This is a genomic window from Pseudomonas sp. MS01C9 (genome assembly GCF_058202755.1).
In genome coordinates this window covers 1368517-1423586 of sequence record NZ_CM177073.1, presented here as the reverse complement: position 1 = coordinate 1423586, position 55070 = coordinate 1368517, and the positions used below count along the sequence as shown (strand labels likewise).

Genomic DNA, 55070 nt, shown 5'->3' with positions numbered 1-55070 from the left:
GGTTGTCTTCCAGCAGGGTGAGGGCGCCTTGGGAGTCGCCATCCTGCTGCAGCAGCAGTGCCTTGCCGAAAATCAGCTGGCCGTTGTTCGGGTGGCGTTGTAGCAAACGGTCGAAACTCTTCATCAGGCCGCTGCGGGTTTCCTGGTCGGTATCGGCCGCCGATAGCGCCAGGAAGTCGAAGTGGGTGTCGCCCTTGCCCAGCAGCACCTTCTCCATATACAGCATGGAGTCGTCGTAGCGTCCGGCGCGGGCCAGTTGCACGGCGGCGGCGCGTTGCGCCTCGAGGTCGTCCGGGGCGTTTTTCGCCCAGATCATGGCGGTGTCCAGCGCGGCCTGGTCGGCTCCCAGGTATTCGGCGATGCGAAACGCCCGCTCGGAAATGCCGGGGTCCTGGGTATTGATGGCCTGGGTCACGTAATTGTCCAGGGCAATGTCGAAACGATTGCGCTGGCCGGCCAGTTCGGCGCTCAACAGGCTGAAGATGGTTTCTTCGCTGAACGAGCCGTAGACCTTGGGCTTTTCAGGTGCCTGCGTACTGTCTTCGACCGGCGGCGTGCCGTCCGTCGAAACGGGGTCCATGGACTGGCAGCCACTGAGCAGGGCAAGAGCGAGGAGCAACGCGGAAGATCTATTCATATAGGAAGAGGACGACTAACCTGCGGTCGGATCATCATGACACAAGCCTTCGACCAAAACATAACCGCCCCGTCGATTTACCCGCAGCGATAGAGATCGGGTGGGTTGTTCTGAATCTGGCGAAGTAGGACAATTGCCGGCTTCACGTCACAATCAGCGACCTTGAATGGCCTTCCTTGCACTTGGTATTAACCACAAGACTGCTTCAGTAGACGTCCGCGAGCGCGTGGCCTTTACGCCCGAGCAGCTGGTTGAGGCCCTGCAGCAGCTTTGCCGACTCACCGAGAGCCGCGAGGCTGCGATCCTCTCCACCTGCAATCGCAGCGAGCTTTATATAGAACAGGATCACGTTTCGGTCGATTCAGTGCTGCGCTGGCTGGCCGAATATCACGACCTGAGTCTCGACGAGCTGCGCGCCAGTGCCTATGTGCATGAAGACGATGCGGCCGTTCGTCACATGATGCGCGTCGCCTCGGGGCTCGACTCGCTGGTGTTGGGCGAACCGCAGATTCTCGGGCAGATGAAGTCTGCCTATGCGGTGGCCCGCGAGGCCGGCACCGTCGGTCCGTTGCTGGGGCGGTTGTTCCAGGCCACGTTCAACGCAGCCAAGCAGGTGCGTACCGACACCGCCATCGGCGAGAACCCGGTGTCCGTCGCGTTTGCCGCGGTCAGCCTGGCGAAGCAGATCTTCAGCGACCTGCAGCGCAGCCAGGCGCTGCTGATCGGCGCGGGCGAAACCATCACCCTGGTGGCTCGTCATCTCCACGACCTGGGGGTCAAGCGCATCGTGGTGGCCAACCGGACCCTGGAGCGAGCCAGTACCCTGGCCGAACAGTTCGGCGCCCACGCGGTGCTGCTATCGGATATCCCGTCCGAGCTGGTGCACAGCGACATCGTGATCAGTTCCACCGCCAGCCAGTTGCCGATCCTCGGCAAGGGCGCTGTGGAAAGCGCCCTGAAGCTGCGCAAGCACAAACCGATCTTCATGGTGGACATCGCCGTTCCCCGGGACATCGAGCCGGAAGTCGGCGAACTGGACGACGTTTATCTCTACAGTGTCGATGACCTTCACGAGGTGGTTGCCGAGAACCTCAAGAGTCGTCAAGGCGCGGCCCAGGCGGCGGAAGAGATGATCACCGTCGGGGCCGAGGATTTCATGGTGCGCCTGCGCGAGCTGGCGGCCGTGGACGTGCTCAAGGCCTATCGCCAACAGAGCGAGCGCCTGCGCGACGAAGAACTGCAAAAGGCCCAGCGTCTTTTGGCCAACGGTGGCAATGCCGAGGAAGTGCTGGTGCAACTGGCCCGCGGCTTGACCAACAAACTGCTTCACGCGCCCAGTGTCCAGCTCAAGAAGTTGACCGCCGAGGGCCGTCTCGATGCGCTGGCCATGGCCCAGGAACTCTTTGCCCTCGGTGAGGGTTCACCGAATGGCTTTTCGGATAAAAAATCGCAATGAAAGCGTCACTGCTCAATAAACTGGACGTTCTCCAGGACCGTTTCGAGGAACTGACCGCCTTGCTGGGCGATGGTGAAGTCATTTCCGACCAGAACAAGTTCCGCACCTACTCCAAGGAGTACGCGGAAGTCGAGCCGATTGTCGCGACCTATAAACAGTTGCTCAAAGTGCAGGAAGACCTCGCTGGCGCCCAGGCATTGCTCAAGGACAGCGACCCGGACATGCGTGAGATGGCGGTCGAGGAAGTCCGCGAGGCCAAGGAGCGGCTGGTCGAGCTGGAGAGTGATCTGCAGCGCATGCTGCTGCCCAAGGACCCGAACGACGGGCGCAACGTATTCCTCGAGATCCGGGCCGGTACGGGCGGCGACGAGGCGGCGATCTTTTCCGGCGATCTGTTCCGCATGTATTCGCGTTACGCCGAGCGTCGTGGCTGGCGGGTCGAGATTCTCTCGGAGAACGAAGGTGAACACGGCGGCTACAAGGAAGTCATCGCCCGGGTCGAGGGCGACAACGTCTATGGCAAGCTGAAGTTCGAGTCCGGAGCCCATCGCGTGCAGCGTGTGCCGGCCACCGAATCCCAGGGCCGTATCCATACCTCGGCCTGTACCGTGGCGGTATTGCCCGAGCCGGATGAGCAGGAAGCCATCGAAATCAACCCGGCGGACCTGCGGATCGACACCTATCGTTCCTCCGGCGCCGGCGGTCAGCACGTCAACAAGACCGACTCGGCGATCCGTATTACCCACTTGCCCTCGGGCATCGTGGTCGAATGCCAGGAAGAGCGTTCCCAGCACAAGAACCGGGCACGGGCCATGGCCTGGCTGTCGGCCAAGCTCAACGACCAGCAGGCCAGCGCCGCGGCCAGTGCCATCGCCAGCGAGCGCAAGCTGCTGGTGGGATCGGGGGACCGTTCCGAGCGGATCCGGACCTACAACTTCGCCCAAGGGCGGGTGACCGACCACCGGATCAACCTGACGTTGTATTCCCTCGACGAGATCCTTGCCGGTGGCGTCGAGGCCGTGATCGAGCCGTTGCTGGCCGAATACCAGGCCGACCAACTGGCCGCGATTGGCGAGTAAGCAGAGGTAGACCCCATGACCATCATCGCCAGCGTATTACGCGCCGCCGAGTTGCCGGATTCGCCCACGCCGCGGTTGGATGCCGAATTGCTGCTGGCGGCGGCCCTGGGCAAGTCCCGCAGTTTCCTGCACACCTGGCCCGAGCGGATCGTGCCGAGCGAGGCCGCGCTGCTGTTTTCCGAATACCTGCGGCGGCGTCGTTCCGGCGAGCCGGTGGCCTACATCCTGGGACAACAGGGCTTCTGGAAGCTCGACCTGGAAGTCGCCCCTCATACGCTGATTCCGCGACCGGACACCGAGCTGCTGGTGGAAACCGCGCTGGCCTTGTTGCCGGCGACCCCGGCCAGGGTACTGGACCTGGGCACCGGCAGCGGCGCGATTGCCCTGGCCTTGGCCAGCGAACGTGCGGCCTGGACGGTGACCGCCGTCGACCGGGTGCTGGAAGCCGTGGCCCTGGCCGAGCGCAATCGTCAGCGCCTGGACCTGGGTAACGTCACGGTGCTCAGCAGTCATTGGTTCAGCGCCCTGGCCGGCCGGCGTTTCGATCTGATCATCAGCAACCCGCCTTACATTGCTGCCACCGATCCGCACCTGGTCGAAGGCGACGTGCGTTTCGAGCCGGCCAGCGCGCTGGTGGCCGGCGCGGATGGTCTCGATGACCTGCGTACCATCATTGCCCAGGCACCGGCTCATCTCGCTCCTGGCGGATGGCTGATGCTCGAACATGGATACGATCAGGCCGCCGCGGTGCGTGACCTGCTGCAGACCCAGGGATTTGCCGAAGTCCACAGTCGCAAGGACCTGGGGGGCCATGAGCGCATCAGCCTGGGGTGCATGCCGTGCTGAGCGATCAGGAGCTGTTGCGCTATAGCCGGCAGATTCTGTTGCAGCACGTCGACATCGACGGGCAGGTGCGTCTCAAGCAGAGCCGTGCACTGATCGTCGGTCTTGGCGGCCTCGGCGCCCCGGTGGCCTTGTACCTGGCCGCCGCCGGCGTCGGCGAGCTGCACCTGGCGGATTTTGACACGGTGGACCTGACCAACCTGCAACGCCAGATCATCCACGATACCGACAGCGTCGGGCTGGGCAAGGTCGATTCGGCGATGCGTCGCCTGACGGCGATCAATCCCGAGGTCCGCCTTGTGCCTCACAACACGGCCATGGACGAAGACAGTCTGGCCGCCGTGGTCGCGACCGTGGATGTCGTGCTGGACTGCTCCGACAATTTCTCCACTCGCGAAGCGGTGAACGCGGCATGTGTCAGGGCGGGCAAACCGCTTGTCAGCGGTGCGGCGATTCGCCTGGAGGGACAGCTATCGGTGTTCGATCCACGTCGCCCCGAAAGCCCTTGCTACCACTGTCTCTACGGTCATGGCAGCGAAGCCGAGCTGACCTGCAGCGAGGCCGGCGTGGTCGGGCCGCTGGTGGGGCTGGTGGGTAGCCTGCAAGCCCTGGAGGCGTTGAAGCTGCTGGTCGGGTTCGGCGAACCCCTGGTGGGACGCCTGCTGTTGATCGATGCGCTGGGCTCACGCTTCCGTGAGTTGCGGGTCAAGCGCGATCCGGGTTGCAGCGTGTGTGGTAGCCAACATGCGTGACGCGCCGGTCGGGGTATTCGATTCGGGTGTCGGTGGCCTGTCGGTGCTGGGGGAGATCCGTCGGTTGCTGCCCAACGAGTCGCTGCTCTACGTAGCCGACTGCGGGCATATTCCCTATGGCGAGAAAACCCCGGCCTTCATTGCACAACGCTGCGCGATCATCGCTGACTTTCTGAAGCGCCAGGGCGCCAAGGCGCTGGTGGTGGCTTGCAACACCGCGACCGTCGCCGGCGTGGCCGACCTGCGTCGCGATTATCCGGACTGGCCCATCGTTGGCATGGAGCCGGCGGTCAAGCCGGCCGCGGCTGCGACCCGCAGCGGCATCGTCGGTGTACTCGCCACCACCGGTACCTTGCAGAGTGCAAAGTTCGCCGCGTTGCTCGATCGTTTCGCCACCGATGTACGCGTGGTCACTCAACCGTGTCCCGGCCTGGTGGAACTGATCGAGGCAGGGGACCTGCACAGCCCGGCCTTGCGCCAACTGCTGCAACATTATGTCGACCCCTTGCTGGCGGCCGGCTGCGATACGTTGATCCTGGGTTGCACCCATTACCCTTTTCTCAAGCCATTGCTTGAGCAGATGGTCCCCGGGCACATCAGCCTGATCGATACCGGCGCCGCGGTGGCGCGGCAGCTTCAGCGGCTGTTGGCCGAGCGAGCATTGCTGGCCGAGGGGCCTGCCAGCGAAACCCTGTTCTGGACTAGCGCCGATCCGATACATTTAAGAAAAATCCTACCTGTACTATGGAAATCGCCCGGCGTTGTGCGAAGCTTCGACCTGTGAAGAAATCGTGAAAATTGTGTAAAAATCGCTGAACTTCTGTTTCAACGCGGATTTCTATAGCTCTGTCTGTTTGTAAGAAAAAACTAACTAAGTCTGTTCGGAAAAGGATGTTTCTAATGAAGCGCTTATTCTGCATTGCCGCACTTGCGGCTGCGTTGTTGGGGCACACTTACACTGCGCAAGCGGCAGGTGTGGAGTTTGGAATCGGCCAGACCAGCGATTCGACCATGACCTATCGCCTGGGCATGCAGTTCGACTGGGACAAAAGCTGGTTGCAAAGTGACGTGGGGCGTCTGACCGGCTACTGGAGTGGTGCCTACACCTACTGGGAAGGCGATGAGACTTCCAGTAACCACAGCCTGTCGTTCTCGCCGGTCTTCGTGTATGAATTTTCCGGTCAGAACGTGAAGCCTTATATCGAGGCCGGCATCGGCGTTGCGCTGTTTGCCAACACCGAGCTGGAAGATAACAAGCTTGGTAGTGCGTTCCAGTTCGAAGACCGCATCGGCTTTGGCCTGCGCTTCAATGGCGGGCATGAGGTGGGCATTCGCGCCACCCATTACTCCAACGCCGGTATCTCGTCGAACAACGACGGCGTGGAAAGCTACGCGCTGCACTACACCATGCCTCTGTAACGCTCGCTCAGGCTCTGTCTGAGATGTACCTGCACCCGGCCGTGCTGCATTGAAACGGGCCTTGGTACAGGTACATTCCAGACAGAGCCTGGTGAGAGCGGGCTTTCTCGCGAGGGCGGGGTATCGGTCACATCAATGCTGGCTGATCCGATGACCTCGCGGGCGAACCGTTTCTGACGACGGCCTAACGATATGCCGTCGCGATGCCCAGGCGTTCCTCGACGCATTCCGGCGCGCCCATCTCGAACTCCCTGCAGATCAACGGACGTTTCTCGTAGATCGTGCATTTCATGCTGTCGCGATCCAGTGCCGCGCACCAGCCGTCATCCAGCCGCAACATGGCTTCCCCACCCCAATCATCCATGGCAATGAAACGTGGCGGGACGCCGGTGTCGGTGATCAGCAGCACTTCCAGTCGACAGCAGCATGCCGCGCAGGTCGAGCACGTCACGGCCGGCGCAGTGAGTTCTACGAGAGGGATGGTTTTCATGGCCGGCAGTGTAAGGCAACCACGGCCTTCAAGGGCGACCCTTGATCGGTGACCACACACTGGCCTGGCAAGGGTCGGCGTCGGTTTGTCCGGCCTGGGCCGATGCGGGCAACGGCCAGAGCGCCGCCAGCGCCGCGATAGGGAGTTTCAACTCGGCAGGCCTTTCGGCTAGGTGGGCCAGGATGTAAGCGGCCGCTTCGTCCGTCGAGTCGGCAGTGGGTAATGAGCCGTCGTCCAGGCACAGCGACTGATCGTCGAAGCCGGGGTGGACCAATGTCACGGCGATGCCGTCGGGGGCGAGCCTGGCGCGGGTCGTTTCGAACAGCGACCGCAACGTGCTGCCGCTGGCCTCGGTGAGTGACGGCGACAGGTAAGTCGCCGGGCTGGCGATCCCCACCAGATGGGGGAGGGTGCCGGCTTGCAACAGCGGCAAGGCCGTTTCGATGCAAAAACTGGCCATCAGCAGGTTGCTGCGTATCAGGTGTTCGATGAAAGCCTGGGGAGCGGGCTGGCCGTCGGCGTGTTCAGTGCTTCCGGCATTCAGGATGACGGTGTCCAGGGAGCCCCACTGCTGGGTGATCCGCTCGCCGATCTCGCGCACTGTCTGGCTGTCGGTCAGGTCACCAGGCACCAACAGAATCTGGTTCGGATAACGTTCGGAAAGGATTTGGCAGGGTTTACCCGAGCGTGAACTGATCGCCAGGTGCGCTCCACTTTCAAGCAGCTTAACGGCGAGCGAAGCGGCGACGCCATCACTGGCCCCCGTCAACCAATATCGCCGTGGCGGTTTCACACCCATTCCGTGCTCCTTTCGATCGGGTCGCGCCGCGTCTGATACAAGGTTTTCGCGGTGAAACCCATGTATTTAGTAAGACTATATCCTGCGTGGCGAAAACTGCATCCGCCAGGCAGGAATTTCATGTTCGATGATCGCCCTGTGGTTCCGCTGCCGCGTCCTGTCGCGTTGGCAGGTTCCTGAACGCCGCCAGCGCACGCGCTCGGGATCGGCCAAGGTCGACGATCGGAGCGGGGTAGTCCACATTGTCGAACAATCCACAGTAGGCCTTGGGGTTATGGACCTGTTGCCTGTCCAGATCGTTCAGTTCGGGTAACCAACGTTTGATGAAGGCCCCTTCGCGGTCGAATTTCTCCGATTGGCTCAGTGGATTGAAAATCCGGAACCAGGGCGCCGCGTCCGTGCCGGTGGAGGCGCTCCACTGCCAGCCGCCGTTATTGGCGGCCAGGTCGCCGTCGATCAAGTGCTGCATGAAGAAGCGCTCGCCTTCACGCCAGTCGATCAGCAGATTCTTGGTGAGGAACATCGCCACGACCATGCGCAGGCGGTTATGCATCCACCCTGTCTCCAGCAGTTGGCGCATGGCTGCATCGATGATCGGCAGCCCCGTGCGGGCCTCTTTCCAGGCAGCCAGCTCCTGCGGGGCATCGCGCCAGGCCAATGCTTCGGTTTCCGGGCGGAACGCGCGGTTCCGGGACACCCGGGGATAGCCCACCAGAATGTGTTTATAGAACTCTCGCCAAAGCAATTCATTGATCCAGGTCACAGCACCGACATTGCCGCTTTCGAACTCACCCTGGTTGGCTTGTAGCGCGGCGTGCAGGCATTGGCGTGGGGAGACCACACCGGCCACCAGGTAGGCCGAAAGCTGGCTGGTGCCGGGCCGGGCCGGGAAATCCCGGTCGCGCTGGTAGTCGTCGAGGTGCTGGTCGATGAATGCATCGAGACGCCGCCGGGCTTCGTTTTCGCCCGCGGGCCAAAGGGTGCGTAGCGCTTCGCCGGGAGGGTGAAAGCCCTCGGCACGGGTCGGTACCGGATCGCTGTCGATACCGGTTGGCGCTTGCCGGGCCGGAGTGGCGGCCAGGCTCGGCAGCGAGAGGTGCAAACGGCTGTAGCAGAGTTTGCGAAACTGGCTGAACACCTGGAAATAATTGCCGGTCCGGGTAAGTACACTACCGGGCTTGAACAGCAGCTGGTCGAGGTGGCTGTGAAATTCGATGCCCTGGGCTTTCAAGGTCCGGGCCACGTCGGCATCTCGCCGGGTTTCGTTCAGCCCATACTCTTCATTGACGTGCACCGCATCGATCTTCAGCTCGCGGCATAACCCGAGCAGCACCTGTGGCGCCTGGTCCCAACGCGCCGCAGCACGTACCAGCAACGGGATGTTCAGCTCACCCAGGTCCGCGCTCAATGAGGTGAGGTTGCGCAGCCAGAAATCGATCTTGCAGGGGGCGTCGTCGTGGCTGCGCCACTGTTCCGGACTTGGTAGATAGACTGCCACACACGGGCCTCGAGCCGTGGCGGCCGCCAGGGCGGTGTTGTCGTGCAGGCGCAGGTCGCTGCGCAGCCAGATCAGTTGCATAGGGTTTCCATTCAAAGAAGTGCCTGGCGGCGCAGTTCACGATGGGCCGATAACGGGTCTTCGGCCCAGCTGACGTTCGGCATCGCAGCTCCAGTGGATAAGCTGGCGTGGTGGATCGATGCGGCACTGCCGGCGATGATCACCGGGCAGTCGATCCCGTTCAGCAGCCTGGGCAGTTGCGACGGGTTCAAGGCGTGGCTGGAATACAGCAATACACCGCGAGCCGCGAGGCGCTCAACGGCCAAGGCCAGTTCGCCGGCAGGGATCGGTTCGTCGAATACCTCCACGGGACAATCGGTGCTGCTGGCCAGCCAGGCGGTGAGCCACAGCTGAGGGTCCAGGGGCAGGTCGGATTGATTGACCAGCAGCAACGGTGCGCCGCGCAACTGGCGGTTGTTGTGGTAGATCCGGCTGCCGAATTTGCTGCGCAGCCAGGAATGCAGGAACACACGCTCCAGTTGCGCGCCGAACTGCCCTTGCCAGCGGCGGTGCAGATCGGCCAGCAGGGGCAGCAGCAATTGCTCGCAGACGGTCCATGGCGGGTAGAGCGCCATGGCCTGGTTCACCAGGTCGTCGACCTGGCGCTCGGCCAGTTGGGTCACGGCCAGCACCAGCCCATGACGCTGGCGCTGCCAGTCGTTCTCCGGCGTTTCGGGCGGTGGTTGTGGCGTGTCGAGCAGGGGCTTGATCTTGCTCACGGCCACGCCTCGATTGATCCAGGTGACGATGGTCTGGATCCGTTCCACATGCTCGGCGCTGAACAATCGGTGGCCCTTGGGGGTGCGGTACGGCACGATCAGGCCATAGCGACGTTCCCAGGCGCGCAGGGTAATGGCGTTGACGCCGGTCTGTCGCGCCACTTCGCGTATCGGCAGCCAACCTTGGGCCAGGGCCTCGGCAAAGTCGGCTCCCAGGTCCTCGCGTGCGCTCGAATCAGGTTCACGGGCCATCAGATGGCGTTACGCAGGCTGAGGTTTTCCGGGTGCGGCTGCAAGTAGGCCTGCTGCGACAGGTACGGGTCGGGATGCAGGCGCAAGTGATGCTTGAGCAACGTCAGGGGCACCACCAGCGGTACGATGCCCTGGCGATACTGGGTAATGAGGTGTTGCACTTCCTGCTTGTCTTCGGCCCCGATGGCACGCTTGAGATAACCGCTCAGGTGCTGCAGCACATTGGTGTGGGTCCGGCGGGTGGCGCATTTTTTCAGGGCAGCCATCAGCGCGCTGAAGTAGCGCGGCCCCAGCTCGTTGGGATCGGCCTTGCCCATGCTGCCCAAAAGGTTGCCCAGGGCCTTGTATTGCACCGGGTTGTGGGCCATCAGCAGGTACTTGTAGCGCGAGTGGAATTCGATCAGGTCCCGCCGGGTCAGGTTCTTGTGGCGCAGGGGTTGCCATGCCGCGTAGGCGAATACCCGGGTCAGGAAGTTCTCCCGCAGCACCGGGTCGTTGAGGCGACCGTCTTCCTCCACCGGCAGGTCCGGATGGCGATCACAGAACGCCTGGGCGTAGATGCCCCGTCCGCCATCCTTTTGCGGGGCGCCGTCATGGCTGTAGACCTTGACCCGTTCCAGCCCGCAGGACGGTGACTTCTGCATGAAGATGTAGCCGCAGATGTCGTCCAGCTCAGCAGCCATTTGCCTGCCGTACTCGGCCAGTGGGCGCGTCACGTCCAGGTTAGGCTTCACCGTGCCGACCGCGTCGGGGTTCGCGGGATCGCCCACCAGCCGGATCGGTTCTCGCGGAATGCCCAGGCCAATGGCGACTTCCGGGCATACGGGCACGAACTCGAAATACTCCGTAAGGACACGACTGCACAGATGCGATTGTTTATGCCCGCCATTGAAACGGACTTCCTCGCCCATCAGGCAGGCACTGATGGCGATTTTCGGCTTGGCAGCGGCTTCGTTGGGCATGGGCGACCTCTGATTCATTTTCTTGTACAGAAAACTGTTCTTGTACAATTATTTCATCATAGGTTCGCTGCGACACAAGTCAACCACTTGTGTGGATTTGCAGCAGGCGGCGGCGTCGAACAGGTTGTCGCAGATGGGCTGCTGTCTGCCTCGACAGCAGCGGGTAGCGCAGGGTGACGCGAGTTATTGCAGGCTGGCGTGCAAGCGACGCGCGGCTTCCTGGCCGCTGAGCCACGCTCCTTCGACCCGGCCCGACAGGCACCAGTCGCCGCAGACATACAGCCCCAGGTCGGCATCGGCCAGGGCGCCCCATTCGTGGCTGCCGGCGGGACGCGCGTAGAGCCAGCGATGGGCCATGCTGAAGCTGGGGGCGGGCATTGCGCTGTGCAGCAACTCGGCGAAGGCACCGTGCAGGTGTTCGATCACGGCTTCCTTGGACAGGTCGATGTGCTGCCGGCTCCACTCGCTGGTGGCATGCAGAACCCAGGTATCGAGCTTGCTGTCGCGTCCCGGCTTGCTGCGGTTGCGGGCCAGCCAGTCCAGAGGGCTGTCCTGGACGAAGCAGCCTTCCATGGGCGTATCCAGCGGCTGTTCGAATGCCAGGGCCACGGCCCAGGTCGGGTCCATCTTGACCCCGGCTGCGACCCCGGCCAGTTTCGGTGCGGTGGCGAGCAGGGCAGTGGCCTGGGGCGCGGGGGTGGCAATCACGACCTGGCCGAACGGGCCATGGGTGAAGCCTTCCGCATCCTGCAGGTGCCAGTGTTCCTGGCCGCGGAACACTTCGGTGATCCGGCAGGAGAACTGCACCTGCAATTTGCCCAGCAAGGCCCGGGTGATGGCGCTCATGCGCGGGGTGCCGACCCAGCGGGTCTGTTCGTCCGGCGAAGGGGATAGCTGCCCGCCCTGGAAGTGATAGAGCTGCGGGTTCCATTCCGCGGCCCAGCCGTTGGCTTGCCAACGCTGCACTTCGGTGACGAAGCGACGATCGCGCGCAGTGAAATATTGCGCGCCCATGTCCAGCGCACCGGCGTCGCTGCGTTTGCTGGACATGCGCCCGCCGCTGCCGTGGCTTTTATCGAAGAGTTGAACGATGTGCCCGGCCTCCGTCAGGGCCTGGGCGGCTGAGAGTCCGGCGATGCCGGTGCCGATGATTGCGATAGGTACAGTCATGAGGGCCTCGTTTAGCTTTCTGTACAGACTACGCCGTCGTTCAAAGCTGTACAATTCGGGTTTTTGGTATAAGTTTTACCGTTCGCGTTTGGACAGGTTGTCCTATTGTTAAAACACAGACCCTGTCTGATACGAAAAATCCCTGCTTATAAAAATAGACTAATGGGCCGGGTAAAACGCTCTGCGAGGATCACCTCATGCACATATTGCTGACCGGCGGTACTGGATTGATCGGGCGTCGGCTCTGCCGTCACTGGCTGGAGCAGGGACATCGTTTGACAGTATGGAGTCGTCGGCCTGAACAGGTGGCGAATATCTGCGGAGCACAGGTGCGAGGGATTGCCAGGCTCGAAGAGATCGAAGAGCCGGTGGATGCGGTGGTGAACCTCGCCGGGGCACCGATTGCCGACCGGCCCTGGAGCCACAAGCGCAAGATGCTGTTGTGGAGCAGTCGCGTCACCCTCACGGAGGTCTTGCTGGCCTGGCTGGAACGTTGCGAGCGCAAGCCCCGAGTGTTGGTTTCCGGTTCCGCGGTGGGTTGGTACGGAGACGGCGGTGAGCGGGAACTGACCGAGCAATCCGGTCCCGTGAGCGAGGACTTCGCCAGCCAGTTGTGCATTGCCTGGGAAGAAACCGCACAGCGGGCCGAGGCCATGGGGCTGCGCGTCGTACTGGTGCGCACCGGCCTGGTCCTGGCCACCGAGGGCGGCTTTTTGTCGCGGCTGCTATTGCCCTTCAAACTGGGGCTGGGCGGGCGTATCGGCAATGGTCGGCAGTGGATGCCATGGATTCATATCGACGATCAAATCGCTCTGATTGATTTTCTTCTGCATCGCGATGACGCCAGCGGTCCTTATAATGCGTGCGCGCCAAACCCGGTACGCAACCGCGATTTCACCAAGGCCCTGGGGCGGGTGCTGAATCGGCCAACGGTGGTGCCGATGCCGGAGCTGGTGCTGAAAGTCGCATTGGGAGAATTGTCATTGCTGTTGCTGGGCGGCCAGCGCGCCACGCCGGTCCGATTGCAGGCGGCGGGTTTCACTTTCCGGTTCACTGACTTGCCCGCGGCCCTGGACGACGTTGTCCGGCCGCTTCTGAAATAGGACGTTGCATGACCGATCACGCGTTGCTTCTGGTGAATCTGGGTTCGCCTGCCTCCACCTCGGTGGCCGATGTGCGCCGTTACCTCAACCAGTTCCTGATGGACCCCTACGTTATCGACTTGCCCTGGCCGGTACGGCGGCTGCTGGTGTCGCTGATCCTGATCAAGCGCCCCGAGCAATCGGCCCACGCCTATGCCTCGATCTGGTGGGATGAAGGCTCACCGCTGGTGGTGCTCAGTCGTCGGCTGCAACAGGCCATGACCGCGCAGTGGACCCAAGGGCCGGTGGAGCTGGCGATGCGTTACGGCGAGCCGTCCATTGAGTCGGCGCTGGTGCGCCTGGCCAGCCAGGGGCATAGGAAGATCACCTTGGCGCCGTTGTACCCGCAGTTCGCTGACAGCACGGTCACCACGGTGGTCGAGGAAGCGAAGCGGGTGGTGCGGGAAAAGAAGCTCGATGTGCAGTTCTCGATTCTCCAGCCGTTCTACGACCAGCCGGAATATCTGGATGCACTGGTTGCCAGCGCCAAGCCTTATCTGGAACAGGACTACGATCACTTGTTGCTCAGTTTCCATGGCTTGCCAGAGCGGCACCTGACCAAGCTCGACCCCACGGGTTTCCACTGTTTCAAGGATGCCGACTGCTGCCGGAACGCCTCGCCGCAGGTCATGGCGACCTGTTACCGCGCCCAGTGCATACGCACTGCCGAATTGTTCGCCAAGCGCATGGGACTGGCGCAGGGTCGATGGTCGGTGTCGTTCCAGTCGCGGCTGGGCCGCGCCAAGTGGATCGAACCCTACACCGAAGCGCGGCTGGATGAACTGGCCAAAAGTGGTGTGAAGAAAGTGTTGGTGATGTGTCCGGCATTCGTGGCCGACTGCATCGAAACCCTGGAGGAAATCGGCGATCGTGGCCGTGAGCAGTTCCGCGAGGCGGGCGGGGAGGAGCTGGTGCTGGTGCCTTGCCTCAATGATGAGCCGCAGTGGGCACAGGCGTTGAGCACTCTCTGTGAACGGGCTCCCATAGCTTTGTGACGTTCAAGGGCCTCATCGCGAGCAAGCTCGCTCCCACATGGGATCTGCGGGGGTACACAAAGTTTGTGACCACTCGAGATCCATTGTGGGAGCGAGCTTGCTCTCGATGACTATCAGGCCGACAACGAAGTCTTCATGCCTGAGTCAGATCAGCGGCTCATCCGCCTTCTTGTGCTTCCAGCTGTCATTGCCCGGCAGGATCAGGTTCAGGGCGATTGCCACTACCGCGCACAATGCGATGCCCTTGAGGCCGAAATCGTCCGGGCCAGTGCCTGTGCCGACCAGCACGCCGCCAATGCCGAACACCAGGGTCACGGAGACGATCACCAGGTTGCGCGCCTCGCCCAGATCGATCTTGTGGCGGATCAGCGTGTTCATGCCCACCGCCGCGATCGAACCGAACAACAGGCACAGGATACCGCCCATGACCGGCACCGGGATGCTCTGCAGCAGCGCGCCGAACTTGCCGATGAATGCCAGGGCGATGGCGAAGATCGCCGCCCAGGTCATGATCTTCGGGTTGTAGTTCTTGGTCAGCATCACCGCGCCGGTGACTTCGGCATAGGTGGTGTTGGGCGGACCGCCGAACAGGCCGGCCGCGGTGGTGGCAATGCCGTCGCCGAACAGCGTGCGATGCAGGCCGGGTTTTTTCAGGTAGTCGCGGCCGGTCACGCTGCCCACGGCAATCACGCCGCCGATATGCTCGATGGCCGGTGCCAGCGCTACCGGCACGATGAACAGGATCGCTTGCCAGTTGAACGCCGGCGCAGTGAAGTTCGGCAGTGCGAACCATGGCGCGGCGGCGATCTTCGCGGTGTCCACCACGTCGAAGAAGAACGACATGGCGAAACCCACCAGCACGCCGGAAATGATCGGCACCAGGCGGAAAATGCCTTTGCCGAATACGGCGACCACCAGGGTGGTGAGCAGGGCCGGCATGGAAATCAGCATCGCGGTCTGGTAGTGGATCAGCTCGGTGCCGTCACCGGCCTTGCCCATGGCCATGTTCGCGGCAATCGGCGCCATCGCCAGGCCGATGGAGATGATCACCGGACCGATCACCACCGGCGGCAACAGCCGGTCGATGAACCCGGTGCCCTTGATCTTCACCGCCAGCCCCAGGAAGGTGTAGACGAAGCCGGCCGCCATCACGCCGCCCATGGTCTCGGCCAGGCCGAACTGGCCCTTGGCGAGAATGATCGGAGTGATGAACGCGAAACTCGATGCCAGGAACACCGGCACCTGGCGCCCGGTCACCACCTGGAACAGGATGGTGCCCAGGCCGGCGGTAAACAGTGCCACGTTGGGGTCCAGCCCGGTGATCAGCGGCATCAGCACCAGCGCGCCAAAGGCGACGAACAGCATCTGCGCACCGGACAGCACCTGGCGCCAGAGCGGATCGTTGAATTCATCCTGCATGCTCAAGCGTCCTTCTGCTTGGTGCCGAAGATCTTGTCGCCGGCATCGCCCAGGCCCGGGATGATGTAGCCATGCTCGTTGAGCTTCTGATCGATGGAGGCGGTGTAGATGGTTACGTCGGGATGGGCGTCTTCCACCGCCTTGATGCCTTCGGGCGCGGCAACCAGCACCATGGCGCGGATATCCCGGCAACCGGCTTTTTTCAGCAGCTCGATGGTGGCGACCATGGAACTGCCGGTGGCGAGCATCGGGTCGATGATCATCGCCAGGCGCTCGTCGATTTCCGGCACCAGTTTTTCCAGGTAGGTGTGGGCTTGCAGGGTCTGCTCGTTACGGGCCACGCCCACGGCGCTGACCTTGGCGCCCGGGATCAGGCTAAGCACACCCTCGAGCATGCCGATACCGGCGCGCAGGATCGGCACCACGGTGATTTTCTTGCCGGCGATTTTCTCTACCTGGACCGCACCGGCCCAGCCATCGATCTGGTAGGACTCCAGCGGCAGGTCCTTGGTGGCTTCATAGGTGAGCAGCGCACCGACTTCCTGTGCGAGCTCGCGGAAGTTCTTCGTGCTGATGTCGGCACGACGCATCAGGCCGAGTTTATGTCTGATCAGCGGATGGCGGATCTCGAGGATGGGCATGGGAAGGCTCCGGCGGCGGGCAAAAAAACCGGGCTAGATTAATCTATCCGGGGATGTTGTCCTATAGACAATACAGAACGTTAGTCCACAAACGCTTGATCTGGCCGGGCGGGATGCGTACCTTTGCCCGCTTTTCCGAACCCGTCCCTCCCTTCAACCTCCCCTGGAGAGCGCCATGTCCGCTGATCTCGAGCATATCCGTCAAATCATGCGAGAGGCTGACTGCCTGTACACCGAAGCCGAAGTCGAAGCGGCCATCGCCCGTGTCGGTGCGCAAATCAATGAACAACTGGCCGAGTCCAACCCGGTGGTGTTCTGCGTCATGAACGGCGGGCTGATTTTCTCCGGCAAGCTGCTGACCTACCTGAACTTCCCGCTGGAGGCGTCCTACCTGCACGCCACCCGTTATCGCAATGAAACCAGCGGCGGCGACCTGTTCTGGAAAGCCAAGCCGGAAGTGTCGTTCATCGATCGCGATGTCTTGATCATCGACGACATTCTCGACGAAGGGCACACCCTGGGCGCCATCATCGACTTCTGCAGGCACGCCGGTGCCCGTGCCGTGCACACTGCCGTGCTGATCGACAAGGACCACGACCGCAAGGCTCGTCCCGACCTGAAGGCTGATTTCGTGGGCCTGCCATGCGTCGACCGCTATATCTTCGGCTATGGCATGGACTACAAGGGTTACTGGCGCAACGCCAACGGTATTTTCGCTGTGAAAGGAATGTAATCGATGACCCGGCCAGGCTTTCTGGATCAGGCGTTGTTCGATGAACTGGCCGAGAAAGCCACGGCCAGTCCTCGCGGACGCCAGCACCATAATTTCCATCGCATGGAAGAGCCCTGCCACCGCATGGCCGTGGGCCTGCAGCCTTCGACCTACATCCCGCCGCATCGGCACCTGAGCGCTGACAAGGCCGAGACGCTCCTGGTACTCAGGGGTCGTCTCGGTGTGTTGATCTTCGACGAGGCCGGGGGAGTGGTGGACAAGCGCGTCCTGCAGGCCGGAGGCGATTGCCTTGGCGTCGACCTGCCGGCCGGTGTGTATCACGGCCTGGTGGTGCTGGAACCCGACAGCCTGATGTTCGAATGCAAGGCAGGCCCTTACCGGCCCGTGGGCGAAGGCGAACTGGCCCATTGGGCACCCCGTGAAGGCGAGCCCGGCGTTGTCGAGTACCAGGCCTGGATGCGCGCCCAGTTCGACTGATAGACCCAGGTCAGGCGTGGTTGGCTTGCAACCACTGCTCGCTCTTGACCCGCGCCTGCTCCAGGGTTTGCACATACGCCAGTTGGCGCCGTTCGCGATGAACGCCGGCACGGCGTAGCTTCAGGCGCACCCTGGGGGTGGTTGCCACCAGGATCAGGCCGATGTTCTGCTTGCGATAATCCTTCAGGATATTTTCAAACGCCGCCAGGGCGGTCATGTCCAGCATCGGCACCGCGGCCATGTCCACCACGACGACCCGCACATCCGGATCGAATCTGCGCAGCACGTCCAGGGCCTTTTCTGCCGCGCCGAAGAACAGCGGGCCACGAATTTCATAGCAGCGCACATGCTCGGGCATATCCAGCAAGGCTTGGTGGGCGTGACGCGGCAGCTCGGCGCTGTCGGTCAGTTCGCTCATGCGCTTGATGAACAGCCCGGCCGCCAGCAGCAGGCCGACGGCGACCGCCAGTACCATGTCGAACAGCACCGTCAGGCTCAGGCAGGTGAGCAGCACCAGCACATCACTGCGTGGGGCGATGCGCAGGGTGTGCAGTACATGTCCGGCCTCGCTCATGTTCCAGGCGACCATCACCAGCAACGCAGCCATGGCAGCCATGGGCAGGTAGCTGAACAGCGGTGCCAGCAGCAACATCGCCAGCAGCACCACGAGGCTGTGGATGATCGCGGCCAGCGGAGAGGACGCGCCGCTGCGCACGTTGGTGGCGCTACGGGCAATCGCCGCCGTGGCGGTGATGCCACCGAACAGCGGCGCAACCAGGTTGCCCAGGCCCTGGCCCATCAGTTCGGCGTTGGGGTCGTGCTTGCTGCCGGTCATGCCATCGGCCACCACGGCGCACAGCAGCGATTCGATGGCGCCGAGCATGGCAATGGCGAACGCCGGCGCCATCAATTGGCGGATCAGGTCATAGGAGAGGCCCAGTGGCTGGCCATCGCCGGCTGGCAGGTTCCACGGCCAGTCGAAGGTTGGCAGCAAGGGCGGGATGCCGGGATGGCTGATGCCATCGACCATATAGCTGAAGCGTTCGCCCAGTGTCGCGATGGGCCAGCCACCGAGCTCCAGCAGCACCCCCAGCAGCGCCCCGACGAGCAGTGCGACCAGATGCCCCGGAACGCGCGGGACCCAGCGTGGCCAGACGATCAGCACCGCCAGGCAGGTGATGCCGACAATGCCATCGCCCAGTCGTGCGCTGGGCAACGCCACGATCAGGGCGCCCAGCTGTTCGATGTAGTGCTGGGCCTGGCCGATGGTGGTCAGGCCCAGCAGGTCCTTCAATTGCAAGGTGGCAATGACCACGCCGATACCGGCGGTAAAGCCCAGGATGACCGGATAGGGAATGTACTGGATCAGCCGCCCGGCCCGCATCAGTCCCAGGGCGATCAGGATCAGGCCGGCCAGCATCGTGCACAGCAGCAGGCCACCCAGGCCGTATTGCTGGGTGATGGGAAGCAGGATCACCACGAATGCCGCTGTTGGCCCGCTCACGTTGAAGCGCGAGCCGCCGGTCAGGGCAATCAGCGGTGCCGCTACCAGTACGGTGTACAAGCCATGCTGCGGTGGCACGCCGACGGCGATTGCCAACGCCATGGCCAGGGGGATGGCGATGATGCCGACCGTCAGCCCGGCCACCAGGTCGCCACGCAGGCGCTCGAGGGTATAACCGGTGCGCCAGGCCTGGCGCCAGGCAGCGAACAAGGGCGGGGCGGAGAAAGACATAGGCACTCCACTAACTGAACGGGACGCATCTGGACCTGCCGGACACCAGTCCCTGGCCACGATGAAACCAAGGCTGATGGCCATCTGAGTATGCCGCGCCGGAGCCCCGGATGTATTGACCCGGCTCGCTTATTTTTATCGTTCCTGCTCATGCTAGAGTGCCGGGCCAAGACCTCGGAGCCTGACATGAGAGTATCGATCCGCCGCTGCGCCGTTCCGCTGTTGATATCCAGCCTGCCCCTGGCGGTGGTCGCCGCGCCGATGCACAGCCAGTTCCTGCCGCCTGACGACCTGGTGGTGCGCCAGGAACAGCCCGAACAACAGCAACTGCTGCAGGTCACCGAGTACTCGGTGGTGCTGGGCAACCAGCGGCAATCCAACCAGCAACCGATACCGGTGACCTCGCCACTGCTGGTTCGCCTCAAGGGCAAGCCCCTGAACAAGGGCGCCACCATCAGCCAGGTGATCCTCAATTTCGATGGCGAAAGCAAAAGCCTGAAGAAACCGCTCTTCGACGAAGCGAGCAAGACCCTGACCCTGTCTTATCCACAGGCCCAGTATCGGGTGGTCATCGATCTGTTGCGCAACGACACGGTCTACGTGCAGTTTCTGACCTACGCCAATGGTCATATCTGGGCCGACCTGCACACCGGTACCGAACGCTCGCGTTGAGCCCTGGGGCCCGCCGGGGGTAAACTGCCCGCCCCGTGAACTGTGCGAGCTGGAGCCGGCAATGCGTAAAGACAAGAAACAGGTGATTGGTGACGAGATTGGCGACGAACAGATCAAACTGTTCCTCAACTTCGAACCGGCCGATGCCACCTCGCCGTCGCTGCACAAACTGATCAAGGGCTATCGCGGTCTGCGGGTCGACGATTTCGAGCGCTTCCTGACCTTCTTCGTCGAAGCCGGCTATGACCTCGATGGCAAGGACGAACATGGCAACGATTTCGTCGCGTTGATCAAGGACCAGCGCAACGCCGAGGAATACATCGAGTTGTTCAACAAGGCGCGCGGTTGACTGGCCGAGGGGCTGCCTGGCGGACCAGCGGGCGCCATCCCAAGCTTCTCCCATAAAAAAACGCCCCGTATTCATGGAGTACGGGGCGTTTTTTTCATGCGGACCAATCAAGCGTAGCTTGGGGTCTCGCTGTTTTCTTCAACCAGTTCCAGTGCGACGTTGTTCTGCGCATTGACCTTGCGATACAGCGCCGCGTCGGTCTCCAGCACTTTTTCCCGGGCCGGGAAGATTTCCGCGAGCTTGGCGGCCCATTCGCCCTTGGCCTTCTCGGGGAAGCAGCGCTCGATCAGTTCCAGCATGATCGAAACGGTCACCGAAGCACCCGGCGATGCGCCCAGCAGGGCGGCGATGGTGCCGTCCTTGGCCGCCACCAGTTCGGTGCCGAATTGCAGGACGCCACCTTTCTTCGGGTCTTTCTTGATGATCTGCACTCGCTGGCCGGCCACTTCCAGGCGCCAGTCCTCGGCTTTCGCCTCGGGATAGAAACGACGCAGGGCTTCCAGGCGCTGCTCCATGGACTGCATCACTTCGCTGATCAGGTACTTGGTCAGGTCCATGTTGTCACGTGCCACGGCCAGCATCGGCCCGATGTTGCCGGCGCGCACCGACAGTGGCAGGTCCATGATCGAACCGTGCTTGAGGAACTTGGTGGTGAAGCCGGCGTACGGCCCGAACAGCAGGGATTTCTTGCCGTCGACCACGCGGGTGTCCAGGTGCGGTACCGACATGGGAGGCGAGCCCACGGCGGCCTGGCTGTAGACCTTGGCCTGGTGGTGCTTGACCACGTCCGGGTTGTCGCAACGCAGCCACTGGCCGCTGACCGGGAAGCCGCCGAAGCCCTTGCTTTCCTCGATGCCCGAGGCTTGCAGCAACGGCAGCGCCGCGCCGCCGGCGCCCAGGAAGACGAACCTGGCATCGACTTCGCGGGTGCTGCCGGAATTGACGTCCTTGATGCTGACCGTCCAGCCGGCGCCATTGCGCTTGAGGCCGGTCACCCGCTTGCAGTACTTGACCTGGGCGTCCGGGGCACTGGTCAGGTGCTGGAGCAACTGATTGGTCAGGGCGCCGAAGTTGACGTCGGTGCCGTTCATGACCCGGGTGGCGGCGATGACTTCGTCGTCCGGCCGGCCGGGCATCATCAACGGCATCCACTCGGCCATCTTGGCCTTGTCCTCGGTGTATTCCATGTCGGCGAAGGCGTGATGCTGCTTCAACAGTTCGAAGCGCTTCTTCAGGAACGCCACGCCTTTCTCGCCCTGCACGAAGCTCAGGTGCGGCACCGGTGCGATGAAGGACCTGGACGAGCCGAACGTGCCCTTGCGGGTCAGGTAGGTCCAGAACTGCTTCGACACCTCGAACTGGGCGTTGATATGCACGGCTTTCTTGATGTCGATACTGCCATCGGCCGCCTGGGGGGTGTAGTTCAGCTCACACAGCCCGGCGTGGCCGGTACCGGCGTTGTTCCAGGGGTTGGAACTCTCCGCGGCACCGGAATCCATCAGCTCGACGACTTCCAGCGAAATCGCGGGGTCGAGCTCCTTGAGCAGCACGGCCAGGGTGGCACTCATGATGCCGGCCCCTACCAGAACTACATCGACTGCTTCGTTATGCGCCATTTAACGCGTCTCCAAAATCTGCAGCACCAAATTGTCGGCATAGCGGCCAGGAGTGGCGGGGCAAGGTCAGTTGCGCCCCAGGTACCCATGGCCAGGATCGCCATGTCCGAATCTTCGCAATTCATTCGCAACACTGCGGATGCATGCAGCCTGGCCTCAAGAGTCATATGAACTCATTTAAGCGCCGGGCAGGCAATTCGACTTATGGCCGAGACATCCACTCGTGCAACCAAATCCGTAGCGGACAGGCTTCAGGCGCCAGTTCTTGAGCGATATCCGGTCCTGTGTCGTTGGGCTATTCCAGACGCTGATGGTGCTTGTTCAGACGCAAAACTCTTCATTTGCTCGCCACACTCTCGTGAAGTTGTGAAAACCCGTTTTTTCACGCTCTTTTGAAGACGTGAACCTCAAAAAAGGGCTGTCCCAGCCTGGCACCGTGCCCGGATCGGTTGCCCCCATGGAGTACATGACAGGCAAAACGGGCAGACAGCTCAGTGACCGAGCGTAATGACAGCTCTGCAGATTCGCGAAAAGTGGTGATTGGCCCGGAAACAGCAGGCGCGCCAGCTTCACTCGATCTGTGTGGGCGGCTCTCTGTGGGCGATGCTGGATGCCGATGACCATGCATCAGCGGTGTTGCGAGGCCCGATCAGGAGACGTCCTTATAATCGGGGGGAGATTGTAACGAAGAAACGCAGGGAAATGGTCGTGTTTAATGACTTTTATTAGCCATCTGGTCAGATGGCCAACAATTGACGGTTGCGAGCGCGGGCACGAAGCGGTTGTACGCGGGCGCTGGCGGGCAAGGGCTGGTTCAGCCAGCTGAGCCGGATCTCTTCGATTTCCACCCAACCTTCGCCCATGGGTTGCAGGCTGCATTGCTTGAACGCCTGGCAGCGACCGTCGCGGTCCAGCAGGGCGAAACTGCGGTGATGGGGGCGAGGGGTAAACAGGGAGATAAGGAGGCGCATGATCGTTACCGTGTCGGGATGCTTGGGAACAGCCTGGCATTGGGTCATGACATGCCGGTGTAAGGACCGTGACAATGGAGTGACAGGAACCGAGATAGCCGGTTCATGTCAGATATTTCAGCATTCATCGGCTGGTTCGCCGCGGTGGCGCACCGCTATACTGCGGGCTTGTCAGTGCCCGATTCTGGAGAGAAGAGCATGTTGCAACGCCTGTTGTTCGGTTTGATCGCTGTGACCAGTCTGACCCTCGTCGGCTGCGCCCACAGCCCGCAACAACTTAACCCTGAACCCAGGCTCAACGCCCAGCTGGCGCCAGTCGGACGTGGCCAGCCAGTAGTCGTGCGTGTGGTGGACGGTCGTCCCTCGCCAACCCTCGGTACCCGTGGCGGACTGTACCCGGAAACCAGCGTGATCACCGTGCAGGGTGCGCAGATCCTGCCCAAGCTGCAGGCCCAGGCCGAAGCCGCTGTACGTTTGCTGGGCTTCACCCCGACCGCGAACGCGATGAATGCACCGCAACTGACCGTGACCCTGGCCGAGCTCAAGTATCAGTCGCCCAAGGAAGGCATGTACGTGACGGAAGCCACCATCGGCGCGACGTTCCGCTCCGATGTGCAGAACGCCAACCGTCGCTACAGCGGTCGGTATGGCGCTTCGCTGGACCAGCGTTTTGGCATGGCGCCCAACCAGGACACCAACACCAAGCTGGTCAGCGACGTGTTGAGCGATGCCCTGACCCGGCTGTTCAAGGATCCGACCATTGGCCAGGTGCTGGCTGAGTAAGCATTAAGTCCTGTAATCCTTGTGGGAGCGAGCTGGCTCGCGATAGGGGTGGATCGGCCAACATCGAGAGGGCTGACACTCGTCTATCGCGAGCCAGCTCGCTCCCACAGTTTTTTCAGGCGGCCTGGGAATAGAATTCCAGCACGCTGATCCCGGTCAGCAGGTCTGTCTCAGGCAAGTCGGCATGCTGGTGGCCGCCCAGGGCGCAGTACACCAGCCAATGGCGGTCCTGCACATTGAAGGACAGGCTGTCGACGAGGTTCTGTTGTTCGTCGCTCGGGCTGATGAGGTAGAGGCGATCCTGGTTTTCGGCGTGCAGCATGACGGGTTCCGTGCAGGTTGGGAGGGCGACAGAGTGGCCTATCCAGATGACGAAACCGTGACGCGAAGAATTACGATGGATCACGGCCTTTCTGCCGTGGCGAAGGGATCTATTCCCGCTCGAGTGCGTGGCACTCGCAGGCGCTTGGGCCCGGCAGGAAGCCCGGGGCTGCTTCGCAGCCGGCGGGGATCAATCCCTCTGCCACAAAGTCGCTACGCCAGCATCCGAAGCACCGAACAGATCGTTACTGGTCGGAAAAAATGCGGCAGTGCGCCGGCCTTTCGGTAGAATCCGCGCCCTGTTCGCTGTCGCGGGCCGCGTCCTGTCCGTTTTTTCCTTGAGGTTTGTGATGTCGCTGCATCTGTTTTCGCTGTTCGCCGCCCACCCTGCCAAACTGATCAACCTGCTGGCCTTGTTGTTTGCCTGCCCTGGAGGTTGGTTGCTGCACGCCACGCGTCGTCGCGAGCTGCGGGCGCGGGCCAGCCTGCAAGCGCGCAGTGGCAACGGCGAGGAGCGCTTCGAAGCACTGCTGGACCTGGCCACCCAGCGCATGAACCGATTCTTCTATCGGTTCGGTTTTGCCTGCCTGGCGCTGGCGTTGCTGGTGTCGTGGATCAGTACGCAGGTTCACTGAAAAACGCGAAATGGCGGCTTGCACCGCCGGTCACGGATGTTTTTGTGGCGAGGAGATTGATCCCCGCTGGGCTGCAAAGCAGCCCTTCGAACCCAATAGATCAGCCTTGATCTACAGCCATTTTGCGGTGGCTGCGCAACCGAGCGTGCGACGTTTCGCCAAACCCCTCGCCAGATATCCTTGTATCGGCAGCTAGGCGGCGTTACAACGGCAACCCCGCCTTGACCCGATACTGATTACGCACCGGCGTCGCGTATTGCAATACCAGGAACGGCCGGTGTTCTGCCGGGCAAGCGTCCAGCCGGCGTTGCCATTCCTCCTCGGCCTTGGCCAGCTCTTCGGCACCGAACATCTGCGCCGCCCTGGGAACCTGCAATTGCGGGTCCGCGTCGGCCCATTGGGCGTAGGCCAGGTAGTGCACCGGGAACAGGCGATAACCGCCGAGAATCTGCCGGTCCATTTCCTGGGCCAGTTGCTTGGTGTCCTCGAACAGCTCGGTGATCGGCGCGGCGAAGTTCACATGGACCCGGCCCTTGTAGCCGGTGATGCCCTTGGCGATGCTCACGTCATCCTCGCCCGGTGCCTTGGTGTAGCTGCCGGTGGTGGCGCGGATATACAGCTCGCGGGCCTTGGCCTGGTCGCACGGGTCGTATTCATAGCTGATCGACACCGGCGTGAGGTTCAGCGACTGGATCACCTCGCCGAACGGTTCGTCCTTGCGGCTCATGTGGAACATCTTGAGGATCGCCGACTCGGTACGGTCGTCGCCGTCCTTGGCCCGGCCTTCGGCCTGGGCGATCCAGATCGAAGCGCAGTCGTGGCGGATCGAGTGGTTGATGTACGCCGAGAGCAACTGATAGGCCGCCAGTTTCTCCTTCCGCCCGGTGAGGGAGCGGTGCACGATGAAACTCTTGTTCAGGCGCATCAGGTCGCTGACGAAGGGTTTCTGCAGCAAGTTGTCGCCGATGGCGATGCGCGGGGTCGGCAGGCCGGCGTGGTACACGGCGTAGTTGACGAAGGCCGGGTCCATCACGATATCGCGATGATTGGCGATGAACAGGTAGGCGCTGCCGGACTTGAACTGCTCCACCCCGGTATAGGTCACGCCGTCGGTGGCGCGCTCGATGGTGTGGTCGACGTAGAACTCCACTTTGTCCTGCAAGGTGGCGACCGACGTCACGTCGGCGAACTCACGGCGCAATCTTTGCGCTATAAGAGGTTTGAGCAGCCAGCCGAAGGCTCCGGCCAGGCGCGGAAAGCGGAAGTGGGTGAGGATATCTAGAAACGCCTTGTCACCGAGCAGCCGAGCCAGTACCGCTGGGACTTCGCTGTCGTTGTAAGGTCGGATGGCATCGAATTCGCCCATCATGCTCTCTTGTTGGAAACGGCTAGGGTAAGTTAAGGGTTCGATCAAAAAACCGACAGGGCACGGCCTGGAAGATAAGCCAGACGAAAATAGCCCTGCAAATAGACCGGCGATTATACGCACAAGTCACCTGGGAGACCGCGATGCTGGAAACCGAGCGCTACGAATGTCCTTATTGCGGTGAACCGGCTGAAGCGGTTCTGGACCTGTCCGGTGGCGACCAGACCTATATCGAGGACTGTCCGGTGTGTTGCCGCCCGATCTATTTCATCCTGCAAACCGATGGCCATGAATGGTTGCTCGAGGTTCACAGCGAGAACGAATGACGGGGGCGTCCATGCAGCGAATCTACGAACTGGAAAACCTGATGGAAGGCGAGCTGCTGCAAGGCATGCTCGCCAGTGAAGGCATCACGGCGCACCTGGTGGGCCGCGACCTCGTGGGCGGTGCCGGCGAGTTGCCGATGCAGGGGCTGCTGGGGCTGGCGGTGGAGGATGAACAGGCCCAGTACGCCCGCGAGCTGATCGCCGCGTACAATGTCGCGCTGCCGTTGCCCGGCGATGAACCGGACAGCTATCCCGGTACCCTGGTCTGTTAGGCTGACGGCCGTTCAATCGAGAGTCCTGTTGCCCCATGTGTGGACGTTATGCCCTGTTTCGCTGGAATCCCGCTTTCGCGGCCCTGCCTGGCTTTCCCGCCGACCAGAAGGCCCAATGGAATATTTCGCCCAACGATTCGGTGCTGATGCTGCGGGCCGGCGCCGAAGGCCAGCGCGAACTGGCCCGGGCTCGCTGGGGGCTGACCCCGGCGTGGCTGACGGACCTGTCGCGTACACCGGCCCATGCCCGGGCCGAAACCGTGGCCGAGCAACCGATGTTCCGCGAAGCCCTGCGCCTGCGTCGCTGCCTGTTGCCGGCCAACGGCTTCTACGAATGGCGTGGCGGCACGCGCAAGCGACCCTACTGGCTGACGCCGGGGGAGGGTTCGTCACTGTTTTTTGCCGCGATCTGGGAAGCCTATCCGGTGCAGGAGCAGGTGTGGTTGAGCACGGCGGTCATCACCCTGCCGGCGGCGGGCCAGCGCCGGCCGTTGATCCTGGATGAAGAAGGGCAGCGGCTGTGGCTCGATCCCCAGACGCCGTTGCATGCCTTGCAAGGGTTGCTGGCGAGCGAGCCGGCGCCATTGCGCGAGCGGGTGCTGGCCAACCTGGTCAACGATCCGAAACTCAACGGGCCGGAGTGCCTGACTCCGGCGTGAGTGTCGCGGTGCCCATGCGGGCCTCATCGCGAGCCTGCTTGCGATGAGGCCCCGGGGTCAGACCCTGAACTGATTGATCAAGCGCCGCTGCTGCTCTGCCAGTTTGGTCAGGCCGGCACTGGCCGCGCTGGACTCGTCCGCGCCGCCCGCCACTTCGTTCGCCACTTGCCCGATGTTGATGACGTTGCGGTTGATGTCATCGGCCACGGCACTCTGTTCCTCGGCTGCGCTGGCGATCTGGGTGTTCATGTCATTGATCACCGACACGGCCTGGGTGATGGTTTCCAGGGCCAGGGCGGCCTTTGCGGCATGCTGGACACTTTCATCGGTACGGTGCTGGCTGTCTTCCATCACCCGCACCACATCCCGGGTGCCCTGTTGCAGTTGCTGGATCATCGACTGGATTTCTTCCGTGGCTTGCTGGGTCTTCTGCGCCAGGTTGCGCACTTCATCGGCCACCACCGCAAAACCACGACCCTGTTCACCGGCCCGGGCGGCTTCGATGGCTGCGTTGAGGGCCAGCAGGTTGGTCTGCTCGGCGATCCCGCGGATGGCAGTGAGAATCGCGTTGATGTTCTCGCTGTCCTTGGCCAGGTTTTGCACGACGCCTACCGCCCTGCCGATTTCCTGGGCCAGGGCGCCGATGGACGTGGAGGTGTCCTGCACGATCCGCATGCCCTGGCTGGCGGCCTGATCGGCATGACTGGCAGCCTGGGCCGCCTGGGTCGCGTTGCGCGCCACATCCTGGGCAGTGGCGGTCATTTCGTGCACGGCGGTGGCGACCTGATCGATCTCCGCCATCTGCTTGTGCACGCCCTGGTTGGTGCGTATGGCGATATCGGCGGTGTGCTCCGACGAGTCGCTGACGCTCTGCACGGATATCACCACCTGGCTGATCATCCCCTGCAATTTGCTCAGGAACGTGTTGAACCCCTTGGCGATAGCCCCCAGCTCATCGGCGCGGTCGCTGACCAGGCGCCGAGTCAGGTCGCCTTCACCCTGGGCGATGTCATCGAGCATGGCCACCATCTGCTTGAGTGGCCGGGCGATGCCATGGCCCACCAGCCAGATCACCAGCAGGCCAATACCGGCGATCACCAGGCCCACCACGGTCATGCCGAGGATGTCGGACTGGCGCTGATCGTCCAGGTCATTCTGCAAGGCTTGCAGATCGGCCATTACCGCGTTCAGCGGCAGTTGCAGCATCAGCGTCCAGCGGGCGTTGGTTTCGCCGATGCCGAATGGCATGTACACCTCGATATGCCCGTGTGCTTGATCGATGTCGTAGCGCACTTCGCCGATGCTGAGGCGGGTCAGGTTATCCAGTTCGTTGGCGTCCAGCAGGTCACTGCCTTTTTCCCCCAGTTTGCTCGGGTCCTTGGTAAAGGCCACCAGGCGGTTGTTGGTGGACAGCAAGGCCATTTCCCCGGCTCCGTCGTACAGCTTGGCGTCGGCGGCCACGAGCATGTCCTGGATGAAGTTCACCGACAGGTCCGCCCCGGCGATGCCCTGGAATGCGCCGTTGATCATGATCGGTTCGATGAACGAGGCGAGCATGGTCATGGTGTCGCCGACGCGGTACGGCGCCGGGTCGATCACGCAGGCTTTCTTGCTGTCCTGGGAGCACAGGTAATATTCGCTGGCGCGAATGCCGGTGGAGAGCATTTTCTGGTCGGCCACGTCGGCAAGTTTTTCCAGGCCCAGGGTGCCGTCCTGGTTGCGGAACCACCAGGGCAGGAAGCGCCCGTTGGTTTCCATGCCCAGGACCTGGCTGTTCACGTAACTGGCGTCGTCGTGGTCGATGGCGTTGGGCTCCCAGGCGATGTAGGCGCCAAGGACTTTCGGGTTGCGCACCACGGTTTCACGCAGCAGGTTGATCAACTGCTCGCGTGGCACTTTCAATTGCGGGCTGCCATCCGTGCCGGCCATGCCCATGAGGGCGTTGGTTGTGGCCAGGCCCTTGGCGAGGGACAGCGGCGCCTCCAGTTCCCGCTGGATCAGGCTGGCCTGGGTGCGGGCCAGGGCGCTGAGGCGTTGCTCGATCTGTTGCTTGAATTGCGCCTTGGTTCGCTCTTGCACCATCTCCTGGGTGCGCGCACCGGCGAACAGCGCGTACAGCACCAGGGCACCGACCACGCTGAGGACGATGGCGCCCGCCAGGGCGGCCACGGAAAACTGGATAGATCTGAACTTCATAAAGACTCCGGACGTGTAAATGACGCCTGGACGCTGTATCGGCGTTTGCGTGGCCCTGCATGAGTGGCTGTTCGTCGGGTGACTGTTTTGGAATCGTGGGTGTCGCAAATGGACTTCGATGAGATCCGTCCGAATTAGCTGTAATCCCTCGCTGTGTATCTGGCGCAGATACAAAACCGCGCATAGGATACGCCCACGTTTTCAGGGAGCTTCGTTATGAACAAGACATTGATGGTAAGTGCACTGAGCGCGGGCCTGTTGCTTGCCGGTTGCCAGTCGGTCAACACCACCAGCGGCGGAGCCGTGGGCGTAGAGCGCAAGCAGTACATGTTCAGCATGCTGTCCAGCGCCGAGGTCAACCAGATGTACGCCCAGTCCTATCAGAAGACCATGGGCGAGGCGAGCGCCAAGGGCGTGCTGGACAAGACCAGCGCCGATGCCAAGCGCGTCCAGGTCATTGCCGACCGGCTGATTGCCCAGGCCCCGGTGTTCCGCCCGGATGCGGCGCAATGGAACTGGGAAGTGAACCTCATCAAGAGCGACGAGCTCAACGCCAACTGCGGCCCCGGCGGCAAGATCATGTTCTACACCGGGCTGATCGACCAGTTGAAGCTGACCGACGCTGAAATCGCCGCGATCATGGGCCATGAAATCGCCCATGCCCTGCGCGAGCATGGGCGCGAAGCGATGTCCAAGGCTTATGGGATCGAGATGGCCAAGCAGGGCGCCGGTGCGTTGTTCGGCCTGGGCCAGGACAGCCTGGCATTGGCCGACACCGTGGCGAACTATGGCATGACCTTGCCCAACAGCCGTGGCAACGAAAACGAAGCCGACCTGATCGGTCTAGAACTGGCCGCTCGCGCCGGCTACGATCCGAACGCCGCGATCACCCTGTGGAACAAGATGAGCAAGGCTTCGGAAGGTGCTCCACCGGAATTCATGAGCACCCACCCTTCGTCGAGCAGCCGGATCGCTTCGTTGCAGGCGGCGATTCCCAAGGTCATGCCGCTGTATCAGCAGGCCAGGAAATAAGCATCGTCATGCGGTGAGGCGGCTGGCCTCGTCGCGAGCAAGCGCGTTCCCACAATGATCTTCAGCCCCTGTGGGAGCGAGCTTGCTCGCGATGAACGATGACGCGGTATCAAACCCACCCACTGCTCTGCATCGCCTTGTACACCGCGACGATCGCCAGGATGAAAAACGCCGAGGCGGCCAGGCGGCGGATAAGGGCGAGGGGCAATTTCTCGGCGGCGAAATTACCCGCCAGCACCACTGGCACGTTAGCGATCAACATACCCACGGTCGTGCCGATGATCACCAGCCAGAGCTCCGGGTATTGCGCGGCGAGCATCACCGTGGCGATCTGCGTCTTGTCGCCGATCTCTGCCAGGAAAAAGGCGATCAGTGTGGTCAGGAACGGCCCGAACCTGCGGGCGGTATTGGCCTCTTCATCGTCCAGCTTGTCCGGGACCAGGGTCCAGAGAGCCGTGGCCGCAAAGCTCGCCGCCAGGATCCAGTGCAGGACTCCATCCGAGAAAATGCTGCTGACCCAGGCGCCCACCGCACCGGCGGCGGCGTGGTTGGCGAGTGTCGCGGCGACGATGCCGGCGATGATCGGCCAGGGTTTGCGAAAGCGAGCCGCCAGGATAAGCGCGAGCAATTGTGTCTTGTCGCCGATTTCGGCCAGCGCAACGATTGCGGTCGGTACCAGGAAAGAGTCCAGCATCAGGGGGATTCCTAAAGGGGCGGGTCGACACGGCTATGACACGTACAGCCTTCCCGCCCCGGGTAAGGTGTGCGTGTCATAGGTCTTGTCAAACCCAGCGACCATCTGCGTGGACGCTTGGGCCGCATACGCCATGGTCTGCTGACCAAGTATGTTGACGTATGCCGGGCGAGCAGGGCGCTCGCGGGAGACTACTCCCCTAGGACGGAGCGGATTCTGCCTAGGCAAATCCGATAGGGCAAGTGCTGTTTCGTGAAAAAATTCAGCCGCGCTTGGCCCGGTAGATGCGGAACCCCTGACCCTCGGCCTTGATCGTGCAAACCCCCAGGTGTTCTTCGATCAACGGCTGGTACTTGAGGAAACTGTTCGCCACCAACCGAAGTTCGCCGCCATTTTTCAGGTGTTTGGCAGCTTTTCTCAGCAAGTTCTCCGTGGCCTGGTAATCGGTGTGCACACCGACATGGAAGGGCGGATTGCTGAGGATGGCATTCAGGCCCATGGGCGCTGCGTCGATACCGTCTGCGGTCAGTACTTCGGCCTCCAGCCCGTTGGCAGCCAGGGTCAGGCGGCTGCTGGCGGTGGCGAAAGCGTCCACGTCCAGCAGGGTGACGCTGTTGTGTGGGTAACGTCGCTTGACGGCCGCTCCCAGCACGCCGGCACCGCAGCCGAAATCCAGCAGGTGGCCGCTGGGCAGTTTATCCAGGTGCTCGAGCAACAGCGCACTGCCGCGATCCAGCCGACCGTGGCTGAACACCCCCGGCAGGCTGACGATCTTCAGAGGGCCTTCGGCCAGGGGCAGCTCGTAGGTCTGGGCCAGGCTTTCCAGGGGCTTGGCCTCGGGCGCATTGGCGACGGTGACCTGCCACAACTGGCAATGCCGTGCGCTGTCGAGCTTGCGCGGCTTGCCGAATGGGTTGAGTTGCTTGGATGCGCTTTCGATGCCGGCGCGTTTTTCGCCCACCAGATAGACCTCCCGACCGGCCAGGCGCGCCGCCACGGCGTTGAGCAGGTAATCGGTGAGGTCCTTGGCCTTGGGCAGGAACACCACCGCAGTGTCGAATGCGCGCTCGGGAACGTTCACGCCGAAGTGGCTGCGCTCAGGGAAACGCGCGTCCAGTGCGGCCTGGTCCCCTGCGTGCCAGCACCAGCCATGGGCCCCGGGCAGGCGGCCGAGCAGGTCGTCGGCGGGCAGCCCGGCCAGCAAGACCGACCCTTGGAATAACTCGGCCTGACGAAGCAGTACTTCACTGCGCGGATCCATGGTCTGCTCCTTGAAAAAAAGTGCGGCAGTTTATCAACTGACGACTCGTCGTGCTGCACCGCTGAAAAAGCCCTGGGCGTTTTCAGTCAGTTGACCGACGATCCGCTGCCGCGCCTCGCGGCTGCCCCAGGCGTTGTGGGGCGTGACGATCAGGCGGGGAATATCGGCGGCCAGCAGTGGGTTGCCCTGGGTCGGTGGTTCCACGCTCAGCACATCGGTGGCGGCGCCGCCCAGGTGGCCGCTGCGCAGGGCATCGGCCAAGGCCTGTTCGTCGATCAGACCGCCTCGGGCGGTGTTGAGGACAAAGGCCCCGGGCTTGAGCCGCGCCAGTTCCCGCGGGCCGATGAAGTGGCGGGTGTGCTCGTTGAGCGGACAGTGCAGGGTCAGGGCATCGACTTGCGGCAGCAACTGATCCAGCGGCAGGCGATCGGGGCGGGCAGGGCGACCAGGGACCTGCCCCAGCAGCACGCGCATGCCAAATGCCTCGGCCAGCCGGCCGACGGCGCTACCCAGCTCGCCGTGGCCGAGCAAACCCAGGGTCTTGCCTTGCAGTTCGACGATGGGATAGTCCAGCAGGCAGAACTGCGCGGCCTGTTGCCAACGACCTTCACCCACTGCTTTTTGATAATCGGCCAGGCGCGTCGCCAGGTTCAGCAACAGCATGATCGTGTGCTGGGCCACCGACGGCGTGCCGTACCCCTGGCAGTTGCAGACGGTGATGCCGTGGCGACGAGCCGCCTGCAGGTCGACATTGTTGGTACCGGTGGCGCTGATCAGGATCAGCTTGAGGCTGGCGTTTGCGGCCATGGCCGCTGCGTCGATCACGACCTTGTTGGTGATCGCCACCGTGGCGTCCTGGAGTCGTTCTGTCACCTGGCCGGGCAGGGTCCGGGCGAACAGTTGCAGTTCGCCGAAGCAGTTGCGCAACGGGGCCAGGTCCAGGTCACCCAGGTCCAGGGAAGAATGGTCGAGAAAAACGGCGCGGACGGTGTTCGTCATCAACTGTACCTTTTGTGTCAGAAGCCGAAGGCGTAATGTGGCGAGCCTATCAGATGAGTTGCGGCCCTGGCGCCGCACGGCATCCACTCAACAAGGCCTACCCACGAGGAGCCCCCATGTACCTCACCGAGTTCCTCACTGTCGCCCTGATCCACCTGTTGGCGGTCGCCAGCCCCGGGCCGGATTTCGCCGTGGTGGTGCGCGAAAGCGTGACCCACGGCCGGCGCGCGGGAACCTGGACGGCGCTGGGCGTCGGCACGGCGATTTTCCTGCACGTGGGCTACTCGCTGTTGGGTATCGGCCTGATCGTGTCGCAATCGATCGTGCTCTTCAACGCGTTGAAGTGGGCCGCTGCCGCCTACCTGCTGTACATCGGCTTCAAGGCGCTGCGGGCCAAGCCAGCCGGTGCTGCCGAAGACCACCTGCACAAGGAGGTGGGTGAGCGTAGTGCCCGTGGCGCGTTCACCTCGGGCTTCATCACCAACGGCCTGAATCCCAAGGCGACGCTGTTCTTCCTGTCGCTGTTCACCGTGGTCATCAACCCGCATACACCGTTGGCGGTACAGGCCGGTTACGGCGTATACCTGGCGGTCGCCACGGCCTTGTGGTTCTGCATGGTCGCCATGTTGTTCAGCCAGCAGCGGGTGCGCGCCGGTTTCGCCCGCATGGGCCACTGGTTCGACCGCACCATGGGCGCGGTGCTCGTGGCCATCGGCGTGAAGCTGGCGTTCACCGAGACGCATTGATCTGCGAGCGTATCCGTCCAGGCTGCGTGAACGCGTGCAAATACTGGCTCAAGGCTAGTATTTGCCTGCTGAATAAATCATTCCTTTGGCTGATTTGATCCGTGTATAAGCGCTCTAGAGTGCTCACCTCCAGCCACGACTATGCAGTCAGAAAAAGGGATTCTTATGTTGCAGACTCGCGTTATTCCTCCTGCCGAAGGCGCTTATCAATACCCGCTGCTGATCAGGCGGCTGTTGATGTCCGGGGCCCGTTACGAGAAAACCCGCGAGATCGTCTACCGTGACCAGTTGCGCTACAACTATCCGACACTGGTCGAACGGGTCGCGCGGCTGGCCAATGTGCTGACCGAAGCCGGGGTCAAGGCGGGCGATACCGTCGCAGTGATGGACTGGGACAGCCATCGGTATCTGGAATGCATGTTCGCGATACCGATGATCGGCGCGGTGATCCATACGATCAACGTGCGCCTGTCGCCGGAGCAGATCCTCTACACCATGAACCATGCCGAGGACCGTTTCGTGCTGGTCAACAGCGAGTTCGTCGGGTTGTACCAGGCCATTGCCGGCCACCTGACCACGGTGGAAAAGACGCTGCTGCTGACCGACTTGCCGGAAAAGACCGCCGACCTGCCGAACCTGGTGGGTGAATACGAGCAACTGCTGGCCGCGGCGAGCCCCGTCTACGACTTCCAGGACTTCGACGAGAACTCGGTCGCCACCACCTTCTACACCACCGGCACCACGGGCAACCCCAAGGGGGTGTACTTCACTCACCGGCAGTTGGTGCTGCATACCCTGGGCGAGGCGACCATCATGGGGGCCATCGACAGTGTGCGGCTGCTGGGCTCCAATGACGTGTACATGCCCATCACGCCGATGTTCCATGTACATGCCTGGGGCCTGCCGTACGTGGCGACCATGCTCGGCCTCAAGCAGGTCTATCCCGGCCGGTACGATCCGGAATTCCTGGTCCAGCTGTGGCGCAATGAGAAGGTCACGTTCTCCCACTGCGTGCCCACCATCCTGCAAATGGTCCTCAACGCCAAGAGCGCCCAGGACGCCGATTTCGGCGGCTGGAAAATCGTCATCGGCGGCAGTGCCCTGAACCGTAGCCTGTATGAAGCCGCCAAGGCCAAGGGCATCCAGCTCACCGCCGCCTACGGTATGTCGGAAACCGGCCCCCTGGTGTCCTGTGCCCACCTGAACGACGAATTGATGGCCGGCAGCGAAGACGAGCGCATCACCTACCGGATCAAGGCCGGCGTACCGGGGCCCCTGGTGGAGGCGGCGATCGTCGATGCCGAGGGCCGCTTCCTGCCTGCCGACGGCGAGACCCAGGGGGAGCTGGTACTGCGGGCGCCCTGGCTCACCGAGGGTTATTTCAACGAGCCGCAGAAAGGCGCCGAGCTCTGGGCCGGTGGCTGGCTGCACACCGGTGACGTCGCCACGCTGGACGGCATGGGCTTCATCGACATCCGCGACCGTATCAAGGACGTGATCAAGACTGGCGGCGAATGGATCTCCTCCCTGGACCTGGAAGACCTCATCAGCCGTCACGTGGCGGTACGTGAAGTAGCAGTGGTGGGTATTCCGGATCCACAGTGGGGCGAGCGTCCGTTTGCCTTGCTGGTGATTCACGAAGGGCACCAGATCGGGGCTCGGGAGCTCAAGGATCACCTCAAGCCGTTCGTCGAGCAGGGGCACCTGAGCAAGTGGGCGATTCCGAGCCAGATTGCCCTTGTTACGGAAATTCCCAAGACCAGTGTCGGCAAGCTCGACAAGAAGCGCATCCGCGTCGATATCGTCGAATGGCAAAGCAACAACAGCACCTTCCTTTCCACGCTTTGAAGCGTTCCTGCCGTGCCCGAAAGGGCACGGCAGCCCCACCAAGCAAGCGCTTGCCTTGTCAAACCGGAAAAATCAGCCATCCTTGCGGTGCCGATATCTGTCGGCCTGGCGAAAGGACTGTTCCAGAGTGGTCGAGGGCTGCAAATCACACTTTAGAGGGATCAAGCCGTACTACCTGCTGGCTATAGTCCGCTCACGGATTTTTCAGGAACGGGGCGCACGCACGAAAGAGCGATGCGACTTCCGCGGGGTATCGGGCGTTGCCGCGCCCAGGCCGTCGAAGTGTTCCTGGAACGTTCACTGCCATAACAATAAGCACATGGAGTAGCGTCGATGACCACAGCAACCACGTTCTGGCGCCGGGCAAAATTGCCTCTGGCGGTCAGTCTCGCCTCTTCGCTCGCCGGGCCGGCATTTGGCGTCAGCTTCAATATCGGTGAAATCGAAGGCCAGTTCGACTCGTCCCTGTCGGTGGGCGCAAGCTGGTCCACGGCCAAGCCCAACAGCGACCTGATTGGTGTCAACAACGGCGGCAAGGGGTTGTCGCAGACCTCCGATGACGGACACCTGAACTTCAAGCGTGGCGAAACCTTCTCGAAGATCTTCAAGGGCATCCACGACCTGGAACTCAAGTATGGCGATACCGGCGTGTTCGTACGCGGCAAGTACTGGTACGACTTCGAGCTGAAGGACGAAAACCGCCTGTACAAGGACATCAGCGACAGCAATCGCAAGGAAGGCGCCAAATCTTCCGGCGGGCAGATCCTCGATGCGTTCGTCTATCACAACTACGCCATTGCCGATCAACCGGGCTCGGTGCGCCTGGGCAAGCAGGTGGTCAGCTGGGGTGAGAGTACCTTCATCCAGGGCGGCATCAACTCCATCAACCCGATCGACGTGTCCGCGTTCCGTCGTCCCGGTGCCGAGATCAAGGAAGGCCTGATCCCGGTCAACATGTTCTACGTGTCCCAGAGCCTGACCGATAACCTGTCGGCCGAGGCCTTCTACCAGATTGAATGGGACCAGACCGTGGTGGATAACTGCGGTACGTTCTTCTCCCAGCCCGATGTGATTGCCGATGGTTGCAATGACAACCTGCGGGTATTGAACAAACGCTCAAGCATTCCGCTTCCGGGTGTCGTCCTCCCGATACTGGAAGGCCAAGGCGTCGATATCAACGAAGAAGGCGTGCTGGTGCGTCGCGGTCCGGACCGCGATGCCCGCGACAGCGGCCAATGGGGCGCGTCCCTGAAGTACATGTTCGAGCCGCTGGACACCGAGTTTGGCGCCTACTTCATGAACTACCACAGTCGTGCGCCGATCTTCAGTGCTACCGGTGCGCCGCAGTCGGTCTATAACAGCGCTCCGTTTTTTGGTCCGCTGGCGCCTTTGATCGTGGCGGGTAACTCGAATTATTTCGTCGAATATCCTGAAGACATCCGTTTGTATGGCCTGAGCTTCTCCACGACGCTGCCCACCGGTACGGCGTGGAGCGGTGAACTGAGCTACCGTCCGAATGCCCCGGTGCAATTGAGCACCACCGATATCCTGTTTGCCGGTGTCACCCCATTGCCCGGGCTCGGCAATGCCTCGGTGCTCCAAGGCACTCCGGGCCAGGACCTGCATGGCTATCGCCGTAAGGAAATCACCCAGTTCCAGACCACCTTCACCCACTTCCTCGATCAGGTCATGGGCGCCAGCCGCCTGACCCTGGTTGGTGAAGTCGGTGTCACTCACGTCGGTGGCCTGGAAAGCAAATCCGATGCTCGTTACGGTCGTGATCCGGTGTTCGGTCCAGGCCAGTTGCCCAACGGCTTCTGCAGCACGCTCAACGCCTCGACCGCCGCGGGTGGTGGCCAGACCGCCGCCAACGTGAACAGCAACTGCAACAACGACGGCTTCACCACCTCCACCTCCTGGGGCTACCGCGCTCGCGCCATCTGGGAATACCCGGACGTCTTCGCTGGCGTGAACCTCAAGCCCAACGTGGCCTGGTCCCATGACGTCAAAGGCTACTCGCCAGGCCCTGGCGGCAACTTCGAGGAAGGCCGCAAGGCCGTCAGCCTCGGTCTGGATGCCGAATACCAGAACACCTACAACGCGAGCCTGGCCTACACCAACTTCTTTGGTGGCGACTTCAGCACCGTTGACGATCGCGATTTCCTGGCGCTCAGCGTCGGCGTGACCTTCTAAGCACCGTATTTCAGGATGAGCACTATGAAAATAACAAAGAGTCTGTTGCAGGTCGGTGCGTTGGGGCTTTCCCTGCTGGCCGCCAGCGTCATGGCGGCGGTGCCTGCCGCCGAAGCCGACAAGCTGGGCAAGAGCCTGACGCCGATGGGCGCCGAGATGGCCGGCAATGCCGACGGTTCGATCCCAGCCTGGAAACCCATGGCCAAGAACGCCGGTTCCGTGGACAGCAAGGGTTTCCTGTCCGATCCGTTCGCCAGTGAAAAACCGTTGTTCACCATCACCGCGCAGAACGTCGACCAGTACAAGGACAAGCTCGCGCCGGGCCAGTACGCGATGTTCAAGCGCTACCCGGAAAGCTTCAAGATGCCGGTCTACCCATCCCATCGCGGTGCCACCGTTCCGGATGAGGTGTTCGCCTCCATCAAGAAGAATGCGGTCAACACCAAGCTGGTATCCGGTGGCAACGGCCTGGAGAACTTCGAGACGGCCATCCCGTTCCCGATTCCCCAGAGCGGCGTCGAAGTGATCTGGAACCACATCACCCGTTATCGCGGCGGCAGCGTGACCCGCCTGGTGACCCAGGCCACCCCGCAGCCCAACGGCTCCTACAGCCTGGTGTACTTCCGCGACCAGTTCGTGTTCCGCGACAAGATGAAGGACTTCGATCCAGCCAACCCCGGCAACATCCTGTTCTACTTCAAGCAGCAAGTGACCGCGCCGGCGCGCCTGGCCGGTGGTGTGCTGCTGGTGCACGAAACCCTCGACCAGGTGAAGGAACCTCGCTCGGCCTGGGTCTACAACGCCGGCCAGCGCCGTGTGCGCCGTGCGCCACAAGTGTCCTATGACGGCCCGGGGACCGCCGCCGACGGCCTGCGTACCTCCGACAACCTGGACATGTACAACGGTGCGCCGGATCGCTACGACTGGAAACTGGTAGGCAAGAAAGAGCTGTACATCGCCGCCAACAGCTACAAGATCGACTCGCCGCAACTCAAGTACGCCGACATCCTCAAGGCCGGCCACGTCAACCAGGACCTGGCGCGCTACGAGCTGCGTCGTGTCTGGCATGTGACCGCGACCCTGAAGGAAGGCCAGCGCCATATCTACGCCAAGCGTGACTTCTTCATCGATGAAGACACCTGGCAAGCCGCGGTGATCGATCATTACGATGGTCGTGGCCAGCTCTGGCGCGTCGCCGAGGCCCATGCCGAGAACTACTACGACAAGCAGGTGCCGTGGTACGCCCTGGAAACCCTCTATGACCTGCAATCCGGGCGCTACCTGGCCCTGGGCATGAAGAACGAGGAGAAATCGGCCTACGACTTCGGCTTCACCGCCAGCACCGCCGACTTCACCCCGAACGCGCTGCGCCAGGACGGTATCCGCTAATCGCTTTACCCGAGGCCGCATCCTCGAAAAAACGCCCCGACTGGTTCGGGGCGTTTTTTTGTTGGGGCTAAACACAAATGAGCGGGTAAACACAACGTTGTGGAGCGGGGTTCATCCCCGTTGGGTCGCGAAGCGGCCCCTCAACCCGCCAACTCGAAGCGACAGATAGATGCCTTCAATCTTTGGGGCCGCTTCGCAGCACAACGGGGATGAACCCCTCGCCACAGAAGTGATGCCTGACGCGCCTTTCAAGTTGAATCGACGTGTAGTCTTTTTGTAGCCATTTGTAGCACTCCCTTCAATACCTCCCCGTTTACCGCTAGTCTGCGAAAATCTGCAACGCCGCCATCCGTAATTCAACAAGAGCCGGCCATGACTGATTTGTCTGCACCTGCACACTCTGACCGCGCAGCCATCGCGGTACGGGACGGGCGCTTCTACCGACCGCCGCTGCCCGATGGGCACGTCGCGCGTCCACGGTTGTGCGAGCGCTTGAGCGCGGGGCTCGGTGGTCGGTTGCTGCTGGTGAGTGCACCGGCGGGGTTCGGGAAAAGCTCCCTGGCCGTGGAGTTCTGCCAGAGCCTGCCGGCCCATTGGCAAAGCCTCTGGCTGGGTCTCAATACCCGCGATAGCGACCCGGGGCGTTTCCTGGAGCGGCTGCTCGAAGGGCTCCAGGCCTTCTTCCCCCAGTTGGGAGGCCGTGCGCTGGGGTTGCTGAAGATGCGTCAGCGCCACCAACCCTTCGCGTTCGAAGAGTGGCTCGACGGCCTGCTGGATGAACTGACCACCCACCTGTCGCCCCGCTTCCCCTTGCTGCTGGTGCTCGACGATTATCATCTGGCCCAGGGCGCCGTCCTGGATCGTTGCCTGCAGTTTTTCCTCAACCACCTGCCTGACGGATTACTGGTGCTGGTTACCAGCCGCCAGAGACCGGACTGGCATCTGGCGCGCCTGCGCCTGTCGCGGCAACTGCTCGAACTGAACGAGCAGGACCTGCGCCTGACTCACGACGAAGCCCAGATACTGCTCGAGCATCACAGCATTTCGTTGCGCGGCGAAGCCCTGGAGAATCTCATCCAGCGCAGCGAAGGCTGGGTGGCGGGGTTGCGTTTCTGGCTGCTGGCGGCCTCCGAAGCCGGCACCGAGGGCCGGTTGCCCCAGGCGCTGCATGGTGGGGAAGGGCTGATCCGCGATTATCTGCTGGAGGAAGTCATCGACTGCCTGCCTGCGGATGTGCAGGCGTTCCTCTACGACACCGCGCCGCAGGAGCGTTTCTGCAGCGAATTGTGCGACGCCGTGCGTGAAGCCCATGACAGTGCCGAGATCCTGCGCTACCTGGCGGCCCACCAAGTCTTTCTGGTGCCATTGGACGAACATGGTCGCTGGTATCGTTATCACCATCTGTTCTCCGATCTGCTGCGCAGCCGTCCCAGCGAGTCGGCCATGGTGCCCGCGGCCACCTTGCACCTGCGGGCCTGTCGCTGGTTCAACGCCCAGGGCCTGATCGACGAGGCCGTGGAACAGGCCTTGCGGGCAGGGCACCTGGACGTGGCGGCGAACCTGGTGCAGAACCTTTCGGAAGAGCAATTGCTGGCCGAGCAGAACGTCGGCATGTTGCTGCGCTGGAAAATGGACCTGCCGGACAGCCTGCTCATCAGTACGCCTCGGCTCATCGTGCTCTACAGCTGGGCGCTGGGGCTGGCCTGCCAACTGGATGCGGCCGAGGAGCTGGCCGCCCACTTGAGTCGTTTCCTGCCGGCGCCTTCGGCTACCGCGCAGAAGTCCATGCTTGCCCAGTGGCTGGCGCTGAGCGGTATCGTCGCCCGAGGGCGTGGGGATCGTGAGGCCACGGTGCGTTATTGCACCGAAGCCCTGGAGAGCCTGCCGCAAAAGCGCTATGGCCAGCGCCTGATGTGTCTGTCCACACTCTCGAACCTGGCGATTGCCGACGGCGACCTGTGGCGTGCACGCAACCTGAATCGCGATTCCCTGGAACTGGCGCAGCGGGTCGGCAACCCCTTGTTCGAAGCCCTGGCCCATTACGATCGCGCCCGGGTGCTGCAGGCCCGGGGGGAAATCGTGCGGGCACTGGATGAAGTGCGCCAGGGCCAGCAGCGCCTGCACAAGCTGTCGCCACAACGGCTGTATGCGGTGCGGGCGCGGTTGACCCTCTACGAGGGCTTCCTGCTGACCTTGCGCATGCAGCCCGAGGCCGGACTGACGCGGTTGCAGGCGGGCCTCACCGAAGCCCGCGCCTGTCGCGATATCAGCGTCCTGATTGGCCATTGCGTGATCGCAAGGGTCGAAGGCCATAACGGCGAGTTTGCCCGCGCTTTCGCCGAACTGGCCGAGGCCGAACGCCTGATGCATATCTGGGACGTTCCGCCGGTCTACTACCTGGCGATGATCACCCTGGTCAAATGCGAGCTCTGGCTGGCCCAGGGACGCACCGATCTCGCCGAGGCCTGGCTGTTGCGGTTGGGGCGGACCTACACGGGCGAGCGGGCCGCCGCGCCGCCGGAGTTCCATCCGCAATTGCCGTTGCATGTGGAATTGCAGCAGGCCGTACTGGAATCCATCCGGGGCCAACCGATGCTGGCCGAAGGGCGGCTCAATGCCTTGCTCGAACATGGCCAGCAGACCGGCCGGCAGATGCTCAGCGTGATGGCGCTGAACCAGAAAGTGGCGCTGCTGTTGAGCATCGGCCGCGAGCCGGCCGCTCGCAGTGCCCTGGCCCAGGCGTTCGAAGCCGCCGCTGGCGGTGTGCTGCAACCGTTCCAATGGCTATTGGCCGAGGAACATCGGGACTGGCTGCGTGAGCAACTGCTGCACGCGCCGTCCACGCCCCTGTGCCAGAGCCTGCTGGAGCGCCTGCCGTCGGCGACGGCGCAAGCAGCCGATGCCCCGGCGCCTGTCGAAGCCCTCAGCGGCCGCGAGCGCGCGGTGTTGCAACTGATTGCCCGAGGCTGTTCGAACCAGGAAATCAGCGAGCAACTGTTCATTTCGCTGCACACCGTCAAGACCCACGCCAGCCACATCAACAGCAAGCTTGGCGTGGAGCGGCGTACCCAGGCCGTGGCGCGTGCGAAGGAGTTGGGGTTGCTGGGCTGAGTGTGTTCCAGGCTCTGTACGAAAACTGCCTGCGCGACGATCATGCTGCGTTGAAAACAGGCTCATGCGCGAGTCCGATCGGAATGCTCATCTACAATCAGTCAACTCCGCTTTCTTGTCGGTTTTCGCCGTGCCTGATTACCGCTTGGCGACGTTTCGTATAGAGCCCGATGATGTCGAGAGGCTCCGTGGCGATAACGGCCAGGGGCAGTAGAGGAATGAATCGATGTTACCCAGCTGCAAGACCATTCAATCTCCCGTGGGTCAACTGATCCTCGTGGCCCGGGAGACGAAACTGGCCGCCGTCCTGTGGGGAAACGAACGACTCAACCGCGTGCGCCTGGGGCCCCTGGAAGAAGACAGCCAGCACCCGGTGCTCAAGGAAACCGAACGCCAGCTCATGGAGTATTTCGCCGGCCAGCGTCGCCGTTTCGAGCTGGAGCTGGACTTTGCCGGTACGGATTTCCAGGTGCGGGTCTGGCAGGCGCTGCTGGGCATTCCTTTTGGCGAAACCCGCAGTTACCGCGACATCGCCATCCAGATCGGCCAACCGACCGCCGTGCGAGCGGTGGGCGCCGCCAATGGCCGCAATCCCATCTCGATCATCGCACCGTGCCACCGTGTCATCGGCACTTCCGGCAGCCTCACCGGTTTCGCCGGCGGGCTCGCCGCCAAGCAGTTGCTGCTCAGCCTCGAGGGCCAGCAAACCCTGCAACTGGCGTTCTGAGCCTGCCGCTGCGCGAGCTCACGAAAAAGCCCGCCGGGATCACAGGATCGGGGCGGGCTTTTTCGTGTCGCTGCCTGATTACTTTTTCAAGCCGTAATGCTCATCGAGCATGCCGGGGGAGTTGGGCGCCTTGGGCGCGTAGTCCCGTGGCGGTTCCTGAACCTCTCGTGGCGGGGTCAGGCGTTCCCGGGGAGCCTGTCCTGCATCGGCGTGCAGGGCGGCCAGCAAACGTTGGCGAGTCTGCTCGTCCAGGGCCAGGCGGTTGGCGCCCTCGGACAGGTGATCCTGGACATCCTGGTAGCTCTGGGTGAGTTTCTTCACCAGGGCAGCGGTGCTGTTGAAGTGAGTGACCACTTCATTCTGATAACTGTCGAAACGTTCCTGGATGTCGTCCAGCTGGCGTTGCGTGCTGTTGGGCACCGCATTGGGCAGCAGTCGGGCAAGCAGGAATCCAATGGCGACACCGGCGACCAGGGCAAGAGTCGGCAACAACCAAACTAAGAGCGAGTGTTCCACGAGTCCTTCCTCTATAAACGGCTTTGCTTTACGTTAACGGCTCGGACCTGCGCTGTATACCGCGAAGAACATCGCAATCATGCCAGGCACAGACTTTTAGCTAGACGAGTCGACCCAATTCGGGGTCACGGAGTTCTTTCCCTTGCTTATGCGCGAAACCCCTGTAGTCATCGATGGCCCAGTGGGCCAACTGGAAGCCTTGTACCTGGACAGCGAGGCGCCCCGCGGCCTGGCGCTGATCTGCCACCCGAACCCGGTGCAGGGCGGGACCATGCTCAACAAAGTGGTGTCGACCCTGCAGCGCACCGCCCGGGATGCCGGCCTGGTTACCTTGCGTTTCAATTATCGTGGCGTTGGCGCCAGCGCCGGCAGCCACGACATGGGCACCGGCGAAGTGGACGATGCCCAGGCTGCGGCGGCGTGGCTGCGGGAAAAACACCCTGACTTGCCCCTGACCCTGTTCGGTTTTTCCTTCGGCGGCTTCGTCGCTGCCAGCCTTGGCGGACGGCTCGAAGCCCAGGGCCAGTCGCTCAAGCACCTGTTCATGGTGGCCCCGGCGGTGATGCGCCTGGATGAACAGTCGCCCCTGCCGACCGGCGGTGCGTTGACCGTGATCCAGCCGGAAGACGACGAAGTGGTCGAGCCCCGCCTGGTCTACGAATGGTCCGATGCGCTCCAACGCCCCCATGAGCTGCTGAAAGTGGCAGAATGCGGACACTTTTTTCATGGCAAGCTGACCGATCTCAAGGATCTTCTCCTGCCGCGCCTCTCGAACTGACAGCAGCCTGACAAGCGATAACCCATGACCACTCGTACCCGCATCCTGACCGGCATCACCACCACCGGCACCCCGCACCTGGGCAACTACGCTGGCGCCATCCGCCCGGCGATCCTTGCCAGCCGCGACAGCAATGCCGATTCGTTCTACTTCCTGGCGGATTACCATGCCCTGATCAAGTGCGATGATCCGCTGCGCATCCAGCGCTCGCGCCTGGAGATCGCCGCGACCTGGCTGGCCGGCGGCCTGGATGTGAACCGCGTGACCTTTTATCGCCAGTCCGATATTCCCGAGATCCCGGAACTGACCTGGTTGCTGACCTGCGTCGCCGCCAAGGGCCTGCTCAACCGCGCCCATGCGTACAAGGCCTCGGTGGACAAGAACGTCGAGGCCGGTGAAGACCCGGACGCCGGCATCACCATGGGCCTGTACAGCTATCCGGTGCTGATGGCCGCCGACATTCTGATGTTCAATGCTCACAAGGTGCCGGTCGGTCGTGACCAGATCCAGCACGTTGAAATGGCCCGGGACATCGGCCAGCGCTTCAATCACCTGTTCGGCCAGGGCAAGGAGTTCTTCACCCTGCCCGAGGCACTGATCGAGGAGAGCGTCGCCACGCTGCCGGGCCTGGACGGTCGCAAGATGTCCAAGAGCTACGACAACACCATCCCTCTGTTCAGCAGCGCCAAGGACATGAAAGAGGCGATCTCGCGGATCGTCACCGACTCCCGCGCCCCGGGCGAAGCGAAGGATCCGGACACCTCGCACTTGTTCACGTTGTTCCAGGCGTTCGCCACCCCGGAGCAGGCCGCCGAGTTCCGTAGCGAGCTGTTGCAGGGCCTGGGTTGGGGCGAGGCCAAGAACCGTCTGTTCCTGCTGCTGGACGAACAGTTGGGGGAGTCCCGCGAGCGTTATCACCAGTTGATCGAGCGTCCGGCGGACCTGGAAGACCTCCTGCAACTGGGCGCGAAGAAAGCCCGGGCCGTGGCGACGCCGTTCCTCAACGAACTGCGCGAAGCCGTCGGCCTGCGTTCGTTCGTCAGCCAGGTCCAGGTGGCCGCCAGCACGAAGAAGAAAGCCGCCAAGGCTGCGCGCTTCGTCAGCTTCCGCGAAGACGACGGCAGCTTCCGCTTCCGGTTGCTGGCGGCCGATGGCGAGCAATTGCTGTTGTCTCGTCATTTTGCCGATGGCAAGACGGCCGGCCAGGTCACCAAGCAACTGCAATCCGGCCAACCCTTGGACGTGCGCAGCGAGGCATTGGCCTTCAGTGTCTGGCTCGAAGGTGAATGCGTGGCAGACAGCCCGGCGTTCGCGGACGAAGCCGCCCGGGATGCCGCCATCGAGGCGCTGCACGTTGCGCTGACACCCGCGCAGGACTGATTCGAAGCACCACCCGACCATCGGCCCGAATAAGGGCCGATTGCCATTCCTCGGGGCCGTCGCTACAGTGGCTGCCCGTTTTTGTTGCCTTGCTAACGAATATGACACCCCTAGAACGATATCAAGCTGATCTGAAACGCCCGGAGTTCTTCCACGACGCAGCCCAGGAAACGGCAGTGCGGCACTTGCAGCGCCTGTACGATGACTTGATCGCCGCGTCGAACAACAAGCCGGGCTTGTTGGGCAAACTGTTCGGCAAGAAGGAGCAGGCACCGGTCAAGGGCCTGTACTTCTGGGGTGGCGTGGGCCGTGGCAAGACCTACCTGGTGGACACGTTCTTCGAAGCGCTGCCGTTCAAGGAAAAGACCCGGACGCACTTCCACCGCTTCATGAAGCGGGTGCACGAAGAAATGAAGACCCTGGGCGGCGAGAAGAACCCGCTGACCATCATCGCCAAGCGTTTTGCCAGCGAAACACGGGTGATCTGCTTCGACGAATTCTTTGTCTCCGATATCACCGATGCCATGATCCTCGGCACCTTGATGGAGGAGTTGTTCAAGAATGGCGTGACCCTGGTCGCCACCTCCAACATCGTGCCGGACGGCCTCTACAAGGACGGCCTGCAGCGAGCGCGCTTCCTGCCGGCCATTGCGCTGATCAAGGAACACACGGAAATCGTCAACGTCGACAGCGGCGTCGACTATCGCCTGCGTCATCTCGAGCAGGCGGAACTGTTCCATTACCCCCTGGATGCCGCTGCCGAAGAAAGCCTGCGCAAGAGCTTCCGTGCCCTGACACCGGAATGCACCCAGGCGGTCGAAAACGACGTGCTGATCATCGAGAATCGCGAGATCCGTGCCATTCGCACCTGTGACGACGTGGCCTGGTTCGACTTCCGCGAGCTGTGCGACGGCCCTCGTAGCCAGAACGACTACATCGAACTGGGCAAGATCTTCCATGCCGTGCTGCTCAGTGGCGTCGAACAGATGAGCGTCACCACCGACGACATCGCTCGCCGCTTCATCAACATGGTGGACGAATTCTACGACCGCAACGTCAAGTTGATCATCTCGGCCGAAGTCGAACTCAAGGACCTCTACACCGGCGGTCGCCTGACCTTCGAATTCCAGCGGACCCTGAGTCGCCTGCTGGAAATGCAATCCCACGAGTTCCTGTCGCGGGCGCACAAGCCGTAGGGTGATTCGGAAAACAGGAAGGGCCTGCGATCGCAGGCCTTTTTTGTGCGCGCCAGATCAGCAGTTCACGGATAACCCTGTGGCAGCGAGCTTGCTCGCGCTGGCGTCTTGTCAGTCAACATCAGTGCTGCCGAACCATCGCCATCGCGAGCAAGCTCGCTCCCACAGGGAATCGTTGCCAAGCCCTCGGCCTACGCCGCCTGCTGGAACTGCTGGCGATACTGATTCGGCGACAGGTCGGTGTGTTGTCGGAACAGCCGCGCGAAAAAGCTCGCATCGTCGTAGCCCACTTCATAGCTGATGGTCTTGATGCTCTTGCGGCTACCGGACAGCAGGCCCTTGGCGGTCTCTATTCGCAGCCGCTGCAGGTAATGCAGCGGTTTGTCCCCGGTGGCGGTCTGGAAGCGACGCATGAAGTTGCGAATGCTCATGCCATGTTCCCGGGCGACGTCCTCGAAGCGGAACTTGTCGGCGAAGTGTTCTTCGAGCCATTGCTGGATCTGCAGGATGATCACATCCTGATGCAGCTTCTGGCCACCGAAGCCGATGCGGCCCGGCGAATAGTTGCGCTGCACTTCATACAGGATGTCCCGTGCCACGGCCTGGGCCACGTTGGCGCCGCAGAAGCGTTCGATGAGATAGATGTACAGGTCGCAGGCCGACGTCGTGCCGCCGGCGCAGAACAGATTGTCGGCATCGGTCAGGTGCTTGTCCTGGTTCAGGTGCACCTGGGGAAAACGTTCCTTGAACGCGTTGAAGAAGCGCCAGTAGGTGGTGGCTTCCTTGCCGTCGAGCAATCCGGCTTCGGCCAGCCAGAAAACCCCGGTGGCTTCGCCGCACAGCACCGCGCCGCGGGCATGTTGCTCCCGCAGCCAGGGCAGGATCTGAGGGTAGCGCTGGCAAAGGCTGTCAAAATCATCCCAGAACGCGGGCAGGATGATCACATCGGTGTTTTCCAGGCCTCCGTCCACCGGGATGATCACATCGCTGAAGCTGTTCACCGGCTTGCCGTCGGGGCTGACCAGGCGGATTTCAAATGCCGGGGTCAGGCCTTGGCCCAGTTGTTTGCCATAGCGCAGGCTGGCCAGATGGAAAAAATCCTTGGCTTGCATGAGAGTGAAGGCGAAGACCCGGTCGATAGCCAGGATGCTGACGCGCCGCAAGGGCGTGGAGACGTGCTTGGACATAATTCATCTTTATTTTTATAGGGGATAGTGGTCACCAGACGGCTGGATCGTCTTATTTTTTGTCGGATGTGTCCAGTGTCCTGTCACTCCCCGCAGGCTTAGGCTCTGTGGGATAACCACATCCAACAATAACGAAAGGTGCGTCATGATCCCAAGAACCCTGTTCAGTCCCGAGCACGAATTGTTCCGTGACAGCGTACGAACCTTCCTTGAAAAAGAAGCCGTGCCCTACCACAGCCAGTGGGAAAAACAGGGTCATATCGACCGCCAGCTCTGGAACAAGGCGGGGGAGGCGGGCATGTTGTGTTCCCATCTCCCCCAGGCTTATGGCGGGCTGGAGGCGGACTTTCTCTACAGCGCGGTGGTGATCGAGGAAATCGGCCGCCTGGGCCTGACGGGCATCGGTTTCTCACTGCACTCGGACATAGTCGCGCCTTACATCCTGCATTACGGCAGCGAAGCGTTGAAGCACAAGTACCTGCCGAAACTGATCTCCGGCGAGATGGTCACGGCCATCGCCATGACCGAGCCGGGCGCCGGTTCCGACCTGCAAGGGGTGAAGACCACGGCCGTGCTGGACGGGGATGAGTATGTCCTCAACGGCTCGAAAACCTTCATCACCAATGGCTTCCTGGCCGACCTGGTGATCGTGGTCGCCAAGACTGACCCGAAGGCCGGCGCCAAGGGCACCAGCCTGTTTCTGGTGGAGTCGGGCACGCCTGGCTTCGAAAAAGGCAAGCGCCTGGAAAAGGTCGGGATGAAGGCCCAGGACACATCGGAACTGTTTTTCCAGGATGTCCGCGTGCCGAAGGAAAACCTGCTCGGGCAGGCTGGAATGGGTTTCGCCTACTTGATGCAGGAGCTGCCCCAGGAGCGCCTCACTGTCGCCATCGGCGGCCTGGCCTCGGCCGAAGCCGCGCTGCAGTGGACGCTGGACTACACCCGCGAGCGCAAGGCGTTCGGTAAATCCATTGCAGACTTCCAGAACACCCGTTTCAAGCTCGCGGAAATGGCCACCGAAATCCAGATCGGCCGGGTTTTCGTCGATCGCTGCCTGGAATTGCACCTGCAAGGCAAGCTCGACGTGCCGACCGCGGCGATGGCCAAGTACTGGGGCACCGATCTGCAATGCAAGGTGCTCGACGAGTGCGTGCAGTTGCATGGCGGCTACGGCTTCATGTGGGAATACCCGATTGCCCGTGCGTGGGCCGATGCCCGGGTGCAGCGGATCTATGCAGGGACCAATGAAATCATGAAGGAGATCATTGCGCGGTCGCTTTGATGCGGTGGTGAGCCTGGGTTCGCTATCGCGAGCAAGCTCGCTCCCACAAGGGTTCTGTGCTGATCACAATGTGATCATACACAAATCGCCTGTGGGAGCGAGCTTGCTCGCGATGGGGCCTATGAATCAATCAAGGCGCCGGGTTCGGCTGATCCTTGTGGATCGCCTCGATCCCCGCCAGCACCTCGTCCGACAGCTTCAGGTCGAGGCTTTCGATGTTGCTGTCCAGTTGCTCCAGGGTGGTGGCGCCAATGATGTTGCTGGTCACGAACGGCTGTTGGGTGACGAACGCCAGTGCCATCTGAGCCGGGTCCAGGCCGTGCTCGCGGGCCAGCGCCACGTACCGGCTGCACGCGGCTTCCGATTGAGGGTTGAAATAGCGTGTGAAACGGCTGTAGAGGGTCAAACGACCCTTGGCCGGCCGTGCGCCGTTCTCATATTTGCCCGACAGGAAGCCAAACGCCAAGGGTGAGTAGGCCAGCAGGCCGCACTGTTCACGAATGGCAATTTCTGCAAGGCCGACTTCGAAGCTGCGGTTGAGCAGGTTGTACGGATTCTGGATCGACACCGCGCGCGGCCAGCCACGGGCTTCGGCCAGGGCAAGGAATTTCATGGTGCCCCAGGGTGTTTCGTTGGACAGGCCGATATGCCGGATCTTGCCGGCCCGCACCTGTTCGTCCAGGGCCTCGAGGGTTTCTTCCAGTGGTGTGAAGTTTTCATCGGCCTTGTGCTGGTAGCCCAGTTGCCCGAAGAAATTGGTGCTGCGCTCAGGCCAGTGCAGTTGGTAGAGGTCGATCCAGTCGGTCTGCAGGCGCTTGAGGCTGGCGTCCAGCGCCTGGACGATGTGCTGGCGGTTGTGCTTGAGGTTCTTGTCGCGGATGTAGTCGATGGTGTTGCCGGGACCGGCGATCTTGCTCGCCAGGATCCAGTCGGCGCGGTCGCCGCGGCTCCTGAAGTAGTTGCCGATGTAGCGTTCGGTGGTGGCGTAGGTGTCGGCTTTCGGCGGGACCGGATACATCTCGGCGGTGTCGATGAAATTGATGCCGGCACCCTTGGCGCGTTCGATCTGGGCAAAGGCCTCGGCTTCGCTGTTCTGTTCACCCCAGGTCATGGTTCCGAGACACAGGGCGCTTACGTTCAGATCGGTACGGCCTAGCTGGCGATAGTCCATCGGGGACTCCTCGGGCAAAGCAAGCATAAAAGCAGGTTGAATTATTTTTCGCAATCTGCATAATTGCGCACCTCTTTCTGCAGTGGAAGTGATGCCCCGCCGCCGAAGAATCTTGCCGTTGAACGGACGCGCCGACCCGAGCCCCCGAAAGCGTCTGTATCCGGCTGCCTTTGACTTGTCAAAGTACGCACTATTCAGTAAGATCCGCCGTCTAATTTACAGGGCGGCCCCTGAGGCTATAAAGAATGAAAACTTTTACTGCTAAACCGGAAACAGTAAAGCGCGACTGGTTCGTCGTCGACGCTGCTGGTCAGACCCTGGGTCGTCTGGCCACCGAAATCGCGAGCCGTCTGCGTGGCAAGCACAAGCCTGAGTACACTCCTCACGTCGACACCGGTGACTACATCGTTGTGATCAACGCCGAGCAGGTACGTGTGACGGGTGCCAAGACCTCTGACAAGATGTACTACTCCCACTCCGGTTTTCCTGGTGGCATCAAGTCGATCAACTTTGAAAAGCTGATCGCCAAAGCCCCTGAGCGCGTGATCGAGACCGCGGTTAAAGGCATGCTGCCTAAGAACCCGCTGGGTCGCGACATGTATCGTAAGCTGAAGGTTTATGCGGGCGCTGCTCACCCTCATACTGCTCAGCAGCCCCAAGAACTGAAGTTTTAACGGAATAGTTCATTATGTCGGCGACTCAAAATTACGGCACTGGCCGTCGCAAGACTGCAACCGCACGCGTTTTCCTGCGTCCGGGCACTGGCAACATCTCCATCAACAACCGCTCCCTGGATAACTTCTTCGGCCGCGAGACTGCTCGCATGGTCGTTCGCCAGCCGCTGGAACTGACCGAGACCATCGAGAAATTCGATATCTACGTCACTGTCATCGGTGGTGGTGTAAGTGGTCAGGCTGGCGCCATCCGTCACGGCATCACTCGTGCCCTGATGGACTACGACGAAACCCTGCGCAGCCCACTGCGCAAAGCCGGCTTCGTTACTCGCGATGCTCGCGAAGTTGAACGTAAGAAAGTCGGTCTGCGTAAAGCGCGTAAGCGTCCTCAGTACTCGAAGCGTTAATTCGTCTTCGCGTTCAAAAAAACGCCCAGTTCCATACGGAGCTGGGCGTTTTTTTATGGGCAAAATAATTTGCTGTGACAACTTGCCACATCCGTAGAGCCCCTATACTACAAGGCTTGGCGGTATGACCGCTCGGTAATTACCTTGTCAGAATTGGGGGTTTTCATTACCATTCGGCAAAATTTTTATAAGTTCAGATTTTTACTTAGTAGACGCCTGATTCAACAGGCCACAAAGCTGATGGGAGAGGACTGAATGAGCAATGACGGCGTGAATGCAGGCCGGCGTCGCTTCCTGGTAGCAGCCACATCCGTGGTGGGTGCTGCAGGAGCGGTGGGGGCTGCGGTCCCGTTCGTGGGGTCATGGTTTCCCAGCGCCAAGGCGAAAGCTGCCGGCGCACCGGTGAAAGTGAATGTCAGCAAGATCGAGCCAGGCCAGCAGATGATTGCTGAGTGGCGCGGCCAGCCGGTGTTCATCGTCCGCCGTACGGAGGAAATCCTGGGGAATCTGAAAAAGATCGAGGGTCAGTTGTCCGACCCATCCTCCAAGAACTCGGTCCAACCGGAATACGTCAACCCTGAAACGCGTTCGATCAAGCCGGAAGTCCTGCTGCTGATCGGTATCTGTACGCACCTGGGTTGCTCGCCAACGTTCCGTCCCGAAGTGGCCCCTGCCGACCTGGGCAAGGATTGGGTCGGCGGCTATTTCTGCCCTTGCCACGGCTCCCATTACGACCTGGCCGGTCGCGTCTACAAGTCGCAACCCGCACCTCTGAACCTGCCAGTTCCCCCGCATTCCTATGAGACCGATGACATCATTGTCGTTGGCGTCGATACGGAGAAAGCGTGATGAGCAAATTAATGGATTGGTTCGATGCGCGCTTTCCCGCGACCAAAATGTGGGAAGACCATCTCAGCAAGTACTACGCCCCGAAGAACTTCAACTTCTTCTACTTCTTTGGCTCCCTGGCACTGCTCGTTCTGGTCAACCAGATCGTTACCGGTGTCTGGCTGACCATGAGCTACACCCCGTCGGCGGAAGAGGCGTTTGCCTCCGTCGAGTACATCATGCGCGACGTCGAGTACGGCTCGATCCTGCGTCTGCTGCACTCCACCGGTGCCTCGGCATTCTTCATCGTGGTCTACCTGCACATGTTCCGCGGCCTGCTCTACGGTTCGTACCAGAAGCCTCGTGAGCTGGTGTGGGTCTTCGGCATGCTGATCTACCTGGCGCTGATGGCCGAGGCCTTCATGGGCTACCTGCTGCCGTGGGGCCAGATGTCTTACTGGGGGGCCCAGGTGATCATCTCGCTGTTCGGTGCGATTCCTGTCATCGGCGACGACCTGACCCAGTGGATCCGTGGCGACTACCTGATCTCGGGTATCACCTTGAACCGCTTCTTCGCCCTGCATGTGGTGGCCCTGCCGATCGTGATCCTCGGCCTGGTGGTGCTGCACATCCTGGCGCTGCATGAAGTCGGTTCGAACAACCCTGACGGCGTGGATATCAAGAAACTCAAGGACGAAAACGGCGTACCGCTGGATGGCATTGCCTTCCACCCGTACTACACCGTGAAGGATATCGTCGGCGTGGTGGTGTTCCTGTTCATCTTCTGCTCCATCGTGTTCTTCTTCCCGGAAATGGGCGGTTACTTCCTGGAGAAACCGAACTTCGAGCAGGCGAACGCCTTCAAGACGCCTGAGCACATCGCTCCCGTCTGGTACTTCACACCGTTCTACGCGATTTTGCGGGCGGTTCCGGACAAGCTGCTGGGGGTCATTGCCATGGGTGCGGCCATCGCGGTGCTGTTCGTGCTGCCGTGGCTGGACCGCAGTCCGGTCAAGTCGATGCGATACAAAGGCTGGCTGAGCCGGATCTGGCTCGTGGTGTTCTGCATCTCGTTCGTGATCCTGGGCGTGCTGGGCGTATTGGCGCCAACGCCGGGTCGTACGTTGCTGTCGCAGGTCTGCACCTTCCTGTACTTCGCCTACTTCATTCTGATGCCTTTCTATACCAGGCTCGAGAAGACCAAACCGGTTCCGGAAAGGGTGACTGGCTGATGAAAAAACTATTCGCTGTATTGATTCTCGCTGCCATGCCTGTCCTGTCCTTCGCGGCCGAACACGGCGGACCAGAACTGGAAAAAGTCGACATCGACGTTTCCGATAAGGCCGCCATGCAGGACGGTGCCCGTACTTTCGCCAACTACTGCATGGGCTGCCACAGTGCCAAGTTCCAGCGTTACGAGCGCGTGGCCAATGACCTGGGCATCCCTCATGAGTTGATGCTGGAGAAGCTGGTGTTCACCGGCGCCAAGTTGGGCGACCACATGAACATCGGCATGCAGCCGGCAGACGCCAAGACCTGGTTCGGCGCCGCGCCGCCCGACCTGACCCTGGTCGCTCGCGTGCGTGGGACCGACTGGCTCTATGGCTACCTGCGTTCGTTCTATGAAGATCCGGCGCGTCCATGGGGCGTGAACAACAAGGTCTTCCCGAACGTGGGCATGCCGAACGTCCTGGTTGGCCTGCAGGGTCGCCAGGTCGTGGGCTGCAAGCAGGTCCAGATCGTCGAGGACGGCAAGAAGCAATTCGACCCGCTGACCGGCACTGCCTTGACCCATGAGGCTTGTGACCAGTTGACGATCCTGCCCAATACCGGCAGCCTCACTCCCGAGCAGTTCGATGAGAAGGTCAAGAATCTGGTAACCTTCCTGGCTTACTCGGCGAACCCGGTGAAGCTGGAGCACCAGCGCATTGGTACCTACGTGTTGCTGTACCTGGCGTTCTTCTTCGTATTCGCCTATCTGCTCAAGCGTGAATACTGGAAAGACGTACATTGATAAAGCTGTAAGCCGTTGCTGTTAATCGTGCGCGCCCAAGGGCGTCTCTGAAGGTGTAACGAGCCTGGTTGGCCAGGTGTTACGGGAGACGCCCTCTGGGCGCGCTCGTTTTTCCGTTTTTCAAGAATTTCAACAAGCGAGGAGGATCGCCATGGGCGTGACCAATCGGTTGGCCTGTTACTCCGACCCCGCC

At 61.8% G+C, this 55070-nt stretch carries 55 protein-coding genes, 2 pseudogenes and 1 riboswitch (2 of these 58 only partly in view); of the genes and pseudogenes, 34 read left to right on the top strand and 23 right to left on the bottom strand.

Features of this window, described 5'->3' with window-relative positions; all coding sequences use genetic code 11:
• On the bottom strand, positions 1 to 637 hold the start of the coding sequence (locus tag AC1M7R_RS06550) for a tetratricopeptide repeat protein (protein ID WP_072396818.1). 1088 nt of this gene lie to the left of the window's left edge; only the first 637 of its 1725 coding nucleotides appear in the window; its start codon is at positions 635 to 637; its stop codon lies beyond the left edge, outside the window.
• A 166-nt stretch (positions 638 to 803) separates the two neighbouring features.
• Here AC1M7R_RS06550 and hemA point away from each other — a divergent pair, with 166 nt between their 5' ends.
• The 6 genes from hemA to AC1M7R_RS06520 all read left to right on the top strand — a co-directional run bounded on the left by hemA (position 804) and on the right by AC1M7R_RS06520 (position 6186).
• Positions 804 to 2093 carry a glutamyl-tRNA reductase gene (gene hemA, locus AC1M7R_RS06545; protein ID WP_072396820.1) on the top strand — a complete coding sequence of 430 codons (1290 nt, stop codon included), beginning with the start codon at positions 804 to 806 and terminating at the stop codon, positions 2091 to 2093.
• Entirely contained in the window at positions 2090 to 3172 is a 1083-nt protein-coding gene (prfA, locus tag AC1M7R_RS06540) for a peptide chain release factor 1 (RefSeq protein ID WP_072396822.1), read from the top strand. Before hemA ends, prfA begins: the two co-directional genes overlap by 4 nt.
• 15 nt (positions 3173 to 3187) lie before the next feature.
• Complete coding sequence (prmC, locus tag AC1M7R_RS06535) at positions 3188 to 4018, top strand: peptide chain release factor N(5)-glutamine methyltransferase (RefSeq protein WP_072396824.1); 831 nt, start codon at positions 3188 to 3190, stop codon at positions 4016 to 4018.
• Complete coding sequence (locus AC1M7R_RS06530; protein WP_072397207.1) at positions 4012 to 4767, top strand: molybdopterin-synthase adenylyltransferase MoeB; 756 nt, start codon at positions 4012 to 4014, stop codon at positions 4765 to 4767. The genes prmC and AC1M7R_RS06530 overlap by 7 nt, the downstream gene beginning before the upstream one ends.
• Positions 4760 to 5551, top strand: a complete 792-nt coding sequence (murI, locus tag AC1M7R_RS06525; RefSeq protein WP_072396826.1) for a glutamate racemase — start codon at positions 4760 to 4762, stop codon at positions 5549 to 5551. The genes AC1M7R_RS06530 and murI overlap by 8 nt, the downstream gene beginning before the upstream one ends.
• 116 nt (positions 5552 to 5667) lie before the next feature.
• Positions 5668 to 6186 carry an acyloxyacyl hydrolase gene (locus tag AC1M7R_RS06520; protein ID WP_072396828.1) on the top strand — a complete coding sequence of 173 codons (519 nt, stop codon included), beginning with the start codon at positions 5668 to 5670 and terminating at the stop codon, positions 6184 to 6186.
• A gap of 184 nt (positions 6187 to 6370) precedes the next feature.
• On the opposite strand, the gene AC1M7R_RS06515 is transcribed toward AC1M7R_RS06520, so the two are convergent.
• The 7 genes and pseudogenes from AC1M7R_RS06515 to AC1M7R_RS06485 all read right to left on the bottom strand — a co-directional run bounded on the left by AC1M7R_RS06515 (position 6371) and on the right by AC1M7R_RS06485 (position 12136).
• Complete coding sequence (locus AC1M7R_RS06515; RefSeq protein WP_371128612.1) at positions 6371 to 6637, bottom strand: YkgJ family cysteine cluster protein; 267 nt, start codon at positions 6635 to 6637, stop codon at positions 6371 to 6373.
• A pseudogene (locus AC1M7R_RS06510) lies at positions 6588 to 6698 on the bottom strand (hypothetical protein); the annotation flags it as partial. The pseudogene AC1M7R_RS06510 and the gene AC1M7R_RS06515, both read right to left, overlap by 50 nt.
• A gap of 6 nt (positions 6699 to 6704) precedes the next feature.
• Positions 6705 to 7475 carry an SDR family NAD(P)-dependent oxidoreductase gene (locus AC1M7R_RS06505; RefSeq protein WP_490610310.1) on the bottom strand — a complete coding sequence of 257 codons (771 nt, stop codon included), beginning with the start codon at positions 7473 to 7475 and terminating at the stop codon, positions 6705 to 6707.
• 118 nt (positions 7476 to 7593) lie between these two features.
• A complete protein-coding gene (phrB, locus tag AC1M7R_RS06500) occupies positions 7594 to 9054 on the bottom strand; it encodes a deoxyribodipyrimidine photo-lyase (RefSeq protein ID WP_072396834.1) in 1461 nt (486 codons plus the stop codon).
• An 11-nt stretch (positions 9055 to 9065) separates the two neighbouring features.
• Entirely contained in the window at positions 9066 to 10004 is a 939-nt protein-coding gene (locus AC1M7R_RS06495; protein WP_072396836.1) for a MerR family transcriptional regulator, read from the bottom strand.
• Positions 10004 to 10966 (bottom strand): YbgA family protein, encoded by a 963-nt coding sequence (locus AC1M7R_RS06490; RefSeq protein WP_072396838.1) that lies wholly within the window; start codon positions 10964 to 10966, stop codon positions 10004 to 10006. Before AC1M7R_RS06490 ends, AC1M7R_RS06495 begins: the two co-directional genes overlap by 1 nt.
• Before the next feature lie 183 nt (positions 10967 to 11149).
• A complete protein-coding gene (locus AC1M7R_RS06485) occupies positions 11150 to 12136 on the bottom strand; it encodes an NAD(P)/FAD-dependent oxidoreductase (protein WP_072431555.1) in 987 nt (328 codons plus the stop codon).
• A gap of 197 nt (positions 12137 to 12333) precedes the next feature.
• Here AC1M7R_RS06485 and AC1M7R_RS06480 point away from each other — a divergent pair, with 197 nt between their 5' ends.
• Together AC1M7R_RS06480 and hemH are read left to right on the top strand one after the other, a co-directional pair.
• On the top strand, positions 12334 to 13239 hold the full coding sequence (locus tag AC1M7R_RS06480) for a TIGR01777 family oxidoreductase (protein ID WP_072396842.1): 906 nt from the start codon (positions 12334 to 12336) through the stop codon (positions 13237 to 13239).
• Between the two features lie 8 nt (positions 13240 to 13247).
• Positions 13248 to 14273 carry a ferrochelatase gene (gene hemH / locus AC1M7R_RS06475; protein WP_072396844.1) on the top strand — a complete coding sequence of 342 codons (1026 nt, stop codon included), beginning with the start codon at positions 13248 to 13250 and terminating at the stop codon, positions 14271 to 14273.
• A gap of 144 nt (positions 14274 to 14417) precedes the next feature.
• Here the strand turns inward: hemH and AC1M7R_RS06470 are convergent, their stop codons facing one another.
• Together AC1M7R_RS06470 and upp are read right to left on the bottom strand one after the other, a co-directional pair.
• A complete protein-coding gene (locus AC1M7R_RS06470) occupies positions 14418 to 15692 on the bottom strand; it encodes a uracil-xanthine permease family protein (protein ID WP_072396846.1) in 1275 nt (424 codons plus the stop codon).
• A gap of 2 nt (positions 15693 to 15694) precedes the next feature.
• Entirely contained in the window at positions 15695 to 16333 is a 639-nt protein-coding gene (upp, locus tag AC1M7R_RS06465; protein ID WP_072396848.1) for a uracil phosphoribosyltransferase, read from the bottom strand.
• A gap of 175 nt (positions 16334 to 16508) precedes the next feature.
• On the opposite strand from upp, the gene AC1M7R_RS06460 reads away from it, so the two are divergent.
• Both AC1M7R_RS06460 and AC1M7R_RS06455 read left to right on the top strand, forming a co-directional pair.
• Entirely contained in the window at positions 16509 to 17066 is a 558-nt protein-coding gene (locus AC1M7R_RS06460) for a hypoxanthine-guanine phosphoribosyltransferase (protein WP_072396850.1), read from the top strand.
• Positions 17067 to 17069: 3 nt separating this feature from the next.
• Positions 17070 to 17543 (top strand): WbuC family cupin fold metalloprotein, encoded by a 474-nt coding sequence (locus AC1M7R_RS06455; protein WP_072396852.1) that lies wholly within the window; start codon positions 17070 to 17072, stop codon positions 17541 to 17543.
• A gap of 10 nt (positions 17544 to 17553) precedes the next feature.
• On the opposite strand, the gene dauA is transcribed toward AC1M7R_RS06455, so the two are convergent.
• A complete protein-coding gene (gene dauA, locus AC1M7R_RS06450) occupies positions 17554 to 19278 on the bottom strand; it encodes a C4-dicarboxylic acid transporter DauA (RefSeq protein WP_072396854.1) in 1725 nt (574 codons plus the stop codon).
• 186 nt (positions 19279 to 19464) lie between these two features.
• On the opposite strand from dauA, the gene AC1M7R_RS06445 reads away from it, so the two are divergent.
• Positions 19465 to 19950 carry a hypothetical protein gene (locus AC1M7R_RS06445; RefSeq protein WP_072396856.1) on the top strand — a complete coding sequence of 162 codons (486 nt, stop codon included), beginning with the start codon at positions 19465 to 19467 and terminating at the stop codon, positions 19948 to 19950.
• A 61-nt stretch (positions 19951 to 20011) separates the two neighbouring features.
• Positions 20012 to 20299 carry a PA4642 family protein gene (locus AC1M7R_RS06440; RefSeq protein WP_072396858.1) on the top strand — a complete coding sequence of 96 codons (288 nt, stop codon included), beginning with the start codon at positions 20012 to 20014 and terminating at the stop codon, positions 20297 to 20299.
• A gap of 107 nt (positions 20300 to 20406) precedes the next feature.
• Here AC1M7R_RS06440 and mqo read toward each other — a convergent pair whose 3' ends face one another.
• On the bottom strand, positions 20407 to 21915 hold the full coding sequence (gene mqo, locus AC1M7R_RS06435; protein WP_072396860.1) for a malate dehydrogenase (quinone): 1509 nt from the start codon (positions 21913 to 21915) through the stop codon (positions 20407 to 20409).
• 737 nt (positions 21916 to 22652) lie between these two features.
• Positions 22653 to 22886, bottom strand: coding sequence for a hypothetical protein (locus AC1M7R_RS06430; RefSeq protein WP_072396871.1), 234 nt, complete (start codon positions 22884 to 22886; stop codon positions 22653 to 22655).
• A 198-nt stretch (positions 22887 to 23084) separates the two neighbouring features.
• On the opposite strand from AC1M7R_RS06430, the gene AC1M7R_RS06425 reads away from it, so the two are divergent.
• Positions 23085 to 23669 carry a YajG family lipoprotein gene (locus AC1M7R_RS06425; protein WP_072431558.1) on the top strand — a complete coding sequence of 195 codons (585 nt, stop codon included), beginning with the start codon at positions 23085 to 23087 and terminating at the stop codon, positions 23667 to 23669.
• A gap of 115 nt (positions 23670 to 23784) precedes the next feature.
• Here the strand turns inward: AC1M7R_RS06425 and AC1M7R_RS06420 are convergent, their stop codons facing one another.
• On the bottom strand, positions 23785 to 23991 hold the full coding sequence (locus AC1M7R_RS06420; RefSeq protein ID WP_003185312.1) for a hypothetical protein: 207 nt from the start codon (positions 23989 to 23991) through the stop codon (positions 23785 to 23787).
• Between the two features lie 349 nt (positions 23992 to 24340).
• On the opposite strand from AC1M7R_RS06420, the gene AC1M7R_RS06415 reads away from it, so the two are divergent.
• Positions 24341 to 24625, top strand: coding sequence for a hypothetical protein (locus AC1M7R_RS06415; protein ID WP_072396875.1), 285 nt, complete (start codon positions 24341 to 24343; stop codon positions 24623 to 24625).
• A gap of 202 nt (positions 24626 to 24827) precedes the next feature.
• Here the strand turns inward: AC1M7R_RS06415 and AC1M7R_RS06410 are convergent, their stop codons facing one another.
• A complete protein-coding gene (locus tag AC1M7R_RS06410) occupies positions 24828 to 25994 on the bottom strand; it encodes a 1-acyl-sn-glycerol-3-phosphate acyltransferase (RefSeq protein WP_072431559.1) in 1167 nt (388 codons plus the stop codon).
• Between the two features lie 140 nt (positions 25995 to 26134).
• On the opposite strand from AC1M7R_RS06410, the gene AC1M7R_RS06405 reads away from it, so the two are divergent.
• From AC1M7R_RS06405 to AC1M7R_RS06395, 3 genes are read left to right on the top strand one after another with little or no spacing between them, the layout of a single operon-like run.
• Entirely contained in the window at positions 26135 to 26317 is a 183-nt protein-coding gene (locus AC1M7R_RS06405) for a CPXCG motif-containing cysteine-rich protein (RefSeq protein WP_053146513.1), read from the top strand.
• 11 nt (positions 26318 to 26328) lie between these two features.
• Positions 26329 to 26589, top strand: a complete 261-nt coding sequence (locus AC1M7R_RS06400) for a putative signal transducing protein (RefSeq protein ID WP_072396879.1) — start codon at positions 26329 to 26331, stop codon at positions 26587 to 26589.
• 35 nt (positions 26590 to 26624) lie between these two features.
• Complete coding sequence (locus AC1M7R_RS06395; RefSeq protein WP_072396881.1) at positions 26625 to 27248, top strand: SOS response-associated peptidase; 624 nt, start codon at positions 26625 to 26627, stop codon at positions 27246 to 27248.
• Positions 27249 to 27305: 57 nt separating this feature from the next.
• On the opposite strand, the gene AC1M7R_RS06390 is transcribed toward AC1M7R_RS06395, so the two are convergent.
• Both AC1M7R_RS06390 and AC1M7R_RS06385 read right to left on the bottom strand, forming a co-directional pair.
• A complete protein-coding gene (locus AC1M7R_RS06390; RefSeq protein ID WP_490610478.1) occupies positions 27306 to 28010 on the bottom strand; it encodes a methyl-accepting chemotaxis protein in 705 nt (234 codons plus the stop codon).
• Positions 28011 to 28211: 201 nt separating this feature from the next.
• Positions 28212 to 28268, bottom strand: a pseudogene (locus AC1M7R_RS06385) (hypothetical protein); the annotation flags it as partial.
• A gap of 1392 nt (positions 28269 to 29660) precedes the next feature.
• On the opposite strand from AC1M7R_RS06385, the gene AC1M7R_RS06380 reads away from it, so the two are divergent.
• Positions 29661 to 30476, top strand: coding sequence for a M48 family metallopeptidase (locus AC1M7R_RS06380; protein WP_053146507.1), 816 nt, complete (start codon positions 29661 to 29663; stop codon positions 30474 to 30476).
• A 109-nt stretch (positions 30477 to 30585) separates the two neighbouring features.
• Here the strand turns inward: AC1M7R_RS06380 and AC1M7R_RS06375 are convergent, their stop codons facing one another.
• From AC1M7R_RS06375 to AC1M7R_RS06365, 3 genes are all read right to left on the bottom strand, one after another.
• Entirely contained in the window at positions 30586 to 31170 is a 585-nt protein-coding gene (locus AC1M7R_RS06375) for a TMEM165/GDT1 family protein (RefSeq protein ID WP_072396885.1), read from the bottom strand.
• A 90-nt stretch (positions 31171 to 31260) separates the two neighbouring features.
• Positions 31261 to 31383, bottom strand: a riboswitch (yybP-ykoY riboswitch).
• A gap of 49 nt (positions 31384 to 31432) precedes the next feature.
• The gene (locus AC1M7R_RS06370) at positions 31433 to 32431 is read right to left on the bottom strand and encodes a methyltransferase (RefSeq protein WP_072396888.1); all 999 of its coding nucleotides are present in this window, start codon (positions 32429 to 32431) and stop codon (positions 31433 to 31435) included.
• Positions 32432 to 32464: 33 nt separating this feature from the next.
• Entirely contained in the window at positions 32465 to 33430 is a 966-nt protein-coding gene (locus AC1M7R_RS06365) for a 2-hydroxyacid dehydrogenase (RefSeq protein ID WP_490610309.1), read from the bottom strand.
• A 116-nt stretch (positions 33431 to 33546) separates the two neighbouring features.
• On the opposite strand from AC1M7R_RS06365, the gene AC1M7R_RS06360 reads away from it, so the two are divergent.
• The 6 genes from AC1M7R_RS06360 to AC1M7R_RS06335 all read left to right on the top strand — a co-directional run bounded on the left by AC1M7R_RS06360 (position 33547) and on the right by AC1M7R_RS06335 (position 43444).
• The gene (locus tag AC1M7R_RS06360; protein WP_072396892.1) at positions 33547 to 34176 is read left to right on the top strand and encodes a LysE family translocator; all 630 of its coding nucleotides are present in this window, start codon (positions 33547 to 33549) and stop codon (positions 34174 to 34176) included.
• 165 nt (positions 34177 to 34341) lie between these two features.
• On the top strand, positions 34342 to 36024 hold the full coding sequence (locus tag AC1M7R_RS06355) for a fatty acid--CoA ligase (RefSeq protein ID WP_072396894.1): 1683 nt from the start codon (positions 34342 to 34344) through the stop codon (positions 36022 to 36024).
• A gap of 333 nt (positions 36025 to 36357) precedes the next feature.
• Complete coding sequence (locus tag AC1M7R_RS06350; protein WP_490610308.1) at positions 36358 to 38217, top strand: DUF1302 domain-containing protein; 1860 nt, start codon at positions 36358 to 36360, stop codon at positions 38215 to 38217.
• A gap of 24 nt (positions 38218 to 38241) precedes the next feature.
• Positions 38242 to 39606, top strand: coding sequence for a DUF1329 domain-containing protein (locus tag AC1M7R_RS06345; RefSeq protein WP_072396899.1), 1365 nt, complete (start codon positions 38242 to 38244; stop codon positions 39604 to 39606).
• 372 nt (positions 39607 to 39978) lie between these two features.
• Positions 39979 to 42717: a winged helix-turn-helix domain-containing protein gene (locus AC1M7R_RS06340; RefSeq protein ID WP_490610307.1), complete on the top strand. Its 2739-nt coding sequence runs from the start codon at positions 39979 to 39981 to the stop codon at positions 42715 to 42717.
• Between the two features lie 226 nt (positions 42718 to 42943).
• A complete protein-coding gene (locus AC1M7R_RS06335; RefSeq protein ID WP_490610306.1) occupies positions 42944 to 43444 on the top strand; it encodes a methylated-DNA--[protein]-cysteine S-methyltransferase in 501 nt (166 codons plus the stop codon).
• 78 nt (positions 43445 to 43522) lie between these two features.
• Here the strand turns inward: AC1M7R_RS06335 and AC1M7R_RS06330 are convergent, their stop codons facing one another.
• Entirely contained in the window at positions 43523 to 43960 is a 438-nt protein-coding gene (locus tag AC1M7R_RS06330) for a Z-ring associated ZapG family protein (protein ID WP_072396905.1), read from the bottom strand.
• A gap of 148 nt (positions 43961 to 44108) precedes the next feature.
• Between AC1M7R_RS06330 and AC1M7R_RS06325 the strand changes: the two genes are divergently transcribed.
• The 3 genes from AC1M7R_RS06325 (at position 44109) to zapE (ending at position 47314) form a co-directional block, all read left to right on the top strand.
• Positions 44109 to 44738, top strand: a complete 630-nt coding sequence (locus AC1M7R_RS06325; protein ID WP_072396908.1) for an alpha/beta hydrolase — start codon at positions 44109 to 44111, stop codon at positions 44736 to 44738.
• 24 nt (positions 44739 to 44762) lie between these two features.
• Positions 44763 to 46118 (top strand): tryptophan--tRNA ligase, encoded by a 1356-nt coding sequence (locus AC1M7R_RS06320; protein WP_072431564.1) that lies wholly within the window; start codon positions 44763 to 44765, stop codon positions 46116 to 46118.
• Between the two features lie 101 nt (positions 46119 to 46219).
• Positions 46220 to 47314, top strand: coding sequence for a cell division protein ZapE (gene zapE, locus AC1M7R_RS06315; RefSeq protein ID WP_072396921.1), 1095 nt, complete (start codon positions 46220 to 46222; stop codon positions 47312 to 47314).
• A 191-nt stretch (positions 47315 to 47505) separates the two neighbouring features.
• Here the strand turns inward: zapE and AC1M7R_RS06310 are convergent, their stop codons facing one another.
• A complete protein-coding gene (locus tag AC1M7R_RS06310) occupies positions 47506 to 48402 on the bottom strand; it encodes a GlxA family transcriptional regulator (protein ID WP_172834656.1) in 897 nt (298 codons plus the stop codon).
• A gap of 244 nt (positions 48403 to 48646) precedes the next feature.
• On the opposite strand from AC1M7R_RS06310, the gene AC1M7R_RS06305 reads away from it, so the two are divergent.
• The gene (locus tag AC1M7R_RS06305) at positions 48647 to 49783 is read left to right on the top strand and encodes an acyl-CoA dehydrogenase family protein (protein ID WP_072396925.1); all 1137 of its coding nucleotides are present in this window, start codon (positions 48647 to 48649) and stop codon (positions 49781 to 49783) included.
• A gap of 130 nt (positions 49784 to 49913) precedes the next feature.
• On the opposite strand, the gene AC1M7R_RS06300 is transcribed toward AC1M7R_RS06305, so the two are convergent.
• Positions 49914 to 50954, bottom strand: a complete 1041-nt coding sequence (locus AC1M7R_RS06300; RefSeq protein ID WP_076406297.1) for an NADP(H)-dependent aldo-keto reductase — start codon at positions 50952 to 50954, stop codon at positions 49914 to 49916.
• A 245-nt stretch (positions 50955 to 51199) separates the two neighbouring features.
• On the opposite strand from AC1M7R_RS06300, the gene rplM reads away from it, so the two are divergent.
• The 6 genes from rplM to AC1M7R_RS06270 form a co-directional block, all read left to right on the top strand.
• Positions 51200 to 51628 carry a 50S ribosomal protein L13 gene (rplM, locus tag AC1M7R_RS06295; RefSeq protein WP_053146474.1) on the top strand — a complete coding sequence of 143 codons (429 nt, stop codon included), beginning with the start codon at positions 51200 to 51202 and terminating at the stop codon, positions 51626 to 51628.
• A 14-nt stretch (positions 51629 to 51642) separates the two neighbouring features.
• Positions 51643 to 52035, top strand: a complete 393-nt coding sequence (gene rpsI / locus AC1M7R_RS06290) for a 30S ribosomal protein S9 (protein ID WP_072396930.1) — start codon at positions 51643 to 51645, stop codon at positions 52033 to 52035.
• A gap of 255 nt (positions 52036 to 52290) precedes the next feature.
• Positions 52291 to 52884 (top strand): ubiquinol-cytochrome c reductase iron-sulfur subunit, encoded by a 594-nt coding sequence (gene petA / locus AC1M7R_RS06285; RefSeq protein ID WP_039591565.1) that lies wholly within the window; start codon positions 52291 to 52293, stop codon positions 52882 to 52884.
• Complete coding sequence (locus AC1M7R_RS06280) at positions 52884 to 54095, top strand: cytochrome b (RefSeq protein WP_053146468.1); 1212 nt, start codon at positions 52884 to 52886, stop codon at positions 54093 to 54095. Before petA ends, AC1M7R_RS06280 begins: the two co-directional genes overlap by 1 nt.
• The gene (locus AC1M7R_RS06275) at positions 54095 to 54877 is read left to right on the top strand and encodes a cytochrome c1 (RefSeq protein ID WP_072396932.1); all 783 of its coding nucleotides are present in this window, start codon (positions 54095 to 54097) and stop codon (positions 54875 to 54877) included. Before AC1M7R_RS06280 ends, AC1M7R_RS06275 begins: the two co-directional genes overlap by 1 nt.
• 151 nt (positions 54878 to 55028) lie before the next feature.
• Positions 55029 to 55070 carry the beginning of a glutathione S-transferase N-terminal domain-containing protein gene (locus tag AC1M7R_RS06270; protein ID WP_072396934.1) on the top strand. It continues 576 nt past the right edge of the window, so 42 of the gene's 618 nt are visible here — the first part of the coding sequence; it begins with the start codon at positions 55029 to 55031; its stop codon lies beyond the right edge, outside the window.

Excerpts from the sequence above, each read along its gene's own strand:
- hemA (WP_072396820.1), top strand. The coding sequence starts at position 804 with ATGGCCTTCCTTGCACTTGGTATTAACCACAAGACTGCTTCAGTAGAC.
- prfA (WP_072396822.1), top strand. The coding sequence starts at position 2,090 with ATGAAAGCGTCACTGCTCAATAAACTGGACGTTCTCCAGGACCGTTTC.
- prmC (WP_072396824.1), top strand. The coding sequence starts at position 3,188 with ATGACCATCATCGCCAGCGTATTACGCGCCGCCGAGTTGCCGGATTCG.
- murI (WP_072396826.1), top strand. The coding sequence starts at position 4,760 with ATGCGTGACGCGCCGGTCGGGGTATTCGATTCGGGTGTCGGTGGCCTG.
- AC1M7R_RS06520 (WP_072396828.1), top strand. The coding sequence starts at position 5,668 with ATGAAGCGCTTATTCTGCATTGCCGCACTTGCGGCTGCGTTGTTGGGG.
- AC1M7R_RS06505 (WP_490610310.1), bottom strand. The coding sequence starts at position 7,475 with ATGGGTGTGAAACCGCCACGGCGATATTGGTTGACGGGGGCCAGTGAT.
- phrB (WP_072396834.1), bottom strand. The coding sequence starts at position 9,054 with ATGCAACTGATCTGGCTGCGCAGCGACCTGCGCCTGCACGACAACACC.
- AC1M7R_RS06495 (WP_072396836.1), bottom strand. The coding sequence starts at position 10,004 with ATGGCCCGTGAACCTGATTCGAGCGCACGCGAGGACCTGGGAGCCGAC.
- AC1M7R_RS06490 (WP_072396838.1), bottom strand. The coding sequence starts at position 10,966 with ATGCCCAACGAAGCCGCTGCCAAGCCGAAAATCGCCATCAGTGCCTGC.
- AC1M7R_RS06485 (WP_072431555.1), bottom strand. The coding sequence starts at position 12,136 with ATGACTGTACCTATCGCAATCATCGGCACCGGCATCGCCGGACTCTCA.
- AC1M7R_RS06480 (WP_072396842.1), top strand. The coding sequence starts at position 12,334 with ATGCACATATTGCTGACCGGCGGTACTGGATTGATCGGGCGTCGGCTC.
- hemH (WP_072396844.1), top strand. The coding sequence starts at position 13,248 with ATGACCGATCACGCGTTGCTTCTGGTGAATCTGGGTTCGCCTGCCTCC.
- AC1M7R_RS06470 (WP_072396846.1), bottom strand. The coding sequence starts at position 15,692 with ATGCAGGATGAATTCAACGATCCGCTCTGGCGCCAGGTGCTGTCCGGT.
- upp (WP_072396848.1), bottom strand. The coding sequence starts at position 16,333 with ATGCCCATCCTCGAGATCCGCCATCCGCTGATCAGACATAAACTCGGC.
- AC1M7R_RS06460 (WP_072396850.1), top strand. The coding sequence starts at position 16,509 with ATGTCCGCTGATCTCGAGCATATCCGTCAAATCATGCGAGAGGCTGAC.
- AC1M7R_RS06455 (WP_072396852.1), top strand. The coding sequence starts at position 17,070 with ATGACCCGGCCAGGCTTTCTGGATCAGGCGTTGTTCGATGAACTGGCC.
- dauA (WP_072396854.1), bottom strand. The coding sequence starts at position 19,278 with ATGTCTTTCTCCGCCCCGCCCTTGTTCGCTGCCTGGCGCCAGGCCTGG.
- AC1M7R_RS06445 (WP_072396856.1), top strand. The coding sequence starts at position 19,465 with ATGAGAGTATCGATCCGCCGCTGCGCCGTTCCGCTGTTGATATCCAGC.
- AC1M7R_RS06440 (WP_072396858.1), top strand. The coding sequence starts at position 20,012 with ATGCGTAAAGACAAGAAACAGGTGATTGGTGACGAGATTGGCGACGAA.
- mqo (WP_072396860.1), bottom strand. The coding sequence starts at position 21,915 with ATGGCGCATAACGAAGCAGTCGATGTAGTTCTGGTAGGGGCCGGCATC.
- AC1M7R_RS06430 (WP_072396871.1), bottom strand. The coding sequence starts at position 22,886 with ATGCGCCTCCTTATCTCCCTGTTTACCCCTCGCCCCCATCACCGCAGT.
- AC1M7R_RS06425 (WP_072431558.1), top strand. The coding sequence starts at position 23,085 with ATGTTGCAACGCCTGTTGTTCGGTTTGATCGCTGTGACCAGTCTGACC.
- AC1M7R_RS06420 (WP_003185312.1), bottom strand. The coding sequence starts at position 23,991 with ATGCTGCACGCCGAAAACCAGGATCGCCTCTACCTCATCAGCCCGAGC.
- AC1M7R_RS06415 (WP_072396875.1), top strand. The coding sequence starts at position 24,341 with ATGTCGCTGCATCTGTTTTCGCTGTTCGCCGCCCACCCTGCCAAACTG.
- AC1M7R_RS06410 (WP_072431559.1), bottom strand. The coding sequence starts at position 25,994 with ATGATGGGCGAATTCGATGCCATCCGACCTTACAACGACAGCGAAGTC.
- AC1M7R_RS06405 (WP_053146513.1), top strand. The coding sequence starts at position 26,135 with ATGCTGGAAACCGAGCGCTACGAATGTCCTTATTGCGGTGAACCGGCT.
- AC1M7R_RS06400 (WP_072396879.1), top strand. The coding sequence starts at position 26,329 with ATGCAGCGAATCTACGAACTGGAAAACCTGATGGAAGGCGAGCTGCTG.
- AC1M7R_RS06395 (WP_072396881.1), top strand. The coding sequence starts at position 26,625 with ATGTGTGGACGTTATGCCCTGTTTCGCTGGAATCCCGCTTTCGCGGCC.
- AC1M7R_RS06390 (WP_490610478.1), bottom strand. The coding sequence starts at position 28,010 with ATGACCGCCACTGCCCAGGATGTGGCGCGCAACGCGACCCAGGCGGCC.
- AC1M7R_RS06380 (WP_053146507.1), top strand. The coding sequence starts at position 29,661 with ATGAACAAGACATTGATGGTAAGTGCACTGAGCGCGGGCCTGTTGCTT.
- AC1M7R_RS06375 (WP_072396885.1), bottom strand. The coding sequence starts at position 31,170 with ATGCTGGACTCTTTCCTGGTACCGACCGCAATCGTTGCGCTGGCCGAA.
- AC1M7R_RS06370 (WP_072396888.1), bottom strand. The coding sequence starts at position 32,431 with ATGGATCCGCGCAGTGAAGTACTGCTTCGTCAGGCCGAGTTATTCCAA.
- AC1M7R_RS06365 (WP_490610309.1), bottom strand. The coding sequence starts at position 33,430 with ATGACGAACACCGTCCGCGCCGTTTTTCTCGACCATTCTTCCCTGGAC.
- AC1M7R_RS06360 (WP_072396892.1), top strand. The coding sequence starts at position 33,547 with ATGTACCTCACCGAGTTCCTCACTGTCGCCCTGATCCACCTGTTGGCG.
- AC1M7R_RS06355 (WP_072396894.1), top strand. The coding sequence starts at position 34,342 with ATGTTGCAGACTCGCGTTATTCCTCCTGCCGAAGGCGCTTATCAATAC.
- AC1M7R_RS06350 (WP_490610308.1), top strand. The coding sequence starts at position 36,358 with ATGACCACAGCAACCACGTTCTGGCGCCGGGCAAAATTGCCTCTGGCG.
- AC1M7R_RS06345 (WP_072396899.1), top strand. The coding sequence starts at position 38,242 with ATGAAAATAACAAAGAGTCTGTTGCAGGTCGGTGCGTTGGGGCTTTCC.
- AC1M7R_RS06340 (WP_490610307.1), top strand. The coding sequence starts at position 39,979 with ATGACTGATTTGTCTGCACCTGCACACTCTGACCGCGCAGCCATCGCG.
- AC1M7R_RS06335 (WP_490610306.1), top strand. The coding sequence starts at position 42,944 with ATGTTACCCAGCTGCAAGACCATTCAATCTCCCGTGGGTCAACTGATC.
- AC1M7R_RS06325 (WP_072396908.1), top strand. The coding sequence starts at position 44,109 with ATGCGCGAAACCCCTGTAGTCATCGATGGCCCAGTGGGCCAACTGGAA.
- AC1M7R_RS06320 (WP_072431564.1), top strand. The coding sequence starts at position 44,763 with ATGACCACTCGTACCCGCATCCTGACCGGCATCACCACCACCGGCACC.
- zapE (WP_072396921.1), top strand. The coding sequence starts at position 46,220 with ATGACACCCCTAGAACGATATCAAGCTGATCTGAAACGCCCGGAGTTC.
- AC1M7R_RS06305 (WP_072396925.1), top strand. The coding sequence starts at position 48,647 with ATGATCCCAAGAACCCTGTTCAGTCCCGAGCACGAATTGTTCCGTGAC.
- AC1M7R_RS06300 (WP_076406297.1), bottom strand. The coding sequence starts at position 50,954 with ATGGACTATCGCCAGCTAGGCCGTACCGATCTGAACGTAAGCGCCCTG.
- rplM (WP_053146474.1), top strand. The coding sequence starts at position 51,200 with ATGAAAACTTTTACTGCTAAACCGGAAACAGTAAAGCGCGACTGGTTC.
- rpsI (WP_072396930.1), top strand. The coding sequence starts at position 51,643 with ATGTCGGCGACTCAAAATTACGGCACTGGCCGTCGCAAGACTGCAACC.
- petA (WP_039591565.1), top strand. The coding sequence starts at position 52,291 with ATGAGCAATGACGGCGTGAATGCAGGCCGGCGTCGCTTCCTGGTAGCA.
- AC1M7R_RS06280 (WP_053146468.1), top strand. The coding sequence starts at position 52,884 with ATGAGCAAATTAATGGATTGGTTCGATGCGCGCTTTCCCGCGACCAAA.
- AC1M7R_RS06275 (WP_072396932.1), top strand. The coding sequence starts at position 54,095 with ATGAAAAAACTATTCGCTGTATTGATTCTCGCTGCCATGCCTGTCCTG.